The organism is Sphingomonas kyungheensis (assembly GCF_037120395.1).
In the GTDB taxonomy this organism is placed as follows: domain Bacteria; phylum Pseudomonadota; class Alphaproteobacteria; order Sphingomonadales; family Sphingomonadaceae; genus Sphingomonas; species Sphingomonas kyungheensis.
In genome coordinates this window covers 1-51,416 of record NZ_JBBBDM010000015.1, presented here as the reverse complement: position 1 = coordinate 51,416, position 51,416 = coordinate 1, and the positions used below count along the sequence as shown (strand labels likewise).

The following is a 51,416-nucleotide window of genomic DNA, read 5'->3' as shown; positions in this document are numbered from 1 at the left end:
TTCTGCAGGTCGACGACATAGCTGGGCGAGGGGTTTTCATAGACCAGCCCGATCAGGTGCGAGCGGCGCTGGACCAGCGCGCGCGCGAGCATGTTGGGATGGTAATCGACCGCCGCGGCGGCCTCCCTGACCCGGCGGATGATATCCTCCGTGACGTGCGGCTGGCCGTTGAGCACGCGCGACACCGTCTTGGTCGACACGCCGGCGTGGCGGGCGACGTCGACGATCGTGGTGCGGTGCGGAGCCTGGACCATGCGCCGGTGTACGGGGCGTCATCGCGGCGGTCCACTGCGCAGGCCGCCGCAACCGCCGCGACACGGTTGACAACGTCGGACAAAGGGTATCGAACTGAGCGTGCCGCCGACGAGCGGGACGAGGGAGAGAGAGCCGATGAACCGCCGCGACATGCTACGAAGCGGACTGACCGCGGGCGCCGGGCTGGCGCTGACGCAGCGCGCCGCGGCCGATCCGGTCGATCTCTCCTTCCCGCGCGATTTCCGCTGGGGCTGTGCGACCGCCGCCTATCAGATCGAGGGCGCGGTGCGCGAGGACGGCCGCGGCCAGACCAATTGGGACGTCTTCTCGCATACGCCGGGCAAGGTCGCCAACAACGATACCGGCGACGTCGCCTGCGACAGCTATCACCGCTACCGGGACGATATCGCGCTGCTCAAGGGGCTGGGCGTCAACAGCTACCGGCTGTCGATCGCCTGGTCGCGGATCTTCCCCGACGGGCGCGGCACGCCGAACGCCAAGGGCGTGGATTATTACAACCGCATGATCGACGGCCTGCTCGCCGCCGGCATCCGGCCCTATGTGACGATGTTCCACTGGGATCTGCCGGCGGCCCTGCCCGGCGGCTGGCAGAATCGCGACACCGCATACGCCTTCGCCGATTATGCCGGCTTCATGGCCAAGACGCTGTCCGACCGCGTGCAGGACGTCATGACGGTCAACGAACTCGCCTGCTTCACCGATCTCGGCCATTTGCGCGGCATCCACGCGCCGGGGCTGCAGCTGCCGCCGGCGGGGGTGAACCAGGTGCGCCATCACGGCGTGCTGGCGCACGGCCTCGGCGTGCAGGCGATCCGCGCGCAGGCGCGCGCCGGCACCCGCGTCGGCATCGCCGACAATATCGCGCTGCACATCCCGGCGATCGAGACGGCCGAGCATATCGCCGCCGCCAAGCGCGCGACCCGCGAACGCAATGCGATGTTCCTGACCGCGATCATGGAAGGCCGCTATCTCGACAGCTATCTCGCCGAACAGGGCGCCGCGGCGCCCAAGGTGCAGGCGGGCGACATGGCGGCGATCGGCAGCCCGCTCGATTTCGTCGCGCTCAACATCTATACGCCCGAATGGGTGCGCGCCGACGACAGCGCGAAAGGCTATGCGGTCATCCCGCACATCGCCTCGTCACCGCGCATGGCCTCGCCCTGGCTCGTCGTCGCGCCGGAGGTCGCCTATTGGGGCGTGCGGCTGGTCAGCGACTTGTGGCGGCCGAAGACGCTGTACGTGTCGGAGAATGGCGCGTCGGCCGACGATCCGGTCACCGGCGGGCGGGTCGATGACGTCGACCGGATCATGTATCTGCGCAACTATCTCGGCCAGTTCCGCCGCGCCGTCGCCGAAGGCTATCCGCTCAAGGGCTATTTCCTGTGGAGCCTGATGGACAATTTCGAATGGGCGGACGGCTATGGCAAACGCTTCGGCATCCATTACGTCGACTTCAAGACGCAGCGGCGGACGCCCAAGCTGAGCGCGGCCTGGTACAAGGAAGTGATCCGCCGCAACACGATCGTGTGAGCCGCGCCGGGCCGGCGCGGCCCGTCGCGTGTCAGCCGGTCGGGCTGTCGGCGGTGAAGGCGGAGCAGCACGGTGTCATCACCGGGCCGAATTCCATCAGCTCGATCCGCGTCCCGTCGGGATCGTAGAAATTCGCCTGCCACTTGCCGTCCAGCCCCATCTGCGGGCCGTCGTGGCGGGGGCTGAGCCGGTTCTCGCGATAGAGCGTCGTCACCGCCGCCTGCATGTTGCGCACGCCGAGCGACAGATGGTTGAGCACGCCGAGCTGATTGGCATCGACGTTGGCGAGCGGCACGTCGGAGCCGGGCCCGACCATCATATATTCGAGCCAGTCGCGCCCGTCCGGCGTCTGCTGCGAGATCCAGTCGACCTTGCTCGCATCGAAGGCGCCGAACCAATAGGGGCGGAAACCGAGCAGCCGGCGGTAGAGGTCGTCCTGCCGTGCCCGGTCGTGCACGGCATAGCCGACATGGATGATCCGGCCGCTGATCGCGCCCGGGACGGCGGCATTGTCGGTGGCCGCCGCCTGGACGAACTGGATCTCATTGCCCTCGGGATCGTGGGTCGCGAACCAGCGGTCGCCGTTCGCGCCGCGCTGGACCGGCGACAAGTCGGTCTTGCCGTGGCGGGCGAGCCAGGCCCGCAATCCCGCCGCATCCGCGGTCGCATAAGCGACGTGCGCGAGCCTGCTCGGCCCGTGGCCGGGCGGCAGCGGCAGCACCTCGACGAACTGGCGCGCACCGAAATAATAGCGCGTCCCCGCCGGATCCTCGACATCCCGGCCCTCGCGCGCGCCGAGCACCCGCGTGTAGAAGTCGCGCGTCTTCGCCGCATCGGTCGCATAGACGGCGAGGTGCGACACGCCGGTGATCGCCGGCCGCTCCTCCGCCGCGGGCGGCGCGGCGGCCGATGTCGCGGTCAGCAGTCCGATCAGCGCCAGTGTCCGGATCATCACCCTCTCCCTGCTCGTCACCCGTGCCGTCGCGGCCGGGCTGCGGCTGTTACCGCTCCCGACACCGCTATAGGCCGCGTCATATCGCCTGTCATTGCGCAGGGTTGGTCTCGCCAGCGCCGAATTGCGCGCCGCCCGCCTCCGGGAAAGTTGGCCGGTCCGGGCCGCCGCGCTACGCCATAGCCATGCAGGAACTCACGCTTGCCGTCGTCGGCATCGACTTTCCCAATGCGGACGGCGGCAACCGCCGCTCCGAGGCGATGATGACGCTCCCCGGCGAGCCGGTCGCGCTGCGGCCCGAGCCGAAGAACCCCCATGACGCCAATGCCATCGCGGTGGTCAGCCCGCGCGGCGTCCAGCTCGGCTATCTCAACGCCGAACGCGCGCCCTATATCGGCGCGCGACTGGCGCGCGGCGAGGCGGCGGAGGCGATCTTCCAGGGGCTGGACGGCGGGGCGGCATTCATCCGGCTGCGCTTCGGCGGTGGCGCGCCGACGCTGCCGCCGTCATCGCAGCGGCCGGCGACGCCGCCCCGGCCGGCGCGCCCGCCGCGTCGATCCGAACCCTATGACCCGCACGCTTTCTATCCGGACGAGGACGGCCCCGAATGGGGTGCGTGACGACCGCCGCGCGCCGGCGGTCTCAGCGGCGGCCGAAGCCGGCGGTGCTGCTCTCGCCCGCGTCGTGGCGATCGCGGCCGGCGAGCACATTCTCCAGTTCATCGAGCGTATGCGGCACGTCGAGATGCTGCGCGCCGAGGAACAGGCGCGAACCCGCGCCCTCGGGCACCGCATGGGTGAGCTTGTCGATATCGACCAGAGCCTTGCCCGCCGGCAGCATCTCCATCTGCACAAATCGCATTGCCGTTCTCCTTATCCCCGCACAGACGCTACAGGCCAACGCGCCGGCCCGCGAAAGGGGCTCGGACGACCACAGAACAAGGACATCATCATGGCGAACGGCCGGCACGTCGAGCAGAGAGCGGAGAGACACCATGGCTGAGATCGTCATCACCCCCAGCGGCCCGGGCGCGATCGAAGCGGGCCTGATGGTCGACGAGACGGGCACGCGCTTCGTCGTGCTGACCTTCAACGAACCCGAGGCGGACCCGGTGCTGGTCACCTTCACCGTGCCGATCTTCCAGAATTTCGTCCGGCATCTCGGCAAGACCGCCGAGGCCGCGGCGGACGAGTTGAACTGGGTGGTGCCGGAATGAAGACGCCCCGCCGTCCGTAGTGACACAGAAGCAGGCGGGGCGCCGGGGCCGAATTGCCTCGCCGACGACCCTAGCCGCATATGGTTAAGGGAAGGATAACGCCTTGGCGCCCCGCCCCCGGCCCGCGGGAGCGGGGGCGGAGCGCCGGTCCGTAGTGACCGACGCCTGTGTGGTCGGCGCGCCGCCGGCTGGCAAGCCGGGCCGATCCTCGACCTGCGTCACCGTGGCACAGCCGCGCCCGCGACTGTGGCCGATCATCGCGCGCAAAGCACCGCTCGCCGCAGGACGAGGCCCGATCGCCTGCCGCTCACCCGGCGTAAACCTTTGCGGCTGCACGGATCTGTCCATCGCCACCGGCCATTCGGGTGAACGGAGAGTTACGATGCCGATCTATATCGCCATGTCGGGTTTCATCGCCGCCAATCTGACGGTGATCGCCGCCGAAGTGTGGAAGATGCGCCGCATCGCCCAGACGCGCCGCGGCTGAGTCGCCGGTCCGGGACCCGTCAGCGGCCGTCGCCCGTTGGGCGCCGGTAGAACGGAGTGAGACGCATGCCCGGATTGCTGAACGACAAAGCGACGCTGTATCGCCGCCTTCCCGACGGAGACGACGGCACGGCGCAGCACCGGCAGGAACTCGACGGCACCGTCCGCGACTGCGCCCGCTACCTGCGCGACCAGCCGGCCGAGGCACGCGACGGCTTCTTCGCCGAACTGTCGACCGGCGCACGCCTCTCCGCGGTCGAGATCGAGCGGGTGGCGAACGAGGAGGCCTGACGGGACCGGCCATCGCCGCGCATCCGGGCGAAGCGGGTTGCACGATGCAGCCGGGCTGCGCGCCGCGATGGCCGCCGGCGGTGCGCCGACCCGCACCGGCCTTATTCCCGATCGCGCCGGGATTTGCTAAGCGGCACAGGAGGATGTGCCAGGGGGCCTGTCCGCTCTTGGACGCCCGGATGATCCGTTCCCAGCCTGTCAGCGTGTTCGACCGCATCGTCGCCTGGTCGCTCGGCCTGCAACTGTCGCGAACGACGCAATATCTGCTCGCGACGCTGGTCATCCTCGCGGTGGGCGGGGGGCGCGTGCTGTTCGTGCCGGACACGCTGCCGTGGCTGCTGTTCATCCCGGCGACGATCGCCATCGCGCTGATCACGGGCAAGGGGCCGGGGCTGTTCGCCGCCGGCCTGTCGACCGCCACCGGCATCGCCTCGCTCGGCACGTTCGCGCATCCCACCTGGGTGCCGCGCCAGCAATGGATCGCGGCCGGCCTGTTCCTCCTCGTGATGATCGGCCTCGTCATCCTCACCGCCGAGCTGCGCGGGTCGCTGCGGCGCGCACGGCGGCTCAATGCCGAGCTGGTCGAAAGCGAGCGGCGGGCGGTCGAGCGGCAGGCCTTCCTGTCCGGCGTGCTGGCGAGCTCGACCGACTGTATCACGGTGCTCGACCTCGACGGCCGGCTGACCTTCATGAGCGACGGCGGGCAGCGCGTGATGGAGGTCGGCGACTTCAATGCGGTTGCGGGCTGCCCCTGGCCGGATTTCTGGCAGGGCGACGGCCGGGCCGAGGCCGAGGCGGCGATCGAGGCGGCGGGGCGCGGCGCGGCACGCAGCTTCGTCGGCAAGGCCGACACCTATCGCGGCACGCCGCGATGGTGGCATGTCGCGGTCAGCCCGATCGCCGGGCCCGACGGCCGTCCCGATCGCATCCTTGCCGTCTCGCGCGACATCACCAATTTGCGCGCCAGCGAGGAGGACCGCGACCGCTTCGTCCGGCTGGCGGAGAACAGCACCGACTTCATCGGCATGGCGCGGACCGACGGCAGCGTCTTCTATCTCAACGATGCGGCGCGGCGGCTCGTCGGTCTCGACGGCGCCGACCTCGCGCCGCTGACGATCGCCGACTTCTTCCCGCCCGACCAGGTCGGGACGGTGACGCGCACGGTGCTGCCGGCGGTGGCGCGCGACGGTCATTGGGCCGGCGCGCTCGATTTCCGGCATTTCGGCACCGGCGAACTGATCCCCGTCCTCTATTCGGTCTTCCCGATCACCGACGCGAGCGGCGCGCTGATCGGCTATGCCACGGTGACGCGCGACTTCCGCGACCGGCGCCGCGCCGAAGACGACATGCGGCTGATGAACGAGGAGCTGGCGCACCGGCTCAAGAACGTGCTGGCGGTCGTCCAGTCGGTCGCCGCGCAGACGTTGCGCGGCATTCCCGAGGCGGAGGCGGCGAGCCGCAGCCTGTCGGCGCGGCTCGTCGCGCTCGGCGCCGCCACCGACGTGCTGACCGGCCGCTCGTGGCGCTCGGCCGATCTGTGCGAACTAGCGACCCGCGCCCTTTCCCCCCACGGCCGGATCGGCGAGCGCATCCGGCTGTCCGGCCCAGCGGTGACGCTCAAGCCCGAACTGACCGTCGCCTTCGCGCTCGCGCTGCACGAGCTGGCGACCAATGCCGCCAAATATGGCGCGCTGTCGAACGACACCGGCCATGTCGCGCTCACCTGGTCGATCGACGGAGAGGGCGACGATGCCACCCTGTCGGTCTGCTGGCGCGAGGCGGGGGGACCGCCGGTGACGCCGCCGCTGCGCAAGGGCTTCGGCTCGGTGCTGATCGAACGCTCGCTGCGCAGCTATTTCAGCGGCAAGGCCGCAACCGACTATCGGCCGGACGGTTTGGTGTTCGAACTGGCAGCGCGGCTCGGCGATGCCGCCATCGTGACCGGGAATTGAACGTGGGTCAGAGCAGACCGATCGGCAGCAGGACGATCCTGATCGTCGAGGATGAGGCGTTGGTCCGCTTCGACCTCGTCGATTTCTTCACGCTCGCCGGATGGCGGGTGTTCGAGGCGGACCATGCCGAGGCGGCGATCGCCATCCTCGATTCCCACAAGGAGATCCGCGTCGTGCTGACCGACGTGCAGATGCCCGGATCGATGGATGGCGTGAAGCTCGCCCATTACGTCCGCGAACGCTTCCCGCCGACCGTCCTGTTCGTCGTGTCGGGCAATGCGCCGATCCCGCAGAGCGAACTGCCGGCGCGCACGACCTTCCTGCCCAAGCCCTTCGATCCGCACCGGCTGCTGCGCCAGATCGAGGGCATGGCGCGGGCCTAGGCCCCTCCCCCGCCCTCCCCCGCGCCCCCTTCCCGCGCCCTCGCCCGGCCGGGCCGCATGCCGTCCGACCCGCACCGGCGCCGGCGTGGCCCGACAAAAGGGTGCCGCGGCGACGGAAATCTTGCGCTGCTGCATCCTGGGATGCGAGGGGACAAAGCGTGCATTCGGATCAGCTGATTGCCTGGGTCGGCCGTCACGTCCTGCCGCACGAGCGGCAGGTGCGGCTGTGGCTGCGCGCGGCCTTTCCCGCCGCCGATATCGACGATGTCGTGCAGGAGACCTATTGCCGGCTCGCCGGGCTCGACGCCTTCGACCATATCAGCGATCCGCGCAGCTATTTCTTCCGCACCGCGCGCAACGTCGTGCTCGAACAGATCCGCCGCGACCGGGTGGTGCGGATCGAGGCGGCGAGCGGCCTCGCCGACCTCGAATCGGCGCCCGAGACGGCATGCTCGCCCGAGGAGATCGTCGCCGACCGCCATATGCTGGCGCGGATCGAGCGGCTGATCGATGCCCTGCCCGAACGCGCGCGCCAGATCTTCCGGCTGCGCAAGATCGACGGCATCGCGCAGCGCGACATCGCGACGCAGCTGCGCGTGTCCGAGACGGTCGTCGAGAATGACATCGCGCGCGGGTTGCGCCGCATTCTCGACCAATTGACCGACGAGGAGAAGGCCGAACTGCCGATCCGCCGGCCGCGCGGCGTGGCGCGGCGGGCGCGGCGCGATGCGGGGGGCTGGCGATGATCGACGATATCGCCTGTCGCTGGGCGGCCGCGATCGACCGCGGGCTCGATGCGGCGGAGGCCGCCGCGCTGCCGCTGTGGCTCGCCGAGGATCGCCGCCATCGCGGCGCGCTGCTGCGCGCACAGGCGACGCTGAGCCTGCTCGACCGCGGCCGTGCTCTGTCCGGCGCGAACCCGGCGGAGGCGGCGACCGCCCCCCCCGCGCGCCGGTGGCGGTTCGCCGGGGCGGCGGCCGGAACGGCGCTGGTCGCCGGCCTCGCCGTCGCGCTGTGGCCGGCGCCGGTCGCGCGGATCGACACCGGCGTCGGCGAGGTGCGGCGGATGCCGCTCGCCGACGGTTCGGTCGCGCTGGTCAACAGCGGCACGAGCCTGCGCGTCGCTTTCACCCCCGGTCGCCGCGATGTCGAGGTGCGCCGCGGCGAGGCGTGGTTCCAGGTCGCGCACAATCCGGCGCGGCCGTTCGTGGTGGCGAGCGGGCCGGTGCGCGTCCAGGCGGTCGGCACCGCCTTCGACGTCCGCCGCCAGGGCGATGCGGCGCGCGTCGTCGTCACCAAGGGCGTCGTCCGGATCTGGTCGGTCGCCAGCCCCGATGCGGCGATCACCGTCCCCGCCGGCCGCTATGCGGTGCTCAACGCCGGCGAGGCGCCGCAGGTGCGGCCGCTGTCGCCGCAGGCGGCGGACCAGCAACTGGCATGGCGCGAGGGGCGGATCGTGCTCGACGACATGACGCTCGGCGCCGCCGCGGCCGAGTTCAACCGCTACAACAGCGACCGGCTGGAGGTCGCGCCGCCGCTCGCCGGGCGGCGCGTCGTCGGCTGGTTCCGCACCTATGACGTCGACGGCTTCGCGACGGCGAGCGCGGCGATGGTCGGCGGCCGGGTCGAGCGGCACCACGCGCCCGACGGGACGGAAGTGACGCGCATCGTTCCCTGAAAAAAACCGCATCGGACCTGACGGAAATCGCGCGCCGGCCCATCCTACGATCAGCGCCGGATGAAGCGCATCGAAAAAAACGTTCAGGAGGGGTGTGTGATGCGCAACAGCCAGTTTTTGAGTCTGCCGCTCGTATCGGTCGTCGCGATCGCCGCCGGGTTTGCGACGCCCGCCGCCGCGGCGCAGACCGGCGTGCGGAGCTTCAACGTGCCGCGCCAGCCGGCCGCGACCGGCCTCGTCCGCTTCGCGCAACAGGCGGGCATCCAGATCCTCGCGCCGAGCGACGTCACCCGCGGCGAGACCGTCGCCGCGGTCAAGGGACAGCTCCCGATCGAGGACGGGCTGCGCCGGCTGATCGGCACGACGCGGCTGCGGCTGGTGTCGTTCGACGGGCGCACCGCGGTGATCGCCGCGAGCAGGCCGGGCGTGGCACACACCATCGCCTATGCGCCGCAGCAGGACACCGCGCCGGCGACCGCGACCGACGCCACGCCGCAGACGGACCCCGCCGACACCAATGCGGCGGCCGACAGCCCGCAGAACGACATCATCGTCACCGGCAACACCTCGGACCGGCGCACCTTGTTCAATTCCTCGTCCAACGTTACGCTGGCGAGCGCCGCGGACTTGCTGCGCAAGGCGCCGCGCTCGACCGCCGAGACGCTCGAGCTGGTACCGGGCGTGTTCGTCGAGGGCACCGCCGGGCCGATCTCGAACAATTATTCGGTCCGCGGCCTGCGCGGCGGCAGCCAGCAGTTCATCACGCTGGAGGAGGATGGCATGCCGATCCTCTACGGCGGCAGCGGCGCCGATTTCTATTTCCAGAACGACATCACGATCAACCGGCTGGAAGCGGTCGAGGGCGGCACCTCGGGCGTGCTGGCGCCGAACGGCGCGGGCGCGACGATCAACTTCATCTCCATGAAGCCCGACCACGACAAGGCGACCGCGATGGTCCGCTATACCGGCGCGAGCTATGGCGACCTGCGCGCCGACGGCTATTTCTCCGCGCCGATCGCCGACGGCTGGGCGTTCAACGTCGGCGGCTATATCACCTCGCAGAAGGGCGTCCGGCGCACGCCGTTCACCTTCAACGCCTATGACGTCAAGGCGATGCTGGAGAAGAAGTTCGACAGCGGCGGCCTGTTCCGCCTGACGGTCAAGCACGGCGACAAGCATTTCCCTTATTATGCCGACATGCCGTTCCGCGTCGCCAGCGACGGCACGATCAGCAGCGTCCCCGGCCTCGACCTCAAGCGCGACGATGTCGGCGGGCGCGGCTTCACCCAGTTCCTCGTCCCCGACGCGCCGGCGACCGGCCAGTCGCTGCGCCGGTTCAGCTCGGCGGACGGCGTCCACGTCAAGTCGACCACCTATCGGGTTGACGTCGAGCTGCCGGTCAGCTCGAGCGTGCGGCTGTTCGGGCGCGCGCGCTATCTCGACGGATCGTACGATTTCAACGGCATCTTCCCGGGCAGCGGATCGGGCACCGCGGGGCTGACCTCCGCGCTCAATTACCTGACGCCGGCCAATTCGCCGCTCGCCGGGCTGACCCCGCTCAACGGCACGACGCTGACCTATTTCCAGGTCGCGCAGATCCGCTTCCCGACGGTCGCGCAATATGGCCTGCGCAACATCCGCACCGGGCAGGTGATCGCCGCGTCCGACACCGCGACGCTCAACGCGCTCAACGGCAACGGCCTGCTCCAGCAGACGGTGCTCAACCACCAGACGCTGACCACCAAGGACTTCGGCAGCGACTTCGGCGCGAAATGGGATGCGGGCAGCGGCGGCTTCCAGAACTCGCTGACCGTCGGCGGCATGGTCTACAACGTCCGCCGGCGCAACGACCAGTCGGCGGTCGCCACCGTGCTCAACGACGTGCGCAACGATTCCAACGTCTATGACATGGTCGCGCTCGATGCCTCGGGCGGCGTGCTCGGCGCGCTGACCAACAACGGCCTGGTCAATTACGGCAATTGGGGCCAGGGCCTGTTCAACGACGAGGTGACGTCGCTGTCGGGCTATTTCAACGACGAACTGACCATCGGCGACCGGCTGCACATCGACTTCGGCGCGCGCTACGAGCATCAGCACGTCCGCGTCGCGATCGGCAACACCGCCACGACCAACGCGCTCGTCCCCGCCGGCACGCCCGGTCTCTACGACAATGTCGGCAGCACCTTCGACGGCACCTATACGCGGCAGAGCGCCAATTATTCCGACTGGGCCTATACCGGCGGCATCAATTACGAGCTGACCGATCATATCGCGCTCTACGTCCGCGGCGCGCACGGCTTCCAGACCAACGGGGGCGATACCGGCGGCACGCACAAACCGACCGGCCTGACGCTCTACGAAGGCGGCGTGCGGTTCAAGTCGCGGATGTTCAACGCCTCGGTGATCGGCTTCCGCACCGAATTCCGTGACCAATCCTATCAGTTCATCAACCCCGACAATCCGGCGGTGGCGAGCAACGCGCTCGCCGACAATTTCACCAACGGCGTGCAGGTCGATGCGACGCTGCGCCCGGTCAGCTTCTTCAGCATCGATGCGCAGGGCGTCTATCAGGACCCCAAGCTCAGCAACCTGCGCTTCGACGGGGTCGCGCAGACGCAATATGAGGGCAATACCCCCGAACGCACGCCCAAGAAGCTGCTGACCGTCACGCCGTCGTTCATCCTGCCGGGCGGGTTCGGCGAGATCTACGGCCGGTGGAAATATGTCGGCAAGATCTTCGCCGACAGCGGCAACGGCATCGCGCTGCCGGCGTACAGCGTCTTCACCGTCGGTGCGAGCGTCGACGTCAGTCCGCGCCTCAACCTGACGGTCAGCGTCGACAACCTCACCAACGCCAAGGGCTTTACCGAGGGCAATCCGCGCCAGGGGCAGACGCAGACGATCACCGACGGCTATTTCTACGGCCGCGCGATCGTCGGTCGCAATGCGCTGATGAGCGCGACGCTCAAGCTGTGAGCGGGCGGACGGGTGCGCGGTGGCTGGCGACGGTGCGGCGCGCGCCGCTCGTTGCCGCCGCGGCAGTGGCGCTGACCGGCGCGACGCCGGTGCAGCAGTATGGCGTGCGCGAGGGGCTCAACCTCAACAGCTTCGTGCGATCGGGGCCGGTCGCGGCGCATGTCGTGCTGCGATCGGGGAAGGTGCCGCGGCTGCTCGTCGCCTTCCCGGCGGGCAATAGCGGCGTCGCGCTCTGGTTCGCGCCGCTCGCCGGCGCGGCGCAATGGACGCTGGCCGGGCAGCCGCAGCCGGTGACGCAGGCGGACGCGCGCGGCCGCCCGCTGCACGGCGTGCGCTTCACCGTCGCGATCCCCGCCGCCAGGCTGGTGCCGCAGCAGGCGGTGCTGTCGAGCATCCGCGTGATCCGCGACTATCAGGCGCTCGGCAAGGCGCCGGCCGAGGTGCTGACCACCGCCGCCACCACCGGCAACGCTATCCACTGGTCGCGCGACCGGCTCGACGGCGCGGCGGGCTATGATCTTGCGATGACCGTCGTCGGCGGGCGCATCGCCGATGGCGCGATCCTCGCGGGCGCGGACGGCGTCATCCGCCTCGCCGTCACCGCGCTGACCGGCGAGACGCCGCTCACCCCGCGGGGCGGCGACGATCTGCTCAATGCGCATGCGCAGCCCGACGCGGGCGCACGCGACGCGCTGACCTTCCTCAGCTATCGCGAGAAGTTCCTGGCCGGCTCGTGGCGCTTCGACACCTATTTCGGGCGCGACACGCTGATGTCGGTGCGGCTGCTGATGCCGGCGCTGCAACCGCAGGCGGTCGAGACCGGGCTGACCTCGGTGCTCGCCCGCCTCTCGCGCGAGGGCGAGGTGGCGCATGAGGAGGATATCGGCGAATTCGCGATCCTCGATCACCGCAAGAGCGACGGCAGTTCCTCCGCTGCGCCGGTGTACAATTACAACATGGTCGACAGCGACTATATGCTGGCGCCGGTCGCCCGCGCCTGGCTGCTCGACGATCCGCGCGGGCGCACGCGGGCGGCGGCCTATCTGGCGCAGCGCGTCGACGGCGAGACGGCGGGGGCGCGGCTGGTCCGCAACCTGCGCTTCGTCCTCGCCCGGGCGGCGCCCTTCGCGCGCGATCCGGCGCCTGCGCGGCTGATCGCGCTCAAGCCGGGGATGGACGCCGGCGAATGGCGCGACAGCAACGACGGGCTCGCCGGCGGGCGCATTCCCTATGACGTCAATGCGGTGCTCGTCCCCGCGGCGCTCGACGCGGCGGTGGCGTTGCAGGCGAGCGGGCTGCTGCGACCCTATCTCGCCGCGGGCGACGCCGCACCCTTCGCCCAGGCCGCGCGGATCGCCGCGGCGTGGCGCGCGCAGGCGCCGTCGCTGTTCGACGTGACGCTGCCCGCGGACACCGCCCGTCGGCAGGTGACGGATTATGCCCGCGCGATCGGCGTGCCCGATGCGCCGGCGGTGCAGGCGATCCCCGCCACCGGGCTGCGCTTCCCGGCGATCGCCCTCGATGCCGCCGGCCGGCCGATCCCGGTGCAGAACAGCGACCCCGGCTTCGCCTTGCTGTTCGACCGGCCGGCCGAAGCGGCGTTGCAGGTGATGGCGGCGACCTTCGCCCGCCCCTTCCCCGCCGGGCTGCGCACCGGCGCGGGGATGCTCGTCGCCAACCCCGCCTTCGCCGGCGCGGCGATCCAGCGGCGCTTCTCGGCCAACGCCTATCACGGTACCGTCGTGTGGAGCTGGCAGCAGGCGCTGGTCGCAGCCGGCCTCGCCCGCCAGCTCGACCGGCGCGACCTGTCGGCGCCGACGCGCGCGGCGCTGGCGCAGGCGCAGGCGTGCCTGTGGGACGGGATCGAGGCGACGCGGGCGGTGCAGAGTTCGGAGCTCTGGTCGTGGCGCTATGCCGGGGGGCGCTATCAGGTCGTGCCGTTCGGCGCGGCGGGCGCGGACGTCGACGAATCCAACGCCGCGCAATTGTGGAGCACCGTCTATCTCGCTTTGCGCCGGCCGGCGGATGGCGCGCGCTGCACCTCCGGGTGAGGCTCGCGCTGCTTCGAGAGGTGGATTAGGCTGAGGTCATGACCGCACCGCGCATCCGCCGCATCGTGATCCTGGGCGGCGGCACCGCCGGCTGGATGACCGCCGCGGCGCTGTCGCGCGCGCTGGCGGGGCAAGGCGTGGCGATCACCCTGGTCGAATCCGAGGCGATCGGCACGATCGGCGTCGGCGAGGCGACGATCCCGACCATCCACTGGTTCAACCAGATCATCGGCCTCGACGAGGCGCGGTTCATGGCCGAGACCAAGGCGACGGTGAAGCTCGGCATCGAGTTCACCGGCTGGACCGGCGCGGGCAGCCGCTATTTCCATCCCTTCGGCACGTTCGGCCCGGCGGGTGACGGCGCGATGTTCCTCCACCGCCTGATCCGCGGCCGCGCCGAGGGCGATACCGCCGCGACCGAAGCCTATTCGCTCACCGCGCAGATCGCCCGCGCCGGCCGCTTCGCGCGGCCCGTCGCCGACCGCCGCTCGCTGCTGTCGACCCTCGGCTATGCCTATCATTTCGACGCCGGCCTCTATGCGCGTCACCTGCGCGGCCTCGCCGAGCGCGGCGGCACGCAGCGGATCGCCGGGACGGTCGCGCAGGTCACCCGCCATGGCGACAGCGGCTTCGTCGAGGCGCTGACGCTCGACGACGGGCGGGTCGTCGCCGGCGACCTGTTCATCGACTGTTCGGGGCTGCGCGCGCTGCTGATCGGCGAGACGCTCGGCGTCGGCTATGACGACTGGTCGCACTGGCTGCCCTGCGACCGCGCCTGGGCGGCACCGAGCGCGCCCGAGCCGCGGCCCACGCCCTTCACCCGCGCCACCGCGGCGGAGGCGGGCTGGCGCTGGCGCATCCCGCTCCAGCATCGCGTCGGCAACGGCTATGTCTTCGCCAGCCGCTTCCAGGACGAGGAGGCGGCGCGCGCCTCGCTGCTCGCCGGGATGGACGGGCCGGCGACCGCCGAGCCGCGGCTGATCCGCTTCACGCCGGGGCTCCGCCGGCAGGCGTGGCGCGGCAATGTCGTCGCGATCGGCCTCGCCTCGGGCTTTCTCGAACCGCTCGAATCGACCAGCATCCATCTCATCCAGAGCGGCATCGCCAAATTGCTGTCGCTCTTCCCCGCCGCCGATTGTTCGCCGCTGCTGGCGCGGCAGTTCAACCGCGTCTTCGCGCAGGACATGCACGATATCCGCGACTTCCTCATCCTCCATTATCGCGCGACGCAGGGCCGCACCGAGCCGATGTGGCGCGAACGCCAGACGATGGCGATCCCCGACACGCTCGCCGAGCGGCTCGACCATTTCCGCAGCTCGGGCCGGATCGTGCTGACGAGCGACGAACTGTTCCGCGAGGCGAGCTGGTTCGCCGTGCTCGACGGCCAGGGCGAGCGCGCCGGCGACTATAATCCGCTGATCGGCGCGCAGAGCCGCGACGACACTCTCGCCGGCCTCGCCGCCGTGCGCGCCGAGATCGCGCGGACCGCCGCGACGCTGCCGCCGATCGGCGCCGGCCGCTAGCGCCCGCTCAGCCGGTTGCGACGACGCGCAGCCGGCGCTGGTTCGGATCGATCGGGTCGAGGAAGAAGGCGCCCGCGTCGCGCTGCGCGACGAGCCAGGCGACATGCGCCGGCTCGATCCGCTGACCCGGCACCAGCCGCGGCACGCCGGGCGGCGCGGGCGCGATCATCTCCGCCGCCACCCGCCCGGCCGCCGCCTCGATCGGCACCAGCTCGGTCGCGCCGAAGAAGGCCGCGGCGGGATCGTCCTGCATCGTCACCGACAGCGTGCCGATCGCGGGCAGCTGCGCCGGCGCCGGCGGCAGGCCGCTGGTCCCGGCCGCGATCTGCCTGGCGGCGTCGCGCAGGCCCTTGACCAGCGCGCGGACGTCGCGCGCCGTCGTGCCGAGCGACAGCACCGCGAGCAGATGCCGCGCATCGGACAGGCCGACGCTGACCCGATGCCGCGCCACCAGCCAGTCGTCGAGCGCATAGCCGGTGACGCCCCAGGCGGAGACGTCGATCAGCACCTTGGTCGCATCCAGCGCGCTGTCGATCGGCACGTCGGCATCGGTGAAGACGCGCAGCCCGTCGATCGCGGCGAGCTGCGCGCGCAGCCGGTCGGCGAGCGCGAGGACCGGCGTCCACAGCGCCTCGCCGTTGGTGGCATGCTCGCGGCGCACCGCATCGAGGCTGGCGAGGATCGGCACCGACGGGCTGGTCGTCTCGAACAGCTCATAGGCGAGCCACAGCCGCTGGAGATCGACGATCCCGCCCTTGGCGAGCAGCGCCGACCCCTGCGTCAGCGCGCCCATCGTCTTGTGCAGGCTATAGACGGCGATATCCGCGCCCTTGGTCAGCGGATCGTCCGGCAGCGCCTCGCAAAAGGCGAAGGCGCCGCCCCAGGCGGCATCGCAGATCAGCGGGATGCCACGCCCGTGGCACAGATCGGCGAGCGCCGCGATATCGCTGGTCACGCCATAATAGGTCGGCGAGACGACGACGACCGCCTTGGCCGCCGGATGATCGTCGAGCGCCCGGCGCAGATCGGCGGCCGTGACGCCATGTTCGATATCCCATCGCGGATCGATCAGGACGGGGACGATCTCCGCATCGAGCCCGGCCGCGAGCGCATGCGCCCGCTCGGCCTTGTGGACGTTGGCGGCGAACAGCACGGTGTCGCCGGGCCGCGCGATCGCGGCGAGCGCGGTATGCAGGCTCTGCGTCGAGCCGCCGGTGACGAAGCGGCAGAAATCCGCCTGCCACGCCTCCGCGGCGAGCTCGTGCGCGCGTTGCAGGACGTGTGCGCCCTCGGTCCGGTCGTCGAGCCCCTTCGGCGTGATGACATCCGCCGCGAACAGCCGGGCACCGAGCAGCGCCTTCGCCTCCTTCGGCACGGCGACGCCCTGATGATGGCCGGGCGCGCCGAAGCCGTGGATGGGATGTCGCTCGAGCTGCTTCAGCGCCTCGAGCAAGGGGGCCTGCTGCTGATCCATCGTCGCATATCCGCTAGAGCCGCGGCGCATCGCTGGCGGTGGGTGTGGAGGTCAGCGCCCGGGGAGGTTTCGATGCGGGTGCAACGCGCGATTTCGCCGATCAGCCACATAGGATACTGATCTATTGCAGCTTTTTCTGGTTGAGCCGGATCAAGACGCATCGCCGTTGGCGGAACGCCGGTCGCGACGCCTCGTTCTCCCGCCGTGCCGGTCGCGGCCCGCTCGCGTCGCCGCGGGCGCGGCGCGGCGCGGCGCGGCGGCCATGCCATCCGGGGAGCGCCATGATCAGCCAAGAGGACGAAGCCTGGATGCGCGAGGCGATCGCGGTCGCCCGCTCCAAGGGCTCGCACCCGTCGACCTCGCCGCTCGGCTGCGTGATCGTACGCGACGGCGTGGTGATCGCGGCGGAGCGCAACCAGACGCACGAACTGCCCGACGCCACCGCGCATGCCGAGATGATGGCGATTCGCCGCGCCTGCGAAGGCATCGGCGATCTCGAACTGCGCGGCGCGACGCTCTATTCGACGTTGCAGCCGTGCGGCATGTGCACGATGGCATCGATCTGGTCGAAGGTCGGCCGCGTCGTCTACGGCGCCGGCCGCGACGACGTCCATCCGATGTATTTCGAGGCGCGGCACGTCGACACCCTGTCCTTCATCGCCGACGCCTATCGCGACGACATCACGATCGAAGGCGGCTGCCTCGCCGCGGACTGCGCGACGCTCTATTACGGCCCCGACGCCGACCTGCCGGAGGCGGAACAGGCGAATCTGTGAGGCGTGGCCGATTGGCGGCGGGGGGCCGATCGGCGTCCCCCCGTCGTGCCGTCACTAGCAGCGCTCATCCTCGTCGGCGAGCGGTCGCGTGTGCCAGCTTGCGTGAAGCGTCGGTACGGCACCGAAAAGCGCCATCATATAGAAAGCGAATGAGATCAGTTCCTGCTGGGCGACTGCGGCCGACCAGATCTGCATCGCCATGAGGCTGACCGTGAGCCATATGCCGACGAACCCCGCCAGAGCCACGGTCGTCAATCCGACCAGAAGGGAGTCGCGCCGTTGCTGGCGCTCGAATTCGTCCGCCCGTTCGCTGAAGCGGCGCAGCGGACCCCAGATCGGCATGAGATTGGCGATAGAGAAGCCGACGATGATGAGTACCGAGCCGATAAAGACATCGTGCGCCGGATTTGTGACGCACCAGATCAATCCTCCACTCGCCAGGACCAGCGCCACGACGGGCGGCCAGCGCAGATGCCGCTTGCGCTGCGTGCCCGCCGCCATGGCCGGCACGCCGGTCCACATCACCGATCGATCGAGCCAGGCCAGGAAACGGTGCTGCCGGTCGCTCATTGTTCGACTCCCATTCGCCGGAGGCTGGTGCCTATTGCTTCGAACGGGGTGAGCGAAAAGATCAGCTCCACGGGAACGTGGAACACCGCGGCGACCTTGAGCGCCAATTCGAGGCTCGGCTTATAGTCGCCGCGCTCGAGATAGCCGATCGTCTGGGGATTGACGTCCACGGCCTGGGCAAGCTGCCGGCGCGACAGCTTATATTCGGCACGGAAGACGGCGATCCTGTTGTACATCTGTTTGCTCGTACCCCTGACCACCCGGATCGTTGTGTTTACACAACGGGTTGGCGGCAGAGTCAATCGCTTATCAGTCTGTGTCATCGAAGAGAAAGCGCTGGCGAACGCCGCTGCGGGTTAGCGCACGATGGGGGAAGGGGGCGGGTCCGGGCGGAAGTGGAGCGTTCGGTCCGGATGGTGGCTTGACGCCCACTCCCGACGTGGCGGCGTCTGATGCGCTGGGGATGCGCTCGCCCGTCTGGCACCACCGCTTCGGCTTCGCTCCTCAGCGCGCGCGCCCCGAGCCGGAGCGCGGCCGCCCGCAGCGTCCGTCGTCACGCGCCCGCCGCCGTTCCGCCGCTATCAGCGACCACCCCGAGCGACCCGCCCTGCCGACCCGCCGCACCTCACATCCGTTCGAATTCCGCATCCTCGGGATCGGCGTCGCCGACGGTGAGGTCGAGCGCGAAGCCGCGGACCTGCGGCGTATTCGCCTTCTGGCCCGGCTGCGGCGTCAGCAGCCGGGCGGTGCGGACGCCGCGCAGCGCCGGCGGCTGCGGTGCGGCGGGCGGCGTCGGCCGCGGTGCGGCGCGCGGCGTCGCCACCGCGGGCCGCGGCCGGGCGGCATCCGCGCCGGCGCCGGACGCCGCATTGGACGCCGCGGCGGTGGTGCGGAAGAAGGCGATGCCGCGCTGCAGGGCGAGCGCCTGATCGGCGAGCGTCGCGGCGGTCGTGCCGATCGCCTCCGACGCGGCGGCATTCTGCTGCGTCACCGCGTCGAGCTGCTGGATCGCCTCGCTGACCTGACCGGCGCCGACATCCTGTTCGCGACAGGCGGCGCTGATCTCGGCGATCAGTTCGGCGGTGCGGCGGATCTCGGGCACCAGTCGCGTCAGCATCGTCCCCGCCTCGGCCGCCGCGCCGACCGTATCGCCCGACACCGCCGAGATGTCCGCCGCGGCGGCCTGGCTGCGTTCGGCGAGCTTGCGCACCTCCGCGGCGACGACGGCGAAGCCCCGGCCGTGATCGCCCGCGCGCGCCGCCTCGACCGCGGCGTTGAGCGCGAGCAGATCGGTCTGCCGCGCCAGTTCCTGGACGAAGCCGATCTTGTCGGTGATCGTGCGCATCGCGGTGACGGCATGGCTCACCGCCGCGCCGCTGCGCTCCGCCGCCTCGACCGACTGGCGCGCGATCGTCTCGGTGGTGCGCGCATTGTCGGCATTCTGTTTGATGTTGGCGGCCATCTCCTCCATCGCGGCGGAGGCCTGTTCGGCGGCCGCGGCCTGTTCGGTGACGCCCTGGCTCATCTGATCGGCGGAGGACGCCAGATGCTGGCCGACCGCGGCGACCTGTTGCGCGGTGCCGTGCGTGCCGCCGACGACGGTGTTGAGCCGCTGCACCATCAGCGCGAGCGACTGGCCGAGTTCGCTGCCGAGGCCGCCGTAATCGCGTTCGAGCGTCGCCGACAGATCGCCCGCGGCGATCGCGGCGATCACCCGCGACACGTCGCGGAACGCCGCCTCGACCGCCTGCGCGCTGCCCTGCATCCGGCCGACCTCGTCGCGGCGCGCGACCGCGACGGGGGTGACGAGCGTGCCGAGCTGGTCGGCGACCGCGCGCACCGGATCGGCGATCGTCCGGCTCATGCCGACCGCCGCGGCGATCGCGATCAGGATGACGAGGATCAAGCAGATCATCCGCACCCGCACGATGGTGGTCATCGCCGCCGTCTGCTCGGCCCGGCGCATCACCTGCAGCCGGTTCTCCTCGGCCTGGATGGCGTCGAATTCGGCGTTAAGCCGGTCCATCAGCGCACGGCCCGGGCTTTGCAGCGTGATCCGCCGCACCGCATCGATCGTCTGCCCGTCGGCCATCCGGCCGATCGCGGGCTCGACGACATGATCGTGCCAGTCGTCGGCGAGCCGCCGGACCTGGTCGAGCCGCGCCTCCTGCCGCGGATTGTCCGCCAGCAGCCGGCGCGCCTCGTCCAGCGCGGCGGCAAAGTCGCGCCCGCGCTGCCGGTAGGTGTCGAGGAACGACGCGTCGCCCGCCAGCAGATAGCCGCGGAAGGCGGATTGCTGGCTGACGATCTCCCCGCTCACCCGACCGAGCGTGACCAGCACCGCGTCGCTGTGGACGTTATGCGCGATCGACGCCTTGACCACGTTGGACCGGCCATAGATCACGACCTCGGTGCCGATCACGACCGCGAGCAGGATCGCGAAACAGACGATCAGCTTCCTGGCGATCGACAGATTGGTGAACGCGGTCACGCGCCTGCCCCCGTCACCGGGGCGTGCCTGCGCGGTGCGCCGGGGCGCATGGTAGCGGTATCCTGACGACCGACCCCGGCCCTCGCCATGCCCCCGATACCGCTCGTCGTCCGCATGCCGTCTGCCTTCCGCCAATCACCTGCGCTCATTGTAGCGGCGTCACGCCGCATTCGGGCGCTGCCGGCGATATGCGGCGGAAGCGGGATTGGTCGGCATGGCACCGCCAACCGGTCCGCAGCGATCCCACGATCGACAGCCCGTGCTGCATGCAAGTCCTTGGCAAGACGGACGCCGCCTCTCCGAAGACGACGACAAGTGTCTGATCCATTTGAAGAAGCGCGACCCATGTAACCATTTTATGGCCATTGCGCGATGTGGTCCGAACTTTCTCTATGATCTCCCCATACAGGTGGCGGAGCCGATCCGACGACGCGTCATCGCACAGCCCGGCAACGACCGGCGGGAGGGGACGGATGGATCAACTGCAATCACCGGTGCCGAACGAGGCGGATCCGGTCGCCGCACCGGGCGACTCCGCGGCGCCCTCGCGCCGGCAATTGGTCGTCGACGGCCTCAGCTTGCTGTCCGCAGCGTCGATCGGTGCGATGCTGGCGGGATGTGGTGAGCGCAATGCGCCGGACAGCAGCGATGCCACCGCGACGGCCCATGCCGCCGCAGCCGAGCCGGCGATCAGCGCGGCGACCGCTGCGGTCGCCCCCGTGCTGCCGCTGCTGCCCCAGCCGGGCGACGCTTTCCAACGGTTGATGGCCTATGCGCCGGACCGCGACGGCGATGCGGTCTATGTCCGCTCGACCGTGCCGCTTGCCCCACGGATCGCCTCGTGGCGGTACGACATCGTCCGCCACACCGACGACGGCCGCCGCGACTGGATCGGGCGGATCGACGGCAGCGCCTTCTACAGCCCGACCGCGCTGCCGGCGGGGACCGGCGCGGCGACCATCGCGGTGCAGCCGATCGGCTTCGGCCAGCGCGGCGCGCCGGTGCGCATCCAGGTCTGACCCGCCGCACGGCAGTCCGAGCACACAATCAACACAGAGGGGGACGGACATGAAGACGACGCCATGGTGGACGGTGCTGGCGGGCGCATCGACGCTCGCGCCGGCGACGGCGGTGGCGCAGCAGCCAGCGGCGGGCGCGGCGACGCCGGCGCCGGACGACGGCGAGACGCACGACATCGTCGTCACCGGCATCCGCGCCAGCCTCGCCTCGGCACTGTCGGCCAAGCGGCGGGCCGCCAACGTCATCGACAGCATCTCCGCCGAGGATGCCGGCAAATTCCCGGAGACCAACATCGCCGAATCGCTGCAACGCGTACCCGGGGTACAGGTGGTGCGCGACTCCGGCCTCGGCCTCGGCCAGCAGATCGCGGCGCGCGGACCCGGCCCGGACTTCACCAACGTGCTGCTCAACGGCCGCACCCTGCCCTCGGACACCGGCGCCTGGTCGGCGGATGGCGGCGGCCGCGGACGCAGCTTCAACTTCGACGTGCTGCCCGCCGACATGATCGCGCGGATCGACGTCAACAAGACGATGCTGCCCGGCCTGACAGAAGGCGGCATCGGCGCCACCGTCGACATCCTGACGCCGCGCCCGCTGACCATCGGCAAGACCTATGGCGCGCTGTCGGTCAGCGGCATGCTCGCCGAGCGCGTCCATAACGTCCGCCCCAATGTCAGCGGCCTCTATGCCTGGGTCAATCCGGCGCAGACGTTCGGCATGCTCGTCGCCGGCTCCTACGTCGACATGCGCGCCTCGGGCGATTACGCGCGCATCAGCCAGTGGGACGATGCCGACTTCAACGTCATCCGCGGCTCCGCCACCGCGCCGGTGGCGACGACCGAGCGGCTCGCGGGACCGCGCCAGGCGAGCTACGGCACCTATGGCGGCGGCACCAAGCGGACGTTCGGCAGCATCGCGATCCAGTACAAGCCCGCGGCGTCGCTGACGCTCAGCGTCGACGGCTTCTACACGCGGCTCGACCAGCGGATCGACGATTCGATCGTCAACCTCGTCTTCGGCAATACGATCATCGACCCGGTCGTCGACCGGCAGGGCATCGTCACTGCCGGCACCTATCCGGGTCAGGCGTTCCTGCGGTCGCCGCGGTGCTTGCCGGGCGAACGGTGGCGCAGCCGCAGAACCTGTCGGTGATCCGCGCGCGCGACCGGCTCGCCGAAAGCTATGACGTCGGCGTCAATGCGCTGTGGCGGCCCGCCGCGACGATCACCGTCACCGCCGATCTGTCGCGCGGCCGCGCCAAGGGCGACAAGCGCTTCGATCCCTATGTGCTGATCGGCAATTACGCCGCCAACGACGTCAGCTATGCGCTCGCCCACGCCAGTCCGCAGATCGCGACCAGCGACACGATGTTCACCGACCCCGCCCGGATCCGCTTCGGCTATGCGGGCAATTGGGGCCAGACGGTCGACGACAGGCTGACCGAGGCGCAGCTCGTCGGCCGCTGGCACCATGGTACGAGCGGGCTGACCGGGATCAGCCTCGGCGCCGATTACCAGGACCGCAGCAAGGGGCAGGATAACGTCAGTTCGCGGTCCGATCCCTATGACACGCTGACCTTCCCGGTCGATCCGGCGCTGCTGCGGCCGATGACGCTGGGGCGCGACTTCCTGCGCGGCGCGGTGCAGCCGCCGAGCCGCCAGTTCTTCGGTTACGATCCGCGCACGCTGATCGCCTGGATGTCGCGCCCCGACCAGCTCAACCGCCGCGGCCAGTATAGCGCCAGCTATCTGCCGACGACGGGTGCCGATAGCACCACGCGCTGTACCGGCAATTGCACGCTGATCCAGTCCGATCTGCAGATCCCCGGTGGCCCGCTCGCGCTCGTCTTCGATCCCGGCGCGAGCTTCTCGACGCGCGAACGCGTCGCAGCGGGCTTCGTCGACCCGACGCTGGCGCACGGGGCCTTGTCGGGCGATGTCGGCGTGCGGATCGTTCATGTCGACACGGTGTCGCACGGCTATGGATCGACGGTGAGCGCGATCACGCTGCCGCCGGGCGGCACACAATACGTGTTCAGCTATACGCCCGCCGGTCCGCAGGCGCAGGATGCGCATTACACCGCCGTGCTGCCCTCGGCCAATGCCGCGCTGGACCTCACCGACGACCTGATGCTGCGCGGCGCGATCGGCCGCGCGCTGACCCGCGCGGATCTCAACGATCTGCGCTATGGCCAATATTGGGGCAGGGAGCCGGGGCGGCTGACGCTTGGCCTTGGCAATCCGGCGCTGAAACCCCAGTTCGCGACCCATTACGACCTGTCGCTCGAATGGTATCTGTCGAAGGTCAGCTACCTCTCGGTCGCCGGCTTCCGCAAAGAGCTCACCAACCTCTTCCAGTCGCATACCATCGCGGCGAGCCTGCCGATCGCGCCCGAGCGCGTCTTCATCACCCAGACGGTGAACCAGTCGCGCGGGCGCGTCGACGGCGTGGAGGTGACGGCGCAATATACGCTCGACGCGCGGTTCGGCTGGCTGTCCGGCTTCGGCGAGTGCCAATTACACGCATGTCCGGCCGCGTCTGCTCGATCAGCCGGGCGCCTGCGGCTTCACCCGCATCTCGCCCGATGCGTACAATGCCAGCGGCTTCTACGACAATGGCCGGCTCGAGGCCCGCGTGTCGTACAATTGGCGTTCGCGCTGGACGATGGCGTGCGACTGGGGCGGCCCCGGCGTCGACCAGATCCACGCCGCCTACGGCCAGGTCGACGTCGCGCTGCGCTACAATTCCAACCCGACGTTGCAGCTGTTCGCCGACATCACCAACCTGACCGACGCCGACAGCCTGATCTATGGCGGCGTGGAATCGCGCTTCATCAACCGCAACCTGACCTATCGCCGCGTCAACGCCGGCGCGCGGCTGCGCTTCTGACGACACGCCCCGCCGCGGGTGCGCCGCGGCGGGGCGCTGGGCGCGGGGAATGCGCTCACCCCAGCCATTCCGCGGTGAGCGTGCCGTCGTGCCCGTCCGGCGCGAGCGCCGCGCGCAGTGCCGCGAGCAGCGGCGGCAGCGGCTGGGTGAAGGCATAGGGCGGGTTGACGATGAACAGCCCCGCGCCGTTGTAGAGGCCGGGCTGTTCCGCGTCGTACAGCCAGTGCGCGACGTGCAGCAGCTTGGGAAGGCCGAGCCGGCGCAGCTGCGCCGTCCAGCGCGCATGCGTCGCGCGGTCCTTGAGCGGAAACCAGATCATCGTCACGCCATGCGCCCATTTGCGCTGCGCCGCGGCGAGCGTCGCGGTGATCCGCTCGCGCTCGTCGGTCTGCTCATAGGGCGGATCGACCACCACCAGGCCGCGCGGCGTGCGCGTCGGCAGCATCGCCAGCCAGAATTCATAGGCGTCGCGCCGGTGCACCGCCGCGATGTCGCGCATCACGCGGCGCAGCGTCTCGGCGTCCTCGGGATGTTTCTCGTTGAGGATCAGCACGTCCTGCGGTCGCAGCAGCTGCGCGAGCAGCCTTGGCGAACCGGGATAGAAGCGCGGCTCGGCCGTATCGTTCACCGCCTGGACGACGGCGCGATACGCGTCGAGCAACGGGTCCGCCGCGGCGAGCGCGCGCAGCACGCCCTGCGTTGCCTCGCCGGTGCGCTGCGCCGCGTCGCCGGCGAGATCGTACAGGCCGCAGCCGGCATGGGTGTCGATCAGCGTCAGCGCCCCCGGCTTGAGCTGCAACGCGCGGACCAGCGCGATCAGCAGGCTGTGCTTGACGACATCGGCGCTGTTGCCGGCGTGGAAGGAATGACGATAATTCACGGCGACCCGATATCCTCCACCTCTGTCGTGCCGCCGGGGGCGCAGCGGCCGAAAGGATCGTTGCCCGTAGAAAGTCGCGCGGCCGGCTTCAACGCCCTTGCGCCGCCAGCGGGCGCGCGGCGCCGGGCGCCGGCGTTACGCAGGAATTCGATGACAGCCATCGCGACTCTGCGTTGGACCGGACCGGCCCGATGCGGGTAGGACCCGGGGATGCCGACGGGAAGACGGGCGCCGCAGCGGCGCTGGTCCCGGCGGGCGAGTGGAAAGACGACGACATGGCTTTGGTTCTGATCACGAGCGGCGTCATCGGTGCGCTGGGGCTGGCGTCCAAGTCGAACACGCGCGCGGCGCGCGAACATGTCCTCAACTACGGCAAGGACTGGCGCGACCAGTCGCGCGCCGGCGAGTGAGCCGCGGCGGCTAGCGGGTCGCCAGCCAGCCGAGCAGCGCGAGCATCAGCAGCGCCCGCCAGCCGCCCTCCGCGCGCAGCAGATAGGCGACGCCGACGATGCCGGCACCGGCCAGCGCGCCGGCCACCGCGCGTCCGTCGGCGATGCGGCGCAGCACGACCAGGCCGCCCAGCAACGTCCCCGCGGCATTGCCGATGATCCACAGATACGACCAGCCCGCGCCGATCGCGCCCCAGAGCGGCAGCTTGATCGTCGCGAAGCCGCGCATCCGGCCGGGAAACAGATCGGCGACGAGATGGCAGCCGATCCCGAAGCCGAGCCCCGCGGCGATCCCCCAGGTCCGCTGATCGAGCAGCGCCAGCGCCGGGGGCAGGATGCCGTGCAGCAGCGCGCTGCGGTGCCCGAGCCGCAGGCGGCTGTCGAGATCCGGCAGGGTGATCCCCGCCGCGGTCGCGGTGACGACGATCGCGACCAGCCAGCCCGGCCCGTTGCCGCCGACGAAGGCCAGAAGGATCGCGATCAGGAGGAACATCAACGCTGCCATCGGCGCGCGCTACCCGTCCCGTACCCCTTTTGTCCATCATCCGTATCGGCTTTGGTCCGGAGCGCCGCCGGTCGCACGCGCCGGAGAGGCGCGCGTGGTCAGTCCTGCGGCAGGTCGGTCAGCCGGCGTTCGACGCCGTTCCAGAATCGGGTCAGCCGGTCGAGCGCATGCTGGCGGATCCGCTCGATCTCGGCGTGGCTCATCGTCTGGACGCCGGTCGGCCGGAGACTGCCGAAGTCCCGCAACATATGCTGCGCGGTGGCGTGGCAGGCGGCGACCGGATCGGGGTCACCGGCGAGCAGCAGCGCATAGAGGTTTTCGAGCACGAACCCCTGGGCTGCCAGCGTCCCGGCCACGGCTTCGGCGAATTCGTCGTTCAAGGGGCCTCTCCGTCTGCCGCCCCTTGCCTGTAGCCCCCTCGCCCGCATCGTTAAAGCGCCAGCAACCATTTGCCGCAATCCGCCGTCGCGCCCGCGGGGTGGCGCAAATCCGCCCGCCCATGACTTGACCGGTGTGTTACAAGAATATAGCACATGCAGGCCATCAGAGGGAGGATGCAGCCGGTGACGATCCCGTCCGGCCCGGCGCAGGAGGACGCGGTACCAGTCGGTCTGGACGCGGCGCGCGCCACGCTGCGGGTCGATGCGGCGGGGCTGCACGGCGCGGGGGCGGCGATCCTGGCCGAGGCGATTAGCAGCGCGCGCTACGTGCTGATCGGCGAGGATCATCTGTCGCGTGAGATCCCCGCCTTCACCCTCGGCATCTGTCGGCTGATGGTGCCGGACGGCCTCGACGCGCTTGCGGTCGAGATCGGGCCGGAAGCGGCGCGGCTGGTCGACGCCCATTTGCGGCGCGGCGATCGCCTCGCGCGTCTCGCTGCCGTCCTCACCGCGCATCCCGATGCCTTCGCCTTCCAGAATGGCCGCGACGAAAGCGATATGGCCGCCGCCTGCGCCGCGCTCGCCGGGCCGGACTTTCAGCTCTGGGGCCTCGACCAGGAGTTTCTCGGCGCGCCGGGCTATCTGTTCGAGCAGATGCGCGCCGCACGGCCGGGGCCGATCGCGCGCGCGGCGATCGCGCGGCTCGCCGCTGCCGACCGTGCCGCGACGCGCCGGGCGGTCGCGAGCGGCGCGGCCGGTGACCTGTTCCTCTATCATGTCGACGACCGGCAACTCGCCGAGACCGATGCGGCGATCCTCCACGACGGGGGCGCGCACGTCGCGGCGCTGTTCGACGCGCTGTGCGAGACGCGTGCCATCTACCTGAGGCAGGAAGAGGACGGCCGCGCCTCCAATTTCCGGCGTGCGCGGCTGATGCAGCGGACGCTGCTCCGCTATCTCGCCGCCCGGCCGCGGCCGCCCCGGCTGCTGTTCAAATTCGGCGCCGTCCATATGGGCAAGGGCATCAATGCGCTCGGGCAACGCGACCTCGGCGATTTCGTCGCCGAACACGCCAGGGAAGAGGGCGTCGGTGCGCTCCATATCGCCGTCTATGGCGCGCGCGGCGTCCGCGCGCTCTACGGGGGCGTCGGCCGGCAGGTCCGCCACCAGCCTTTCGTGCTGACCGACGATGCCGATTACGCATGGCTGGCGCCGGCGCTGCCCTCCGCTGCCGACACCCGGACAGGCGACTGGACGCTGATCGACCTGCGGCGCCTGCGCACGACCGCCTCCCCGCTGCCAAGCCCGGCGTGGCGTGACGCGGTCCACCGCTATGACCTCGTCGTCGTCGCGCCGGAGCTGACGCCATCGTCGCTGATCGGCACGCTATAGCGCAACGTTCCTCGCCGTCGCAGCTTGTGCATGTCGGGCGGCGACCTTCCGCCCCGGGGGACGGTTGTGGAACAGACCATTTTGCTGCTCGTCGTCGGCATCGCCGTCGCCGGCGTGTTCGGCCAGTGGCTCGGCTGGAAGCTGAGCGTGCCGGCGATCATCCCGCTGCTGGTGATCGGCGCGCTGCTCGGGCCGGTCGGCGGCATCATCCGGCCGTCCGCCGCGCTCGGCGAGGTGATGCGGCCGGCGATCGGCATGGCGGTGGCGATCATCGTCTTCGAAGGCGGGCTCAACCTCAACCTGCGCGAGCTGCGCTCGGCGGGATCGGGGATCGTCCGCCTCGTCGCGGTGGCGCTGCCGCTCAACTGGCTGATGGGGACGCTCGCCGGTCACTGGGTCGCCGGCCTGTCATGGCCGGTGGCGATCCTCGTCGGCGCGATCCTCGTCGTCACCGGACCGACGGTGATCATGCCGCTGCTCCGCCAGGCGCGGCTCGAACCGCGCGCCGCGGCCTTCCTGCGCTGGGAGGCGATCGTCAACGATCCGATCGGCGCGACGCTGACGCTGCTCGTGCTGAGCTATCTCACTCTGTCGACGACGATGAGCGGCAGCGCGGCGATCCTCCATCTCGCCTGGCATACCGCGCTCGGCGCGGGACTCGCCGCGGCGCTCGGGCTGGTCGTGCCGTTCGGCATCCGTACGCTGTTCGCGCGCGACCTCGCACCCGAATATCTCAAGACGCCGATCCTGCTCGCCGGCGCGCTCGGCGTCTATGCGGCGGGCGAGGCAATCCAGCCGGAGACCGGCCTCGTCGGCGCGACGCTGTTCGGCGTCGTCCTCGCCAACATCGACGTCACCGGCCTCCAGGAGCTGCGCCGGTTCAAGGAATCGCTCACCGTCTTCCTCGTCTCCGGCCTGTTCATCCTGCTCACCGCCAATATCGATCCGGCGACGATCGCGATGCTGAGCTGGCCGATCGCGATGACGACGCTGGTCATCCTGTTCGTCGTGCGGCCGCTGGCGATCTGGCTGGCGACGATCGGCGCGAAGGCGAGCTGGCGCGAGCGGCTGCTGGTCGGCTGGATCGGGCCGCGCGGCGTCGTCGCCGCGGCGATCGCCGGCGTCGCGGGCGAACGGCTCGCCGAGGCGGGCTATCCCGACGCGCGGCTCGTCCTGCCCCTGGTCTTCGCGGTGATCGCCTCGACGGTACTGCTCCACGGCCTGTCGCTGGCGCCGCTCGCCCGGCGGTTGCAGCTCGCCAGCGGCGGGCGCGGCGGGCTGCTGATCGTCGGCGCGTCGCGCTGGACGGTGCGGCTCGGCGAGGCGCTGCACGGCGCCGGCGTGCCGGTCATCCTCGTCGACCGGTCGGCGCTGGCGCTCAAGGCGGCGCGGCTCGCCGGGCTCAGCACCCTGCGCGTCGAGATCCTGTCGGTGATCGGCGAGGAGGTGGTCGACCTGCGCGACGTCGAACAGATGCTCGCCGCGACCCCGGACGATGCCTATAACGCGCTGGTCTGCACGCGCTTCGCCCCCGAACTCGGGCGCGAGCGCGTCCATCAGCTCGCCACCGAGGGCGCCGGCACGCGGCACGAGGCGGCGCGCGACTGGCGCGGCAAGATCGTCATCGGCGAGGACATGACCTTCCAGCGGCTCGCCGACCTGATGGAGGCGGGCGCGTCGCTGGTCGTCGAACCCTATCGCGATGCCCCCTCCCCGGCCGCCGCGGCCGACGAGGGCTGGCCGGTCGCGCTCGTCCGGCAGGGCGGCGAGCTGGCGTTTCTCGGCGCCGAACATGCGACGACACCGGGCGACGGCGACCTCGTCGTGCGGCTCTACCCGGCGCTGCTCGCCCCCGCCGTCGCGGCGAAACGCGGACGCTGGCGCCGGCTGCTGATGCGCCGGCCCACGCCCGCCTGACGAAGACGCCCGCTACAGCCCTGACATTCTTCCTTAATCCTTCTGAGGGATGAAGGGCGGAAACGTATACGGTGACAGGGTCGCATGCTGCTCAATCTCTGGCGGGAACGCAAACGCGCACAGGCGGTCCGCGATCTCGACATCCTCGGCTCGGAGCGCGAACCGGCGTTCGACCGGTTCGTCGCCGCCGCCGCGCGCGCGTTCGACGCGCCGATCGCGCTGATGTCGCTGATCCATGACGACCAGCAATGGTTCAAGGCCGGCCACGGCCTCGTCATCGACTGTATCCCGCGCGACAGCGGCTTCTGCAGCTTCACGCTCGACCGCCCCGACGTGTTCGAGACGCACGATCCCGAACATGATCCGCGCTTCGCCCACCTGCCGGTGGTCACCGGCGAACCGCATGTCCGTTACTATATCGGCGCGCCGCTGCGCCGGGTGAGCGGCATCGACGTCGGCGCGCTCTGCGTGCTCGACACCAAGCGCCGCGCGCCCGCCTCGGCCGACCAGAAGGCCTATCTGGTCGGTCTCGCCCGCCAGGCGTCGACCGCGATGGAAAACCGGCTCGACCTGCTGCGCCGCGGAGCGGCGGCATGATCCGCGTCGCTCTGTGCATCGGGCAGGAGCATGACCTGCGCCTCGTCCTGCTCGCGCTGCTGATCTGCGTCATCGGCTCGGCCGCGACGGTGCAGCTGTTCCACCGGATCACCGCCAGCGTCGGCTACAGCCGCTTCGGCTGGATCGTGCTGGCGGCGGTCGGCACCGGGACGATGGTCTGGGCGACGCATTTCGTCGCGATGATGGCGTTCCGCGCCTCCGCCCCGGTGGTGCTCGATCCGCTGCTGACGCTCGCCTCGCTGCTCGCCGTGATCGCGCTCGCGATCCCCGGGCTGGCGATCGCGGCGCGGCGCCGGCGCTGGGCGGGCGCGGCGGGCGGCGCGATGATCGGCGCCGGCGTGTCGACGATGCATTATGTCGGCATGGCCGCCTATCGCGTCGACGGCATCGTCACTTGGGACTGGCGCTATGTCGCCGCCTCGGTCGTGCTGTCGAGCGGCATCGCCGCCGCGGCGTTCCAGGTGCTCAACGGTCGTCGGTCCGGGCGCAACGCCACCGCGGTCGGCCTGCTCGCGCTGGCGGTCGCCGCGCTGCATTTCACCGGCATGGCGGCGATGCACATCGCGGTGCTGCGGCTCGGCGCCGGCCTGTCCGACCTGACGATGGTCGCGCTCGCGGTCACCACCACCGTCGCCACCGGCATCATCGTCGGCTGCGCCGCGATCAGCGCGCTGCTCGACGGCCATACCCAGACCGAGGCCTATCGCCGGCTGCGCCGGATGGCGATGCACGACGGCCTCACCGATCTGCCCAATCGCACCAGCTTCATCGAAGAGCTCGAACGCCGCTTCCGGATCCGGGACGGCTATCCGTGCATGGCGGTGATCATGATGGACCTGTCGCGCTTCAAGGTCGTCAACGACACCTATGGCCATCAGGCCGGCGACCAGTTGCTCGTCGCGCTGGCGGCACGGATGGCGGCGATGCTCCAGCCCGGCGAATGTATCGCGCGACTGGGCGGCGACGAATTCGCCGCGGTCGTCTCCTATCATACGCCCGATGCGCTGCACGACTTCCTCGCCCGGCTGCAGGGCTGTACCGCGACCTTCGACTTCGACCGGTTCAGCGCCGCGATCGGCGCCAATATCGGCGTCGCGCTGGCGGTGCACGACGGTTTCGACGCCGATGCGATGCTCGCCAAGGCGGACCTCGCCATGTATCGCGCCAAGTCGGCGCATTCGAACGAACCGTGTTTCTACGACAGCCAGATGGACGATGCGGTGCGCGAGCGGCGCGAGCTGATCGCCGACCTGCGCACCGCGATCGACGCCTCGGCGTTCGAACTCCATTATCAGGTCCAGGCGACGATCCCGTCGGGGGAGATCGCCGGCTATGAGGCGCTGGTCCGCTGGCATCACCCGGTCCGTGGCATGGTGCCGCCGAGCGAGTTTATCCCGCTCGCGGAGAAGAGCGGTGATATCGTCCCGCTCAGCATCTGGATCCTGCGCCAGGCGTGTTTCGAGGCGGCGCTGTGGCCCAACCGGCACAAGGTCGCGGTCAATCTGTCGCCGATCCACCTCGCCGACCCGCGGCTGATCGAGACGGTGTCGTCGGCGCTGGCGGACAGCGGCCTGCCGCCCGAGCGGCTGTCGCTCGAACTCACCGAAAGCGCGATCATCCACGATCGCCGCTTCGCGCTCGAACAGCTCGCCCGGCTGAAGGCGATGGGCATCGCCATCGCGCTCGACGATTTCGGCGTCGGCTATTCGTCGCTCGACGTGCTGCGCGCCTTTCCGTTCGACCGGATCAAGCTCGACGCCTCGTTCGTCGCCGAGATCGAGACCAGCGAACAGGCGGTGTCGATCCTGCGCTCGGTCGCGGCGCTCGGCACGACGCTCAACATGCCGGTGCTCGCCGAAGGGGTGGAGCAGCCCGCGCAACTGTCGATCGTCGCGCGCGAGGGCTGCGGCGCGATCCAGGGCTATCTGATCGGCAAGCCGTCGCGGACGCTCGCCGATGCCGAGCAGGTCCGCCGGATCATGGCGCTCAAGCCGCAGATCGTTTCCGACGCCGACGCCGACGTCGCCTGACGCGGGAGCGGCGCGGGAAGGCATTCGGCTTGGTTCGGCCGCGTGTCGGCCGGATGAGATCAACATCCGTCCGACCCTATCGAACTGCTCCAGCGCAGGCGGGAGCCCGATGCTCTTGCCGGCGTCGATGCTCTGCTTGGCCAGGGGATTCGCGCCTGCGCGAGATCTCTGCCACAGTTTCGAAACCGCCCCGGCGAAGGCCGGGGCCCAGTTGGGAGGCCGTTGTAACCAACTGCAGGGCTTCACCAAACTGGACCCCGGCCGGCGCCGGGGTGGTACGTAAGCAGGTCAGGTTGCTACTTTCGCAGAGGTCTCGCCTGCGCGGGATTATCGGTGCCGGCTGACGCGACGCTGGTCGCACGCTGAATGGGGGCGGATCGAGCCTGCACCATGCCGGCTCGTGCGGCATCCTCTCGACAAAGCAGATCCGGCATCCCCGTGCGGCCCCCGAACCACGCGGCATCGTGCCGGATACGCCGCAACATCGGAGGCTTCCGCAAAACCGCTTGCCCGATTGAATCTCGTCGTGACATACAGCGGCCGTCAAGCTTCAAACCGCTGATCGGACCGCGCCATGAATGCAATCGTCACGCAGATCGGCGATCTCGCCGATGCCGGCGAACGGATGATCGAACGCCTGCGCCGCAAGGCCTTCCTTCCCGAAAGCCGCAAGGGGCTCAACGTCCGCTTCGGCATCGCCGAGGCGGCGCAATTGCTCGGCTGTTCGACCAACCGCATCCGCATGGCGGAGGAGGACGGCCGCCTGCCCCCCGCCCCCGCCGCGGACAATGGCCGGCGGCTCGGCTATACCGTCGGCGAGCTGCTCCATATGCGGCAAGTCCTCGGCGCCTCGCCGGCGCGGGGGGACAGCGACGTGCCGGCGGTGATCGCGGTGCAGAATTTCAAGGGCGGCGTCGGCAAGTCGACCGTGACCACGCATCTCGCGCATTATTTCGCGGTCCAGGGCTATCGCGTGCTCGTCGTCGATTGCGACAGCCAGGCGACGACGACGACGCTGTTCGGCTTCAACCCGCATTTCAACATCACCCGCGAAGAGACGCTCTACCCCTATCTGTCGATCGACCCGACGCAGAGCGACCTCGATTATGCGGTCAAGCCGACGCCCTGGCCCAATGTCGATCTGATTCCGTCCAACCTCGAACTGTTCGACGTCGAATATGAACTCGCCGCGGCGGGAAGCGACGGCGGCTCGGTGCTGGCGGCGCGGTTCCGCAAGCTCAAGAAGGGGCTGATCGAGCTTGCCGGCCATTATGACGTGGTGCTGCTCGATCCGCCGCCCGCGCTCGGCACGATCAGCCTCGCGGTGATGCAGGCGGCCAATGCCCTGCTCGTCCCGCTCGCCGCGACGACGCCCGATTTCTGCTCGACGGTGCAGTTCCTGTCGATGATGGATCAGGTGCTCCAGCAGCTCGCCGGCGCGGGGATCGCGGTCGATTACAGCTTCGTGCGGCTGATCTGTTCGAAGTTCGACGGCAATGACCCGAGCCATGCGATGGTTCGCGCGATCATGGAGCAGAGCTTCGGCCCGGCGCTGCTGCCGGTGCCGATCCTCGAATCGGCGGAGATCAGCCACGCGGCGATGCGGATGATGACCGTCTACGAACTCGACAAGCCGATCGGCACCGCCAAGACCCACAAGCGCAGCCGCGCCAATCTCGACGAGGCGATGGGGCAGATCGAGCAGCTCGTCCGCCAGGGCTGGGGCCGCGTCGCACCCGCGGATGAGGCGGTGCTCTATGCCGGATGATTTCGCTGTCCTATTCGCCATCGTTCCCGTTATGTCCCGCGCGGAGGTGAGTCATGGCGCGTAAGCAATCCGATTATCTGGCAGCCTTACTGTCCGAAGAGCCGGCCCCCGATACCCCCGCCCCCGCCCCCGCCGCGGCGAGCGAACGCCCGCCCGAGCGGCTGCGCGGCACCACCCTGCTCGGTCGCGAGTCCGCGCTGGCGCGGGTCGCGTCGGGCGAGGTGCGGCAGGTGACGCAATTGCTGCTCGATCCGGCGCGGGTGCGCGTCTGGCCGGGCAATGCGCGCTCCTATGCGCATCTCGACGAGGCGCGCTGCCGCGAGCTGATCGATTCGATCATCGCCGAGGGCGGGCAGAAGGTGCCCGCGGTGGTGCGCCGGATCGAGGGCGATGCCGATCACGATTATGAGGTGATCGCGGGGACGCGGCGGCATTGGTCGATCAGCTGGCTGCGCGGCCATTCCTATCCCGACATGATGTTCGTCGCGCAGGTCGTCGCGCTCGACGACGAGGCGGCCTTTCGCCTTGCCGATCTCGAGAATCGCGCGCGCGCCGACGTCTCGGATCTCGAGCGCGCACGCAATTACGCCGCCGCGCTGACGCTGCATTACGGCAATCATGCCAGCCGGATGGCGGAGCGGCTCAAGGTCTCCAAGGGCTGGCTGTCGAAGATGCTGCGCGTCGCCAGCCTGCCCGAAGAGATCGTCGATGCCTTCGCCTCGCCCGCCGAGGTGCAGCTCAAGAGCGGCTATGCGATCGCCCAGGCGCTCGGCGACCGCAGCACCGCGGCGCGGATCATGGCGACCGCCAAGACGCTGGCACGCGACCAGCAGCAGCGTCGCGCCCAGGGTCTCGTCCCCCTCCCCGCCGCCGATGTCGCGCGCCGGCTGCTCGCCGCGCCGCAGGATGGCGACGACGCCCCGCCCTATGTGTGGACCGGTCCGCAGGGGCGCGCGGCGCTCACCGTGCAGACGATCAACCGCCAGGGTATGACGATCCGCCTCCACGCCGGCGCCGGCGCCGATGCCGCAATGCTCGCCGACGCGCTGCGCGCGGCGCTCACCGCGCTCGAGGCGGAAGGACGCGGACTGCCGCTGTGAGCGGCGCGCTGCCCGAGGTTTCCCCGGGGAAACACGCTCGAGCGGCGCGGTGCCCGGGCTGGTGTGGGCACGAAGTTTCCCCGGGGAAACTTCGATTGGCGGATGAGGTCGGAATGGGCGGATCGGGCTGTTTCGCCGCGCCGGACGTGGCGGGGCGGTGCCGGGACGCGTGGGTGGCCGGGGGCGATCTGTTCGCGTCGCCGGTTGGCGGGCCAGCTGCTCCCAATCGGAGGAGCGCCCGGTCTGCCCCCCTGCCCTCGTACGGACATTGGCGGCTGCTGGACCGGGCGGGCGTTGGACCGACACGGGCATCGTTCTCGGTCCGCACGGGCGGTGAGATTCAGGAACAAGCCCTGTCGCTACTGCTTGGTGTTGCCGGTCCTCCGTCCCAAGCTTCGTTGGCGCTGGCTGAACCGCGGTTTGCCTGTCCAACGGAGCCGATCACCATCTCGCCCTGTCCGACCGTGACGGCTCACGGCGACGACCCTCCGCTCCCCGCGGATTTTCGGACGGTCGCTCGGGCGAAGCAACTCCAAATCCCCCTCCGTCATGCCGGACTCGTATCCGCATCAACGGCTCCGCAAGAGCATCAGGCGTCGTCATTGTGGCGCGGTAGGTCCGGGAAACAGTCCGGGGTGACGCTACGCGGTTGGCGCCGGGCGGAACATCGCAAACGCCCTGCATTGGCGAGATGCCAGCAGCCAAGTAGTGCCGCGGGTATCCACCAACACACGCCACGGGCTGCTTGCGTTGCGCAACCCTTGCCGTGTCTCACCACGAACACGCGCGATGCCGAAGTTTCCCCGGGGAAACATCCGGCGACAGCGGCGGACCTCTTCGAATGGATGATGGTTTCCCCGGGGAAACACGTTCTGCACGTCCGACGGCTCGGCCGGCGAAGGATGCCATCGTCATGGTCGACGATTCCGCTCGAAAGTTCAGGCAGGACCACACCGCCGACGTCGCGAGGGCTCGCATCTGTACGGGTGCGACGACGTCGCCGGAAAAAGGCCGTGGCCTCTGTCCATCCGCCGGTCAGGCAAAGCCGATGCATCGCGCTAGCCGCGCTTATTTGCCTGCGAGCAAGGCATCCCCCTGCCCTCACCCTCATGGGTCCAGCGAAGCGCCGCCCACACCATCGCCGCGTCACCGATCGAGGCCGCAGCATCTCGCCCTGTCGTCTGTTCGATCGATGCTGTGCCGCTTCCGTCACGGAAGACATCGACGAGCGCACCCAAAAGACGCGCCCACCCCCCTTCCCGCGTCGAATGTGTTTCCCCGGGGAAACATCGTCGTCGCCAAGCCCCCTACGCCACGTCGTTCGCCTCAAGGCGCGACCACACAGAGACCGCCACCCCGAGCCTGCGGCGGCGATCCGCACCGGCAGATCGCGACCAGATGACCCACCTATGCCACTCTCTCGCGGAAGCGGACGAACGATGACCCGACCCAGCGCCCTCCAGCTGCATCCCGCCCGCACGACGCCGGGCGCGCGCGCCACACCGTACCGTCACGCGGCCCGACACGTTTCCCCGGGGAAACCATCCCGCCGTGTTTCCCCGGGGAAACACGGGGTCCGGCGATGACCGGCGGCAAGCCCGAGGGCAGCTCCGACCAGTTCGACCTGTTCCTCCCCTATCTCGCCGATCTGCCGCTGCGCGATCAGCGCGAGATGATGGAGCGGCCGTTCTTCAGCCTCGCCAAGTCGAAACGGGTCAAGCCGATCGACTATCGCAGCCCCGACGGCAAATCCTGGGTCCATGTCTCGGCCAATGCCGATTACGGCATGGCGACGATCTGGGACGCCGATATCCTGATCTATTGCGCGAGCGTGCTCGCCGACATGGCGCGGCGCGGCGTCAACGACGTGCCGCGCAAGCTGCATCTGATGCCCTATGACCTGCTGCGCGCGATCGGCCGGCCGACGACGGGGCGCGCCTATGAGCTGCTCGGCCAGGCGCTCGACCGGCTGGTGGCGACGACGATCAAGACCAACATCCGTGCCGAGAACCGCCGCGAGGCGACCTTCTCGTGGCTCGACGGCTGGACGCAATTGGTCGACGCCAAGACCGAACGGTCGCGCGGCATGACGATCGAATTGTCGAACTGGTTCTGGGAAGGCGTGATGATGACCGGGGGCGTGCTGTCGATCGACCGCGCCTATTTCGACCTCACCGGCGGGCGCGAACGCTGGCTGTACCGCGTCGCGCGCAAACATGCCGGCGGGGCAGGCGAGGGGGGCTTTGCGATCGCCATGCCGACCTTGTTCGAGAAATCGGGCGCGGAGGGGCAATACCGCCGCTTCAAGTTCGAGATCGCCAAGATCGCCGAGCGCGACGAGCTGCCCGGTTTCGCGCTGACGCTGGAACAGGCCGGCGACAAGCGCGAACCGCTGCTGCGGATGCGGCGCCGGCCGGAGGCGCAGCGCGTCACCTCGGTGAGCGCAGGCGAGGGGGCAGCGCCACCCGCCGTCCCGCCTGCCGCGCCCGCGCCCCCTTCGCCCGAGCGGACCGAGCAGCTGGTCGATGCCGCCGCGGCGATCCGGCGCAGCGTCAGCCGTCTCGCCAGCCGCGCGCACGATGGCGAGATCACCGCGGCGACGCTGGCGACGTTGCGCGCCGAATGTCCGGGCTGGGACTATCAGACGCTGCATGCCGAGTTCCGCACCTGGATCGACGCCGATCCGGCACGCACCCCGGTCAATTACCAGGCGGCGTTCGTCGGCTATGTCCGCCGCTGGGACGCCAAGCACCGGCACGAACTCGGCCGCTGAGCCGCCATGCAAGCGCGCCGCGTTCCCGAAGTGTCGGCGCGGCGGATGCCGGTCCGTCTGCGCGAAACCGCATTGGCGGCGCTGGTCGCCGAAATGAACCTCCCGGATGGAGCGACCCGAAAAAGTGATTCAATCGAGGGCGTGGAATTTCCGGCTTTCGCCGGCCGTCGACCTATCGGGAACGCCATGTCGCCCCTTCGGGAACGTCCCTCGACCCTTCGGGAACGATGCAACGATCCTTCGGGAACGGCCCCTTCGATCCTTCGGGAACGAACCACCGATCCTTCGGGAACGGCAGGGTGGCCGCGAATCGCCGGAATCGCTGCGATTCCTGCCGTTCCCACGGCGCTTAACCTTCTAACCTTATCTCTAACCCTCTAACCAAGCGGAGATGGTTCGATTGAGAGGGGGATAGAAGCCCGCGCCGCCACCGCAGCGCGACACAGACAGGACGGCAGGCCGGACCACCGGCAGGGCAGGGGGCCTGACCGCCGGCCGATACGGGGGTGCGGCCGGCGACCCCCACAGATGGCGCTACAGCGCCGCGCTGGCGCGCAGGAGGACGGTCCGCCCCGGCGCCATATAATCCTTCTGGTAGCTCACATGGTCGCCCTTGGTCGTGTAATAGCGCCAGTCGTCGCCGAGATTGGCGATGTCGAGATCGAGCGCAACGCCCCGGGCGAGCGTGTACCTTGTATGGAGGTCGATGCCGCGATTGGGCTGCACCCATTTGTCGACCGCATTGTCGCGCAGATCCTCGATGTATTTGCCGCGATAGGCATAGGAGAGTTTCAGCTCGACGCCGTATTTCTGATAGGTGAGCGCGGCATTGTACAACAGATGCGGCGTATTGACGAAGCGCATCGTCACGCCATGTCGATAGGACTGGCCGCTGTTCGCGGCGCTGTGCTGGAGCGTGACATTGCCTTCGATGCCGAAACCATCGAACGGCGCGGCGAGTCCGGCGAGTTGCTTGATAACGCCGAGCTCCATGCCATAGACCTGCGCGCTCTTGCCGTTCTGCGGCTGGGTGATCTCGATCGTAGGAGTCGGCAGCGTGGGTCATCGCGGCCAACTGACTGTCAGACGGCGACGTAGCGTCATCCGCACGACGCAAACCAAGTGAATATCCCGCCGCAACGAATATAGCGATCGTCGAGAAGCCGGATTGCGCCAACATTTGGCCGGTCCGCGACCTGTGGCCGCCGGCGGCGAGCGACGGCTGGTACGACCTCACCGTCACCTGCACAGCGGACGCACAGGCGCTGTGGCGCTATGCCGGCAAGGTCGAGACCGGGCGGCAGGGGCGCACCGATCCCGCGATCGGCACGATGCGGCTGTGAGGCGGAGGGGCCCCTAGCGCGCCACCGGCTGCCGCAGCCGCGCCTCGGTCAGCGCGACGAAGGAGGCGAGCGGGCAGCGCGCCGGGCAGCCGGGGATCGCCACCGCGGCACGATGCGGCGCCACGCCGCGGGTCAGCGGGGTGAGCGCGCGGACCTGCGCCATCGTCTGCGCCTGGCTGAACGCGCGGACGTAGCGCGCCCCGTCGGCGCCGCGCACCAGCTCGAAGCCGAGCGCGCCGCCCGGCGCGATATCGTCGCGCGGATAGTCCGCCATCGTCCAGTGCAGGTCGTAGAAGCCGCCGAGCGCGGCGAGATTGGTGTCATGCCCGAACAGCAAGGTGATGCGCCCGCTGCGCCCCGCCAGCGCATCGACGATCCGCCGGGCGAGCGGCGCGGCGAGCCGCTGCGCGACATAGGGCGGGCGCGTCTCGTAGCGGAACTTGATCGGGTGGAAGCGCAGCATGGTGCGGATGTCGGCGGCCGAGGCGCGGCCCCAGCCGACCTGCGCCATCGGCATGGCTTCGAGATATTGCAGCAGGATCGTCTGGCCCGCGGTCGAGGCGAAGCTGAGCGCGCCCTTGAGGTCGGGCTTGTCGCCCGGCACGGCGACGAGGTGCGAGACGCGGTCGGCCGCGGTGCATGCCGAAGCGCCGCGCCCGCAGGCCTTGCCGGGGCAGCAGCCGGTGACGTGTTCGAGCACGCGGAAGGCGTCGGCATTGGCGACCGCCTCGGCCGCGATCCCGCCCGCCGGCGCCTGCCGCAGCGCTGCGGCACGCGCGGTGTCGCCGTCGATCGCGAGGCCGGCGTCGGCGGGGTGGAAGGTCGCATCCTCGTCTTCGCTGGCGGGATGATCGAGCGGCACCGCGCAGCCCGGCGTCAGCGCGGCGAGAAAGGCGCGGCCGGTCCTGATCGCGCGCGACGCGCCGCTCGCCCGGGCGCTGATCGCGGCGGGCGCGCAGCCGCTGGCGGGGAGCAGCCCCTGCCGCACCCACAAGGCGCGGTCATAGGCGCCGAGCCGGCCGATCGCCGCGGCGCCGTGCGGGGTGAGGTCGCCCGCCGGTGTCGACCAGGCGGGCCAGGCTTGCGCGGTGGTGCCCGCCGGGGTGGCGGGGAATTTGGTCGACGGCCGCACCCCGTGGCGCATCAGCAGCACGACACGCTCGACCGTCTCGCCGCGCGCCGCGGCGGGGGCGGGGGCGGGGGCGGGCGGGGCGGCAGGGGAGGGGGATGCCGCGGCGAGCAGCGCCAGCGCGAGCCACCGTCGCATCACAGCGTCACCTTGACGCCGAACTTGCCGGTCCAGCCATATTGTTCGTGCTGCGCGAGCCGGTCGCCCCCCGCCGCGGTGCCGGTGTACACGCGGTCGAACGGTTCGTTGCCGATGTTGATGAAGTCGGCGGTGAGCTGGACGCCGCGCCGGACGCGCAGCTTGGCCCCGATGTCGAACAATAGCCGGTGATCGACATAGACATCGCCGTCGCCGTCCGCGGCGATCTCGTCGAGATAGCGGCCGCGATAGGTGCCGCTCGCGCGCAGCTGCAACGGCCCCTTCTCATAGCCGATGCTCGCATTCCAGATATGCTTGGACGAGCCGGGCAGGGTCAGGTCGCGCACCGTCCCCGGCTGGGTGGCGAGCGAGGCACGGGTATCGACATAGGTGTAATTGCCGCCGACCAGCAGCCCGTCGAACGGCGCGGGCAGGAAGCTCAGCGACGCCTGCAGGTTGAGCTCGACCCCGGTCACCCTGGCGGTGGCGCCGTTGAGCGGCAGCGTCGCCTCGTCGATCACCACGCCGTTGTAATTATAGTCGTCGATCCGCGACGAGAAGATGAAGTCGGAAATCGCCTTGTGGAACACCGTCACCTCGGCGAGCGCGTTCGAGGCGAAATAATATTCCGCCGCGGCATCGAAATTCCACGATCGGTAGGGGCGGAGCTGCGGATTGCCGAACGTGCCCTCGCCGTCATTGGCATTGTAGGAGAAGCGCGGCGCGAGATCGGAGATATTGGGCCGGGACAGGCTGCGCGTCACCGCGCCGCGCACCACCAGCTTGCGCCAGGGGCTGTAGCGCAGATTGAGGCTCGGCAGCCAGTTGGTATAGGCGCGCGCGACGCGGACCGGCGTCGCGACGAGGCTGTCGGTATCGAGCGCATTGCCCCGCATCCGGTTGCGCGTGTGTTCGACGCGCACCCCGGTCACCGCGCGCAGAACGCCGTTGTCGAAGCGGAGCTGGCCATAGCCTGCGTAAATGTCCTCGGCGACGCGATAGGTCGCCGACAGGCTGTCGAGATCGCTGTCCGCGGCGTTGCGTACCAGAGTGTCGCGGTTGGCGTTGAACCAGGCGCGCACCAGCAGCGGATCGACCGCCGGGTTCATGTCGACCAGCCCCGTCTCGCCGATCGACCGCGACAGGCCGGCGAGCGTCGGGAAGCTGCCGCCGGTCAGCGCGTCATAGCTGGTGAAGTCGAGCGTATAGCGTTTGTCGCGGAACCGGCCCTTGCCGCCGACCTTGATCTCGAGGCTGCCCGCGGCGAGCGGGATGTCGCGCGCAATGTCGATCCGGCCGGCATATTCGCGGTCGGTGCTGAGGCCGTCGGTGGTCTCGATCTTACTCAGTGGATCGCTGCCGTTGGTGAAGGTGGCGTCGTTGCTCGTGCTGTATTCGGGGGTCTGCGTGTCGAGGCCGCTCAGCGTCAGCCCGAGCTGGCTCGCGCCGGTCTGGAAGCGCCGGTCGAAGATCGTATCCTGCCGGTTTGGCTCGCGCTCCTCCGATTTCGACCAGCTGCCCGAATAGGTCAGCGTCCACCGATCGGCCTGCGTCTCGCCGCCTGCGGTGACGCTGTAGACGTTCTGGATCTCGGTGCGGTCCTTCATCTCGCGGCGGACGCGGATGCGGTTGGCGCTGCCCGCGCCCGAGGCGAAGGTGGCGCTGCCCGCATCGCCGCTCACCGGCGCGGGCGACAGGGTGAAGCGCAGCCGGCTGCGCAATTCGTCGTCGCGGAAGCTGTTGGCGATGCCGCGGACGTAGAGCGTCGTCGTGTCGCTCGGCCGCCAGTCGAGCGACAGCGCGCCGGCGATGCGGGTGCGCACCACGTCATAGGCGCGGTAATCGACCTCCTCGGGATAGGCGATGCCCGCGGCGCTGCGCGTCCAGTCGCTCGCCTCGACGCCGTCGGTGCCGAAGCGCCGGCGGTAATAGGAAAAGCCGCCCGAGATGCCGAAATCGGGGGTGACGAGCTTGGAAAAGTCGACCGAGCCCTTGGGGCTCCAGCGGTCGCGCAGGTCGTTGCGCGATCCTTCCAGCGACAGGCTGAACAGATCCTTCTTGCGATCGAAGGCGCTGGTCGTCCTGATCTCGATCGAGCCGCCGATCGTGTCGCCGTCCATATCGGGGGTCAGCGTCTTCTTGACCTCGATCGACTGGACGAGCTCGGACGGCACGGTGTCGAGCGCGAGCGCGCGATTGTCCGCCTCGGGCGAGGGGATGCGCGCGCCGTTGATCGACACCGCGTTGAGCGCGGGGGCAAGGCCGCGCAGCACGACGAAGCGGCCCTCGCCCTGATCGTCCTGGATCGACACGCCGGGGACGCGGCGCAGCGCCTCGGCGACGTTCTGGTCCGGATTCTGGCCGATCGCGTCGCGCGACAGCACGCTCTCGACGCCGTCGGCGGAGCGTTTCTGCGACAGCGCGCTCGCCTGGTTGGCGGCAAGCCCGACGACGAGGATGTCGTCGCCGCGCGTCGTGCCGTCGGAGGCGGCGAGCGCGAAGCGCGCCTCGACCGTACCGCTTGCCGGGACGGTGACCGTCCGCGTCTCGGCCGCGGCGCCGACGTAGCGGACGGTGACGGTATAGGTGCCGGGCGGCACGTCGGTGAAGCGGAAGCTGCCGTCGCGCCCCGCCTCGGCGACGCGGCCGAGCTCGACGATCCGCACCTCGGCACCCGCCAGCGTGCGCGTATCGGTGCTGTCGGTGACATGGCCGGTCAGGCTCTGCGCGAGCGCGGGCGCCCCACAGGCGCAGGAGCAGAGCAGGGCCAGGCGCAGCGCGCCGCCGACCGACGTGGCGATCATGGAATGTCCTTCGGGTTAGGGCAGCGTCGCTGACGCGAGCGCCGGACCCGGCGGGTAGGGGCGGGTCATGAAAGGTACATGACGTGAGGGTTTCGGTTTGATGACAGAAAGTTCATGATCGCAATCAGGCGGTTGCGGGCCACCGCATCGCGGCTACGTTCGGACCATGCGGCCGATCCGACGCCATCACCGCCAACCGCTTGCCCTGCTACCAGCGCGATTTATCCAGCGAATTCCGCAAGAAAGCTGACAGAGGCTGAAACGCGCGGCGCGTCGCGCGTTGAGCGCTGCGACAAGGAGCCATCATGCCGTTCGATCCACCCTATACCGCCGCGCCCGACCGTTACGAGAGCGGCATGCCCTATCGCCGCACCGGCCGCAGCGGGCTGCGCCTGCCCGCGATCAGCCTCGGCCTGTGGCAGAATTTCGGGGGCGCCGACGTGTTCGAGACCGGGCGCGCGATCCTGCGCCGCGCCTTCGATCGCGGCGTGACGCATTTCGACCTCGCCAACAATTACGGCCCGCCCTACGGCTCGGCGGAGGAGAATTTCGGCCGCGTGCTCGCCGCGGACTTCCGCGCGCATCGCGACGAGATGATCCTGTCGACCAAGGCGGGCTGGGACATGTGGCCCGGCCCCTATGGCGACGTCGGATCGTCGAAGAAATATCTGATCGCGAGCTGCGACCAGAGCCTCAGGCGGATGGGCGTCGACTATGTCGACATCTTCTATTCGCACCGCGTCGATCCGGCGACGCCGCTCGAGGAGACGATGGGCGCGCTCGTCCAGCTCCACCGCCAGGGCAAGGCGCTCTACGTCGGCATCTCTTCCTACGAGCCCGGCCTGACCGCCCGCGCCGCGGCGATCCTCGCCGAGGAGAAGGTGCCGCTGTTCATCCACCAGCCGAGCTATTCGATCCTCAACCGCTGGATCGAGCGCGAGCTGCTTGCCACGCTCGAGACGCTGGGCACCGGCTGCATCGCCTTCTCGCCGCTCGCGCAGGGGATGCTGACTGACAAATATCTCAGCGGCGTGCCGCAGGATGCGCGCGCCAGCCGCGGCGGATCGCTGGCGCAGACCTTGCTCAGCGAGCAGAATCTGGGAACGATCCGCGCGCTCAACGCCATCGCCGAAGCGCGGGGCCAGACGCTCGCGCAGATGGCGATCGCCTGGGTGCTGCGCGATCCGCGCGTCACCTCGGCGCTGATCGGCGCGCGGACGGTGGCGCAGCTCGACGATTCGCTCGACGCGGTGCAGCGGCTCGACTTTTCCGACGACGAGCTCGCCGCGATCGATCGCGCGGCCGCGGATGGCGGCATCAACATCTGGGCGGAATCGTCGGACATCGCCGACCTGCCCGCGGCGCAGGGGGTGCCGGGCTGAGGATCGGCCGGCGCGGCGCCGCCGCCGCCCGGTACGGCGTCGGCACCGCGTCGGAACGTCATGTCCATTTCGTGCCGAGCTTTTCCCTGTCATAGAGAGCGGCTAGGGGGCCGGCCATGATTCGGCCTCTCCCGCTTTCTTCACTCGCCACGCTCGTCCTCCTCCTTGCCGCGCCGGCCGCGGCGCAGACCATACCGACGCGCGCGCCCGCCGACGCGACCCGCGCGGTCGCGGCAGACCCCGCCGCCGCGCCCGCCGACGCCGGGTCCGACGCGCGCTTCGCGGTCCATGGCCAGGCGACGCTCGTCGTCCAGGCGACGCCCGGCTTCGCCTCGCCGTACACGGGCGCCAACAGCCTGACCCCGCGGCAGGCGAAGGAGACCGCCGACGTGACGCTCTATGCCGGCGTGCGGCTGTGGCGCGGCGCGGAGCTCTGGACCAATCCCGAAATCGACCAGGGTTTCGGCCTGTCGAACACGCTCGGCGTCGCCGGTTTCCCGAGCGCCGAGGCCTATAAGGTCGGCCGGCGCGCGCCCTATGTCCGCCTCCAGCGCACCTTCCTGCGCCAGACGATCGATCTCGGCGGTGCGCGCGAGCGGGTCGCCGGCGTCGCCAACCAGGTCGCCGGCTGGCGCACCGCGGACCGGCTGGTGCTCACCATCGGCAAGTTCGGCGTCGGCGACGTGTTCGACACCAACAGCTATGCGCACGATCCGCGCGTCGACTTCCTCAACTGGTCGGCGGTCGACGCGGGCAGCTTCGATTATGCCGCCGACGCCTGGGGCTATAGCACCGGCGTCACCGCGGAGGCCTATCGCGGCGCGTGGACGCTGCGGCTCGGCGCGTTCAACCTGTCGAAAGTGCCCAATGGCGAGATGCTGGAGCCCGGTTTCGGGCAATATCAGCTCGATGCCGAGCTGGAGCATCGCCACCGGATCGGCGGGCGGCCCGGCGCGCTGCGCGTGACGCTGTTCCGCAACCGCGGGCGTTTCGGCCGTTTCGACGACGCGCTGGCGCTGGCGGCGCGGAGCGGCGAACCGGTCGATACCGCCGCGGTGCGCGCGCGGCGGACGCGCGCCGGGATCAGCGTCAACGCCGAACAGACGCTGACCGACACGCTGGGCGTGTTCGCGCGCGCCGGCCTCGCCGACGGGCAGGTCGAGCCCTATGACTTCACCGACATCGATCGCACCGCGCAGGCCGGCCTGGCGCTGCGCGGCGCGGGCTGGCGGCGCGGCGACGATACGCTGGGCGCGGTGGTGATCGTCAACGGCATCAGCCGCGCGCACCAGCGCTATCTCGACGCGGGCGGGCTCGGCGTGCTGGTCGGCGACGGCCGGCTGCCGCATCCGGGCGCGGAATATATCGGCGAAACCTATTATCGCCTCGCCGCGACGCGCGGTTTCGACCTGTCGCTCGACTACCAGCACGTCGCCCACCCCGGCTACAACCGCGACCGCGGCCCTGCCGAAATCTTTGCCGTGCGCCTGCACGAGGCGTTCTGAGGCGGCGACCGGTCGCGGCTGAGGGCGGGGGCTGCGCGCGCGTCATGGACAGGCCGGGTCGGCGTCCGCGGTAGCGCCAAGCGGCCGCTCCTGTGCGACCCGACCGGTCAGTTCGGATTGATCCAGACGGCGCGGTGATAGACAGAGCGTGCGGCGACCGGCGATGGTTCGAAGCGCGCTAACCGCAGCAGGGCGTTTCACGTTGCCTCGTCGAGCGACGCCACGCCCGAGCTGACGACGATGCGGCACGCGACTGGTTTGCCATCAGGACCGATGGTCGCGACGACCTTGACGATGCCCTGCTGTCCCCTGCGGACGGCATCGAGCGGATCATCGTCGGGCGGGAACCAGCTGATGCGCCGTTCGATCGGAACATCGATGATCGCGCGCGGATCGGCGCCGCATGACCTGAGCAGGTCGCGACCGCAGGCTTTGACGGCCTCGACCGCCTTGGCGATGCCGTGGACCAGGATCGTGACGGGATCAGCGTCGATCCCAGTGATGGTCAGGGTGTCTACCAGCAGGATCCGACGCTAGGCGTTCCAATCGACCGTGGCTTTGAACAGGCGGGTGCACACCGGATTGAATAGCCAGACCCATTGCGTGTGGAGGTCGAGGCCCGTCGCTGTGTCCACGATGGCGGCGGAGCCGAAGGCGCTGTGTCCGTGAACTCTAGTTTAGCGCAGCATGAAATCGCCCTCGCCTGACACCGGATCGGCATCGATGACGAGGCCGGCCGGCATGGGTCCGGCGCCGGATGACCGGCTGAGCGTACAATTGTGTTGATCATACGCGACCGCCCATGCCGAAGCGTGGCCGTTTACGTCGGCAGGCATAGCAGCTTCCATCGGCATCGCGGCCAGTGCGAGCATCGTCACCCCTACGCTCCGTCCGCCCGGAATGTGCCGACGGCCTCCAGCTCTGCAAAGTGCTTGATTGCGGACCTATGGTAAAGCACCCGCGTCAGGACGTGACGGCTGGCCCGGGGAGGTCAGGAGCGGTGCGGTTGGCTTGCAGATCGTCGCACTCTTCACGCGGCCGAGCGCGGCGAGCAGGGTTGGGCGACCGGCATCGCGGGCGGCAAGTTCGGCGGCTTTCGCACGTTCATCGAGCGCAACCAGCTTCGCCTGGAGCACCTCGCGACGCGCCTGAATTGCGGCCAGCTGGTTGGCTTTCGATGGGCGGGCCATTTGCATCACTTCGTCATAGTGGCGAGACATGGGCCGAGGCAGGAGTTGATGACCGGCCGTGGAAACCTGTCGATCGGCCCCCGCCGCGACGTGCAATCATTGTAGAACGGTTCCCGGAAAAAGGACTTGACACCATCGCGTTGTCGCAAACGCAGCGCGCGAAAAGGTGCGAACCAGTCGCTCTCAAGCAACTCCCCGGTCAGCGTGCTTCTGAGTGCGAGACCGTTGTTTGGGGTGAGGGGGAGTGCGTCTATAATGGGGTAAAGGAAGGGATGGCAGGATATCCCATCTGTCACCGTTGTATACAACGATGACAGATGGGGCCGCTGCACGGGGCTGATCCATTGATCGTTACTGCTCGTGTTTCCGATGACGTGGCGGCCGAGATCGACCGCCTCGCTGCCGCGAACGGCCAGAGCCGTTCCGCGTGGATGTCGCGCACGCTGACGCAGCTCGTGCTCGCCGAAGGCGGCAAGGACGCGCCGCTGGTGCCGGTGAGCCGGCGCGGCCGTCCCGACGAGTATGTGCGCGTGACGCTGCGCCTGCACCGGCACGAACTCGAGGCGATCGATGCGGTCGGCGCGCCGCTCCGCCTGGGGCGCAACGAGTGGATCAAGCGCGCCATCCGATGGCAGCTGTGGGACAGGGCAGGGGTGCTGCGGCTCGCGCCCGCGACGGCCGCGGAGATCGGCAAGCTGCGCAAACAGGTGCTCGCGATCGGGCGCAACATCAATCAGGCGGTGCATGCGATGAACGCCGCGAACATGCCGGGCAGTTCGCTTGACATCGCACGGATCGCCGAGCCGTTCATCGACACCTGCGCGGAGCTGAAGTCGCAGCTGTTCGTACTGCGCCGGGCGCTCAGCCGCTATGTCAGCGGCGAGGTCGCCTATTGGACCCGCGCCGCGGAGGAGCAGGAGACGTGAGTTTCCGCCTCTCGCCGGGAACGCTGGACTCGCTGGCGGGCGTGTTCGCGCCGCCCCGGAAACGGCGGTCGCGTGGCGGCGGACGAGGGAAGGGCGGTGCCCGTGACGACGGCGCCATGCTGGCATTTGCCGCCGCGTCGCTGCTGCGCAAGACCGCGCCGACGAGCAGCAGTTATCGGCCCAGCGCGCAGGTGAAACAGGCGTTCGGAGGCGGGTCGCATGCGGCGATCAGCGCGCGCGCGCTGCGGACGATGGAGCGCACCGCGCGCCGCGTTCCGGAGGTGATGGTGCGCGTCACCGGGCGCCAGCATGGCGGCGGTCACGTGCTCGCCAACATGTCGTATATCAGCCGCCTCGGCCATGGCGAGGACAAGCAGATCGACCTCCATACCAGCGAGGGCGAGGTGCTGCGCGACGGCCGCGACATGCAGGAGCTGGCGCAGGATTGGCAGGAATGGGAGACCGCCGACGAGGCGCGCCGCAAGGGCGCAACGTCGCTGTCGATGATCCTGTCGATGCCGGCGCACACCGATCCGCAAGGCGTGAAAGAGGCGGCGCTGGCATTCGCGCGCGAGGAGTTCGCGAACCGCTCCTGGGTCGCGGCGCTGCACGTCGATCGCGATCATCCGCACGTCCATCTGACGGTCGCGCGGCGCGATTACGACGGCCGCCGGTTCAATCCTGATTCCGACGATCTGCTGCGTTACCGCCAGCGTTTCGCGCAGAAGCTGCGCGACCGCGGCATCGAGGCGAACGCGACGCCAGTGCAGGCGCGCGGCGTCGATGCGAAGCACGAACCGATCGCGGCGCGCAAGATTCGCGAGCAGGGCGCGGTGCCGCAGATCGACCGTAACCGGGCCGATCGTGCGCGTCGGCTGCACGAAAACGGCCGCGCCGATCCTGCCGTAACCGCGCTGGCGAAACGACAGGCGGTCGTGCGCGACACGTTCCAGCGCTCGATCGACGAGCTGCTGACGTCGCCGTCGCTGGTCGATCAGGTCAAGGCGCAAAGCCTCAAGACGTTCGTTGCGGCAATGCCCGAGCCGGTGCCGAACTCGATGCGCGCGACGCAGATCGATCGCGGAGCCGATGCGCAGAGTGCCGCAGCGTCGGCACCGGAAAAGGGTATTGCGGCGGCCGATCCGGTCGCTGCCGCACTCGCCAGACTGGAAGCTGCGACGGCGGAGATCACGGCGCGGCGTGCACGGGAGGCGATGGCTGCCAACCCGGTCACGCTGGCGCTGGCACGAATGGAAGCGGCAAAAGCCGAGATCGAAAAGAGGCATCAGCAGGAAGCCGGTGCGGCTGACCCGCTGGCAGCGACGCTGGCCAGGATCAATGAAGCAGCCAAGGTGCGGACGGCGCCAGTACAGGAAACGGGCGAGGTTGAAATGCCGGGTAGCGATCAGTCAGCGGATCGCGCTGCTGCAAAGCCGGGTCGCGATCGGCCGGCGGAACGCGATGCCGACGATCAATCGCAGCAGATGCGGCCACCCCTCGAGCCGGAGAGCCGGCCTATGCCGACGCTATCGGCCGATCAGGCCGACGCCATCCTGCGCCAAACGCTCGAACGTGTCCGCGCGCAGCAGCAGGAACGCGAACAGATGCGGCAGCGCGATCGGTCGCAGGACAGGGGTGGGCCGCGCCGATGACGGATGGTGAGAACAGTCGCGCGTTAGCAACGATCCTCGAGACGCTGGCCGTCCTGACGAAGGAGGTGGATGCGATTGCCCGAAGGCAGGTTGGGATCGAGCAGGCCCTGAGCGCCGTCTCGCAAGCGACCGAGGGCCTCACTACGCTCGAGCAAAGGCTGTCAGACCTGGCACGGGATCAAGCCGAGACCGTCACTCGGCTCGGCACGCTGGACGTCGGGCAAGCGGCGATCGCGCAAGATCTGAAGACAGATCGTCTCACCAATCGCGCCAGTCTTGTTCTGATCGCGGAACTTGCCGCTCGCGCGCATACGGCTGCCTGTGGGATCAAAGCGCCGCTCCCTGCCAATGTGGCCGACAGTCCTCTTCTCGAACGATATCTGATCACGCAGCCAGCGGATTACGTCACGGCGACGCGTGCCCTTGCCGAGTGGCGCCAGCAGGTGCCGAAGGCTGCGTCGCGTGAGCTGGCGCAGCTCCTCGCGCGGCAATACGAGCCCTCACCGACGGACACGCCCGAGACGCGCGTGCTGCGCTACCAACTGGCAGCGATCACGCGCGCGGAGCTGGCCGGACGCGGTGTAACGCCGCCCGCCGCGCCCCAGACGACGGTCACGCGCGACCGTTCGCCGGAGGCGAGGGCCGCACGATCGAAGGAGCTGGCTGACCTGTGGCGGGCCGGCGAAAGCCTGGCGCTCTATGGGGAGCCGGAGCTGGCCGCCGCGATCGACCGGTTCGCGGTGGCCGATCGCCAGGCCGCCATCCTCCACGGCGATCAGATCCCTGCCGAGCTGGTGACCCTGCACCGTGACATCGCCGCCCGCATCGAGGCGGGGGAGCGCTCGTTCGAGGTCAGCACGATGCCTCCCGCCGCGTTGCACCGATCAAGCGACATGGAGCGGTAGGTCCGATCCGTGTCGGACATGACGTGACCCCTGTCTTTCATCCAGCTGCGACCAGAGACCGACGGGTGTTGTCGCGCATGAGCGCAGGTGAAGCAA

At 69.7% G+C, this 51,416-nt stretch carries 44 protein-coding genes; 28 read left to right on the top strand and 16 right to left on the bottom strand.

From position 1 onward, the window contains the following. Positions 1–254 (bottom strand): LacI family DNA-binding transcriptional regulator (locus V8201_RS17545; RefSeq protein WP_336546087.1); only part of this gene is annotated, 254 nt, incomplete at its 3' end. Between the two features lie 136 nt (positions 255–390). Between V8201_RS17545 and V8201_RS17540 the strand changes: the two genes are divergently transcribed. Next, on the top strand, positions 391–1,806 hold the full coding sequence (locus V8201_RS17540; RefSeq protein WP_271301038.1) for a GH1 family beta-glucosidase: 1,416 nt from the start codon (positions 391–393) through the stop codon (positions 1,804–1,806). A gap of 31 nt (positions 1,807–1,837) precedes the next feature. Here the strand turns inward: V8201_RS17540 and V8201_RS17535 are convergent, their stop codons facing one another. Further along, positions 1,838–2,758 (bottom strand): VOC family protein, encoded by a 921-nt coding sequence (locus tag V8201_RS17535; RefSeq protein WP_336546086.1) that lies wholly within the window; start codon positions 2,756–2,758, stop codon positions 1,838–1,840. Positions 2,759–2,943: 185 nt separating this feature from the next. On the opposite strand from V8201_RS17535, the gene V8201_RS17530 reads away from it, so the two are divergent. Beyond that, positions 2,944–3,378, top strand: a complete 435-nt coding sequence (locus tag V8201_RS17530; protein WP_037535797.1) for an HIRAN domain-containing protein — start codon at positions 2,944–2,946, stop codon at positions 3,376–3,378. 22 nt (positions 3,379–3,400) lie between these two features. On the opposite strand, the gene V8201_RS17525 is transcribed toward V8201_RS17530, so the two are convergent. Further along, on the bottom strand, positions 3,401–3,619 hold the full coding sequence (locus tag V8201_RS17525; RefSeq protein WP_152542386.1) for a hypothetical protein: 219 nt from the start codon (positions 3,617–3,619) through the stop codon (positions 3,401–3,403). A gap of 133 nt (positions 3,620–3,752) precedes the next feature. On the opposite strand from V8201_RS17525, the gene V8201_RS17520 reads away from it, so the two are divergent. The 9 genes from V8201_RS17520 (at position 3,753) to V8201_RS17480 (ending at position 15,314) form a co-directional block, all read left to right on the top strand. Next, positions 3,753–3,974 carry a hypothetical protein gene (locus V8201_RS17520; protein ID WP_037535793.1) on the top strand — a complete coding sequence of 74 codons (222 nt, stop codon included), beginning with the start codon at positions 3,753–3,755 and terminating at the stop codon, positions 3,972–3,974. A gap of 552 nt (positions 3,975–4,526) precedes the next feature. Next, complete coding sequence (locus V8201_RS17515; protein WP_037535791.1) at positions 4,527–4,751, top strand: hypothetical protein; 225 nt, start codon at positions 4,527–4,529, stop codon at positions 4,749–4,751. Between the two features lie 179 nt (positions 4,752–4,930). Beyond that, positions 4,931–6,703 carry a PAS domain-containing protein gene (locus tag V8201_RS17510; protein WP_336546085.1) on the top strand — a complete coding sequence of 591 codons (1,773 nt, stop codon included), beginning with the start codon at positions 4,931–4,933 and terminating at the stop codon, positions 6,701–6,703. Positions 6,704–6,705: 2 nt separating this feature from the next. After that, positions 6,706–7,086: a response regulator gene (locus V8201_RS17505; protein ID WP_271301033.1), complete on the top strand. Its 381-nt coding sequence runs from the start codon at positions 6,706–6,708 to the stop codon at positions 7,084–7,086. 158 nt (positions 7,087–7,244) lie between these two features. Then, positions 7,245–7,832, top strand: coding sequence for an RNA polymerase sigma factor (locus V8201_RS17500; RefSeq protein ID WP_235199710.1), 588 nt, complete (start codon positions 7,245–7,247; stop codon positions 7,830–7,832). Beyond that, complete coding sequence (locus tag V8201_RS17495; RefSeq protein WP_336546084.1) at positions 7,829–8,764, top strand: FecR family protein; 936 nt, start codon at positions 7,829–7,831, stop codon at positions 8,762–8,764. The genes V8201_RS17500 and V8201_RS17495 overlap by 4 nt, the downstream gene beginning before the upstream one ends. 117 nt (positions 8,765–8,881) lie before the next feature. Then, positions 8,882–11,740 (top strand): TonB-dependent receptor, encoded by a 2,859-nt coding sequence (locus V8201_RS17490; protein WP_336546083.1) that lies wholly within the window; start codon positions 8,882–8,884, stop codon positions 11,738–11,740. Continuing rightward, positions 11,737–13,791 (top strand): glucosidase family protein, encoded by a 2,055-nt coding sequence (locus V8201_RS17485; protein WP_336546082.1) that lies wholly within the window; start codon positions 11,737–11,739, stop codon positions 13,789–13,791. The genes V8201_RS17490 and V8201_RS17485 overlap by 4 nt, the downstream gene beginning before the upstream one ends. A gap of 38 nt (positions 13,792–13,829) precedes the next feature. Next, positions 13,830–15,314, top strand: a complete 1,485-nt coding sequence (locus V8201_RS17480; protein ID WP_336546081.1) for a tryptophan halogenase family protein — start codon at positions 13,830–13,832, stop codon at positions 15,312–15,314. A gap of 7 nt (positions 15,315–15,321) precedes the next feature. Here the strand turns inward: V8201_RS17480 and V8201_RS17475 are convergent, their stop codons facing one another. Beyond that, the gene (locus V8201_RS17475) at positions 15,322–16,788 is read right to left on the bottom strand and encodes an aminotransferase class I/II-fold pyridoxal phosphate-dependent enzyme (protein ID WP_271301029.1); all 1,467 of its coding nucleotides are present in this window, start codon (positions 16,786–16,788) and stop codon (positions 15,322–15,324) included. Positions 16,789–17,069: 281 nt separating this feature from the next. Here V8201_RS17475 and V8201_RS17470 point away from each other — a divergent pair, with 281 nt between their 5' ends. Then, positions 17,070–17,564, top strand: coding sequence for a nucleoside deaminase (locus tag V8201_RS17470; protein ID WP_336546080.1), 495 nt, complete (start codon positions 17,070–17,072; stop codon positions 17,562–17,564). Between the two features lie 54 nt (positions 17,565–17,618). Here the strand turns inward: V8201_RS17470 and V8201_RS17465 are convergent, their stop codons facing one another. The 3 genes from V8201_RS17465 to V8201_RS17455 all read right to left on the bottom strand — a co-directional run bounded on the left by V8201_RS17465 (position 17,619) and on the right by V8201_RS17455 (position 20,625). Then, the gene (locus V8201_RS17465; RefSeq protein ID WP_336546079.1) at positions 17,619–18,134 is read right to left on the bottom strand and encodes a hypothetical protein; all 516 of its coding nucleotides are present in this window, start codon (positions 18,132–18,134) and stop codon (positions 17,619–17,621) included. Continuing rightward, the gene (locus V8201_RS17460) at positions 18,131–18,370 is read right to left on the bottom strand and encodes a helix-turn-helix transcriptional regulator (RefSeq protein WP_336546078.1); all 240 of its coding nucleotides are present in this window, start codon (positions 18,368–18,370) and stop codon (positions 18,131–18,133) included. The genes V8201_RS17465 and V8201_RS17460 overlap by 4 nt, the downstream gene beginning before the upstream one ends. A 389-nt stretch (positions 18,371–18,759) precedes the next feature. After that, positions 18,760–20,625, bottom strand: coding sequence for a methyl-accepting chemotaxis protein (locus V8201_RS17455; RefSeq protein ID WP_271301026.1), 1,866 nt, complete (start codon positions 20,623–20,625; stop codon positions 18,760–18,762). A 473-nt stretch (positions 20,626–21,098) separates the two neighbouring features. On the opposite strand from V8201_RS17455, the gene V8201_RS17450 reads away from it, so the two are divergent. Genes V8201_RS17450 through V8201_RS17440 form a run of 3 tightly spaced genes read left to right on the top strand, consistent with a single transcriptional unit; the run spans position 21,099 to position 24,692 of the window. Next, positions 21,099–21,644: a hypothetical protein gene (locus V8201_RS17450; RefSeq protein ID WP_271301025.1), complete on the top strand. Its 546-nt coding sequence runs from the start codon at positions 21,099–21,101 to the stop codon at positions 21,642–21,644. A gap of 49 nt (positions 21,645–21,693) precedes the next feature. Continuing rightward, the gene (locus tag V8201_RS17445; protein WP_336546077.1) at positions 21,694–22,797 is read left to right on the top strand and encodes a TonB-dependent receptor plug domain-containing protein; all 1,104 of its coding nucleotides are present in this window, start codon (positions 21,694–21,696) and stop codon (positions 22,795–22,797) included. After that, a complete protein-coding gene (locus V8201_RS17440) occupies positions 22,770–24,692 on the top strand; it encodes a TonB-dependent receptor domain-containing protein (protein WP_336546076.1) in 1,923 nt (640 codons plus the stop codon). The genes V8201_RS17445 and V8201_RS17440 overlap by 28 nt, the downstream gene beginning before the upstream one ends. Here the strand turns inward: V8201_RS17440 and V8201_RS17435 are convergent. Then, a complete protein-coding gene (locus tag V8201_RS17435) occupies positions 24,590–25,414 on the bottom strand; it encodes a 23S rRNA (adenine(2030)-N(6))-methyltransferase RlmJ (protein ID WP_271301022.1) in 825 nt (274 codons plus the stop codon). The genes V8201_RS17440 and V8201_RS17435 overlap by 103 nt on opposite strands. Positions 25,415–25,689: 275 nt before the next feature. On the opposite strand from V8201_RS17435, the gene V8201_RS17430 reads away from it, so the two are divergent. Next, entirely contained in the window at positions 25,690–25,824 is a 135-nt protein-coding gene (locus tag V8201_RS17430; RefSeq protein WP_268747110.1) for a hypothetical protein, read from the top strand. Positions 25,825–25,834: 10 nt separating this feature from the next. Here the strand turns inward: V8201_RS17430 and V8201_RS17425 are convergent, their stop codons facing one another. Both V8201_RS17425 and V8201_RS17420 read right to left on the bottom strand, forming a co-directional pair. Beyond that, on the bottom strand, positions 25,835–26,356 hold the full coding sequence (locus V8201_RS17425; RefSeq protein ID WP_336546075.1) for a hypothetical protein: 522 nt from the start codon (positions 26,354–26,356) through the stop codon (positions 25,835–25,837). 110 nt (positions 26,357–26,466) lie between these two features. After that, positions 26,467–26,748, bottom strand: a complete 282-nt coding sequence (locus tag V8201_RS17420) for a hypothetical protein (protein ID WP_271301019.1) — start codon at positions 26,746–26,748, stop codon at positions 26,467–26,469. Between the two features lie 183 nt (positions 26,749–26,931). Here V8201_RS17420 and V8201_RS17415 point away from each other — a divergent pair, with 183 nt between their 5' ends. From V8201_RS17415 to V8201_RS17385, 7 genes are all read left to right on the top strand, one after another. Beyond that, complete coding sequence (locus tag V8201_RS17415; RefSeq protein WP_271301018.1) at positions 26,932–28,140, top strand: hypothetical protein; 1,209 nt, start codon at positions 26,932–26,934, stop codon at positions 28,138–28,140. 66 nt (positions 28,141–28,206) lie between these two features. After that, a complete protein-coding gene (locus tag V8201_RS17410) occupies positions 28,207–30,057 on the top strand; it encodes a cation:proton antiporter (protein ID WP_271301017.1) in 1,851 nt (616 codons plus the stop codon). 84 nt (positions 30,058–30,141) lie between these two features. After that, positions 30,142–30,654, top strand: coding sequence for a GAF domain-containing protein (locus V8201_RS17405; protein ID WP_336546074.1), 513 nt, complete (start codon positions 30,142–30,144; stop codon positions 30,652–30,654). Next, positions 30,651–32,705, top strand: a complete 2,055-nt coding sequence (locus V8201_RS17400) for a putative bifunctional diguanylate cyclase/phosphodiesterase (RefSeq protein ID WP_037533788.1) — start codon at positions 30,651–30,653, stop codon at positions 32,703–32,705. The genes V8201_RS17405 and V8201_RS17400 overlap by 4 nt, the downstream gene beginning before the upstream one ends. A 574-nt stretch (positions 32,706–33,279) precedes the next feature. Continuing rightward, positions 33,280–34,473: an AAA family ATPase gene (locus V8201_RS17395; RefSeq protein ID WP_037533784.1), complete on the top strand. Its 1,194-nt coding sequence runs from the start codon at positions 33,280–33,282 to the stop codon at positions 34,471–34,473. Between the two features lie 53 nt (positions 34,474–34,526). Further along, positions 34,527–35,573, top strand: coding sequence for a ParB/RepB/Spo0J family partition protein (locus V8201_RS17390; RefSeq protein ID WP_336546073.1), 1,047 nt, complete (start codon positions 34,527–34,529; stop codon positions 35,571–35,573). Between the two features lie 1,582 nt (positions 35,574–37,155). Beyond that, on the top strand, positions 37,156–38,346 hold the full coding sequence (locus V8201_RS17385) for a replication initiator protein A (protein WP_336546072.1): 1,191 nt from the start codon (positions 37,156–37,158) through the stop codon (positions 38,344–38,346). Positions 38,347–38,880: 534 nt separating this feature from the next. Here the strand turns inward: V8201_RS17385 and V8201_RS17380 are convergent. The 3 genes from V8201_RS17380 to V8201_RS17370 form a co-directional block, all read right to left on the bottom strand. Further along, positions 38,881–39,339 carry a hypothetical protein gene (locus V8201_RS17380; RefSeq protein ID WP_336546071.1) on the bottom strand — a complete coding sequence of 153 codons (459 nt, stop codon included), beginning with the start codon at positions 39,337–39,339 and terminating at the stop codon, positions 38,881–38,883. Between the two features lie 363 nt (positions 39,340–39,702). Continuing rightward, positions 39,703–40,956, bottom strand: coding sequence for a histidine-type phosphatase (locus V8201_RS17375; RefSeq protein WP_336546070.1), 1,254 nt, complete (start codon positions 40,954–40,956; stop codon positions 39,703–39,705). Next, complete coding sequence (locus V8201_RS17370) at positions 40,956–43,760, bottom strand: TonB-dependent receptor (protein WP_336546069.1); 2,805 nt, start codon at positions 43,758–43,760, stop codon at positions 40,956–40,958. The genes V8201_RS17375 and V8201_RS17370 overlap by 1 nt, the downstream gene beginning before the upstream one ends. A 305-nt stretch (positions 43,761–44,065) precedes the next feature. Between V8201_RS17370 and mgrA the strand changes: the two genes are divergently transcribed. Together mgrA and V8201_RS17360 are read left to right on the top strand one after the other, a co-directional pair. Beyond that, complete coding sequence (gene mgrA, locus V8201_RS17365) at positions 44,066–45,142, top strand: L-glyceraldehyde 3-phosphate reductase (RefSeq protein ID WP_037533343.1); 1,077 nt, start codon at positions 44,066–44,068, stop codon at positions 45,140–45,142. Between the two features lie 116 nt (positions 45,143–45,258). Beyond that, on the top strand, positions 45,259–46,647 hold the full coding sequence (locus tag V8201_RS17360; RefSeq protein ID WP_336546068.1) for a carbohydrate porin: 1,389 nt from the start codon (positions 45,259–45,261) through the stop codon (positions 46,645–46,647). Between the two features lie 197 nt (positions 46,648–46,844). Here the strand turns inward: V8201_RS17360 and V8201_RS19075 are convergent, their stop codons facing one another. The 3 genes from V8201_RS19075 to V8201_RS17350 form a co-directional block, all read right to left on the bottom strand. Then, a complete protein-coding gene (locus V8201_RS19075) occupies positions 46,845–47,003 on the bottom strand; it encodes a TonB family protein (RefSeq protein ID WP_373276500.1) in 159 nt (52 codons plus the stop codon). A gap of 321 nt (positions 47,004–47,324) precedes the next feature. Continuing rightward, a complete protein-coding gene (locus V8201_RS17355) occupies positions 47,325–47,525 on the bottom strand; it encodes a hypothetical protein (protein ID WP_271301007.1) in 201 nt (66 codons plus the stop codon). Positions 47,526–47,591: 66 nt separating this feature from the next. Beyond that, positions 47,592–47,843 carry a hypothetical protein gene (locus V8201_RS17350; protein WP_271301006.1) on the bottom strand — a complete coding sequence of 84 codons (252 nt, stop codon included), beginning with the start codon at positions 47,841–47,843 and terminating at the stop codon, positions 47,592–47,594. Positions 47,844–48,154: 311 nt separating this feature from the next. On the opposite strand from V8201_RS17350, the gene V8201_RS17345 reads away from it, so the two are divergent. Genes V8201_RS17345 through V8201_RS17335 form a run of 3 tightly spaced genes read left to right on the top strand, consistent with a single transcriptional unit; the run spans position 48,155 to position 51,320 of the window. Then, complete coding sequence (locus V8201_RS17345) at positions 48,155–48,763, top strand: ribbon-helix-helix protein, CopG family (protein ID WP_271301005.1); 609 nt, start codon at positions 48,155–48,157, stop codon at positions 48,761–48,763. Then, positions 48,760–50,415 (top strand): relaxase/mobilization nuclease domain-containing protein, encoded by a 1,656-nt coding sequence (locus V8201_RS17340; protein WP_336546067.1) that lies wholly within the window; start codon positions 48,760–48,762, stop codon positions 50,413–50,415. Before V8201_RS17345 ends, V8201_RS17340 begins: the two co-directional genes overlap by 4 nt. Beyond that, positions 50,412–51,320: a hypothetical protein gene (locus V8201_RS17335; protein ID WP_336546066.1), complete on the top strand. Its 909-nt coding sequence runs from the start codon at positions 50,412–50,414 to the stop codon at positions 51,318–51,320. The genes V8201_RS17340 and V8201_RS17335 overlap by 4 nt, the downstream gene beginning before the upstream one ends. Positions 51,321–51,416: the final 96 nt, after the last annotated feature.

Coding starts and splice junctions, on each gene's coding strand:
- V8201_RS17460 (WP_336546078.1), bottom strand. CDS start 18,370: ATGTACAACAGGATCGCCGTCTTCCGTGCCGAATATAAGCTGTCGCGC.
- V8201_RS17530 (WP_037535797.1), top strand. CDS start 2,944: ATGCAGGAACTCACGCTTGCCGTCGTCGGCATCGACTTTCCCAATGCG.
- V8201_RS17405 (WP_336546074.1), top strand. CDS start 30,142: ATGCTGCTCAATCTCTGGCGGGAACGCAAACGCGCACAGGCGGTCCGC.
- V8201_RS17425 (WP_336546075.1), bottom strand. CDS start 26,356: ATGTTCCTCCTGATCGCGATCCTTCTGGCCTTCGTCGGCGGCAACGGG.
- V8201_RS17375 (WP_336546070.1), bottom strand. CDS start 40,956: ATGCGACGGTGGCTCGCGCTGGCGCTGCTCGCCGCGGCATCCCCCTCC.
- V8201_RS17360 (WP_336546068.1), top strand. CDS start 45,259: ATGATTCGGCCTCTCCCGCTTTCTTCACTCGCCACGCTCGTCCTCCTC.
- V8201_RS17480 (WP_336546081.1), top strand. CDS start 13,830: ATGACCGCACCGCGCATCCGCCGCATCGTGATCCTGGGCGGCGGCACC.
- V8201_RS17510 (WP_336546085.1), top strand. CDS start 4,931: ATGATCCGTTCCCAGCCTGTCAGCGTGTTCGACCGCATCGTCGCCTGG.
- V8201_RS17535 (WP_336546086.1), bottom strand. CDS start 2,758: ATGATCCGGACACTGGCGCTGATCGGACTGCTGACCGCGACATCGGCC.
- V8201_RS17445 (WP_336546077.1), top strand. CDS start 21,694: ATGAAGACGACGCCATGGTGGACGGTGCTGGCGGGCGCATCGACGCTC.
- mgrA (WP_037533343.1), top strand. CDS start 44,066: ATGCCGTTCGATCCACCCTATACCGCCGCGCCCGACCGTTACGAGAGC.
- V8201_RS17395 (WP_037533784.1), top strand. CDS start 33,280: ATGAATGCAATCGTCACGCAGATCGGCGATCTCGCCGATGCCGGCGAA.
- V8201_RS17380 (WP_336546071.1), bottom strand. CDS start 39,339: ATGGAGCTCGGCGTTATCAAGCAACTCGCCGGACTCGCCGCGCCGTTC.
- V8201_RS17465 (WP_336546079.1), bottom strand. CDS start 18,134: ATGAGCGACCGGCAGCACCGTTTCCTGGCCTGGCTCGATCGATCGGTG.
- V8201_RS17475 (WP_271301029.1), bottom strand. CDS start 16,788: ATGGATCAGCAGCAGGCCCCCTTGCTCGAGGCGCTGAAGCAGCTCGAG.
- V8201_RS17450 (WP_271301025.1), top strand. CDS start 21,099: ATGGATCAACTGCAATCACCGGTGCCGAACGAGGCGGATCCGGTCGCC.
- V8201_RS17385 (WP_336546072.1), top strand. CDS start 37,156: ATGACCGGCGGCAAGCCCGAGGGCAGCTCCGACCAGTTCGACCTGTTC.
- V8201_RS17335 (WP_336546066.1), top strand. CDS start 50,412: ATGACGGATGGTGAGAACAGTCGCGCGTTAGCAACGATCCTCGAGACG.
- V8201_RS17390 (WP_336546073.1), top strand. CDS start 34,527: ATGGCGCGTAAGCAATCCGATTATCTGGCAGCCTTACTGTCCGAAGAG.
- V8201_RS17470 (WP_336546080.1), top strand. CDS start 17,070: ATGATCAGCCAAGAGGACGAAGCCTGGATGCGCGAGGCGATCGCGGTC.
- V8201_RS17345 (WP_271301005.1), top strand. CDS start 48,155: ATGGGGCCGCTGCACGGGGCTGATCCATTGATCGTTACTGCTCGTGTT.
- V8201_RS17520 (WP_037535793.1), top strand. CDS start 3,753: ATGGCTGAGATCGTCATCACCCCCAGCGGCCCGGGCGCGATCGAAGCG.
- V8201_RS17400 (WP_037533788.1), top strand. CDS start 30,651: ATGATCCGCGTCGCTCTGTGCATCGGGCAGGAGCATGACCTGCGCCTC.
- V8201_RS17350 (WP_271301006.1), bottom strand. CDS start 47,843: ATGCAAATGGCCCGCCCATCGAAAGCCAACCAGCTGGCCGCAATTCAG.
- V8201_RS17495 (WP_336546084.1), top strand. CDS start 7,829: ATGATCGACGATATCGCCTGTCGCTGGGCGGCCGCGATCGACCGCGGG.
- V8201_RS17525 (WP_152542386.1), bottom strand. CDS start 3,619: ATGCGATTTGTGCAGATGGAGATGCTGCCGGCGGGCAAGGCTCTGGTC.
- V8201_RS17515 (WP_037535791.1), top strand. CDS start 4,527: ATGCCCGGATTGCTGAACGACAAAGCGACGCTGTATCGCCGCCTTCCC.
- V8201_RS17430 (WP_268747110.1), top strand. CDS start 25,690: ATGGCTTTGGTTCTGATCACGAGCGGCGTCATCGGTGCGCTGGGGCTG.
- V8201_RS17540 (WP_271301038.1), top strand. CDS start 391: ATGAACCGCCGCGACATGCTACGAAGCGGACTGACCGCGGGCGCCGGG.
- V8201_RS17370 (WP_336546069.1), bottom strand. CDS start 43,760: ATGATCGCCACGTCGGTCGGCGGCGCGCTGCGCCTGGCCCTGCTCTGC.